Annotated in this window: 51 protein-coding genes and 2 pseudogenes (1 of these 53 running past the window's edge); 22 read left to right on the forward strand and 31 right to left on the reverse strand. The window is 43.9% G+C overall.

Going from position 1 to position 57,671, the window contains the following annotated elements; translation table 11 throughout:
- Positions 1-75: pseudogene (locus OOJ60_RS18925) on the forward strand (IS6 family transposase); the annotation flags it as partial.
- A gap of 52 nt (positions 76-127) precedes the next feature.
- Here the strand turns inward: OOJ60_RS18925 and OOJ60_RS24880 are convergent.
- From OOJ60_RS24880 to OOJ60_RS19005, 16 genes and pseudogenes are all read right to left on the reverse strand, one after another.
- Positions 128-2,434 (reverse strand): annotated as a pseudogene (locus OOJ60_RS24880) (phosphoadenosine phosphosulfate reductase domain-containing protein); the annotation flags it as partial.
- 172 nt (positions 2,435-2,606) lie between these two features.
- Positions 2,607-3,056, reverse strand: a complete 450-nt coding sequence (locus OOJ60_RS18935) for a hypothetical protein (RefSeq protein WP_000182314.1) — start codon at positions 3,054-3,056, stop codon at positions 2,607-2,609.
- 51 nt (positions 3,057-3,107) lie between these two features.
- Complete coding sequence (locus tag OOJ60_RS18940) at positions 3,108-3,899, reverse strand: hypothetical protein (protein ID WP_046788417.1); 792 nt, start codon at positions 3,897-3,899, stop codon at positions 3,108-3,110.
- Between the two features lie 226 nt (positions 3,900-4,125).
- A complete protein-coding gene (locus OOJ60_RS18945) occupies positions 4,126-4,383 on the reverse strand; it encodes a hypothetical protein (protein ID WP_042634392.1) in 258 nt (85 codons plus the stop codon).
- Between the two features lie 65 nt (positions 4,384-4,448).
- Positions 4,449-4,775, reverse strand: coding sequence for a hypothetical protein (locus tag OOJ60_RS18950; protein ID WP_000556022.1), 327 nt, complete (start codon positions 4,773-4,775; stop codon positions 4,449-4,451).
- A 415-nt stretch (positions 4,776-5,190) separates the two neighbouring features.
- Positions 5,191-5,337, reverse strand: a complete 147-nt coding sequence (locus tag OOJ60_RS18955; protein WP_001426334.1) for a hypothetical protein — start codon at positions 5,335-5,337, stop codon at positions 5,191-5,193.
- A 280-nt stretch (positions 5,338-5,617) separates the two neighbouring features.
- The gene (locus OOJ60_RS18960; protein WP_000104323.1) at positions 5,618-6,868 is read right to left on the reverse strand and encodes a site-specific DNA-methyltransferase; all 1,251 of its coding nucleotides are present in this window, start codon (positions 6,866-6,868) and stop codon (positions 5,618-5,620) included.
- 168 nt (positions 6,869-7,036) lie between these two features.
- Positions 7,037-7,645, reverse strand: coding sequence for a hypothetical protein (locus OOJ60_RS18965; RefSeq protein ID WP_000833773.1), 609 nt, complete (start codon positions 7,643-7,645; stop codon positions 7,037-7,039).
- A 155-nt stretch (positions 7,646-7,800) separates the two neighbouring features.
- Positions 7,801-8,058 carry a hypothetical protein gene (locus OOJ60_RS18970; RefSeq protein ID WP_001290637.1) on the reverse strand — a complete coding sequence of 86 codons (258 nt, stop codon included), beginning with the start codon at positions 8,056-8,058 and terminating at the stop codon, positions 7,801-7,803.
- Between the two features lie 64 nt (positions 8,059-8,122).
- Complete coding sequence (locus OOJ60_RS18975; protein ID WP_001133498.1) at positions 8,123-8,551, reverse strand: hypothetical protein; 429 nt, start codon at positions 8,549-8,551, stop codon at positions 8,123-8,125.
- A 94-nt stretch (positions 8,552-8,645) separates the two neighbouring features.
- Positions 8,646-9,023 carry a hypothetical protein gene (locus OOJ60_RS18980; RefSeq protein WP_000853477.1) on the reverse strand — a complete coding sequence of 126 codons (378 nt, stop codon included), beginning with the start codon at positions 9,021-9,023 and terminating at the stop codon, positions 8,646-8,648.
- Between the two features lie 407 nt (positions 9,024-9,430).
- Positions 9,431-10,378 (reverse strand): flavin reductase, encoded by a 948-nt coding sequence (locus OOJ60_RS18985; RefSeq protein WP_164846946.1) that lies wholly within the window; start codon positions 10,376-10,378, stop codon positions 9,431-9,433.
- Between the two features lie 242 nt (positions 10,379-10,620).
- A complete protein-coding gene (locus OOJ60_RS18990; RefSeq protein ID WP_000581857.1) occupies positions 10,621-10,917 on the reverse strand; it encodes a type II toxin-antitoxin system RelE/ParE family toxin in 297 nt (98 codons plus the stop codon).
- 49 nt (positions 10,918-10,966) lie between these two features.
- A complete protein-coding gene (locus tag OOJ60_RS18995; protein WP_000170638.1) occupies positions 10,967-11,437 on the reverse strand; it encodes a hypothetical protein in 471 nt (156 codons plus the stop codon).
- Between the two features lie 434 nt (positions 11,438-11,871).
- Positions 11,872-14,262: an Ig-like domain-containing protein gene (locus OOJ60_RS19000; RefSeq protein ID WP_000694550.1), complete on the reverse strand. Its 2,391-nt coding sequence runs from the start codon at positions 14,260-14,262 to the stop codon at positions 11,872-11,874.
- Between the two features lie 72 nt (positions 14,263-14,334).
- Positions 14,335-14,502, reverse strand: a complete 168-nt coding sequence (locus OOJ60_RS19005) for a hypothetical protein (RefSeq protein WP_000803860.1) — start codon at positions 14,500-14,502, stop codon at positions 14,335-14,337.
- Positions 14,503-14,822: 320 nt separating this feature from the next.
- Between OOJ60_RS19005 and OOJ60_RS19010 the strand changes: the two genes are divergently transcribed.
- The 5 genes from OOJ60_RS19010 to OOJ60_RS19030 all read left to right on the forward strand — a co-directional run bounded on the left by OOJ60_RS19010 (position 14,823) and on the right by OOJ60_RS19030 (position 20,303).
- Entirely contained in the window at positions 14,823-15,587 is a 765-nt protein-coding gene (locus OOJ60_RS19010; RefSeq protein WP_000277497.1) for a hypothetical protein, read from the forward strand.
- 80 nt (positions 15,588-15,667) lie between these two features.
- Positions 15,668-16,429 carry a methyltransferase gene (locus OOJ60_RS19015; RefSeq protein WP_001167416.1) on the forward strand — a complete coding sequence of 254 codons (762 nt, stop codon included), beginning with the start codon at positions 15,668-15,670 and terminating at the stop codon, positions 16,427-16,429.
- A 93-nt stretch (positions 16,430-16,522) separates the two neighbouring features.
- The gene (locus OOJ60_RS19020) at positions 16,523-16,786 is read left to right on the forward strand and encodes a hypothetical protein (RefSeq protein ID WP_000149861.1); all 264 of its coding nucleotides are present in this window, start codon (positions 16,523-16,525) and stop codon (positions 16,784-16,786) included.
- 20 nt (positions 16,787-16,806) lie between these two features.
- Entirely contained in the window at positions 16,807-17,418 is a 612-nt protein-coding gene (locus tag OOJ60_RS19025) for a hypothetical protein (protein WP_001572415.1), read from the forward strand.
- Between the two features lie 464 nt (positions 17,419-17,882).
- Entirely contained in the window at positions 17,883-20,303 is a 2,421-nt protein-coding gene (locus OOJ60_RS19030) for an Ig-like domain-containing protein (protein ID WP_000681217.1), read from the forward strand.
- Positions 20,304-22,300: 1,997 nt separating this feature from the next.
- Here OOJ60_RS19030 and repHI2 read toward each other — a convergent pair.
- Both repHI2 and OOJ60_RS19040 read right to left on the reverse strand, forming a co-directional pair.
- On the reverse strand, positions 22,301-23,389 hold the full coding sequence (gene repHI2 / locus OOJ60_RS19035) for an IncHI-type plasmid replication initiator protein RepHI2 (RefSeq protein WP_000159529.1): 1,089 nt from the start codon (positions 23,387-23,389) through the stop codon (positions 22,301-22,303).
- Between the two features lie 1,107 nt (positions 23,390-24,496).
- Positions 24,497-26,953 (reverse strand): Ig-like domain-containing protein, encoded by a 2,457-nt coding sequence (locus OOJ60_RS19040; protein WP_001572417.1) that lies wholly within the window; start codon positions 26,951-26,953, stop codon positions 24,497-24,499.
- Between the two features lie 494 nt (positions 26,954-27,447).
- Between OOJ60_RS19040 and OOJ60_RS19045 the strand changes: the two genes are divergently transcribed.
- Together OOJ60_RS19045 and OOJ60_RS19050 are read left to right on the forward strand one after the other, a co-directional pair.
- Positions 27,448-28,676, forward strand: a protein-coding gene (locus OOJ60_RS19045; RefSeq protein ID WP_152919722.1) for an IS3 family transposase whose coding sequence is annotated in 2 segments (ribosomal slippage) — positions 27,448-27,763 and positions 27,763-28,676 — 1,230 coding nt in all. Because the reading frame shifts where the segments join, the coding sequence is not laid out codon by codon here.
- 15 nt (positions 28,677-28,691) lie between these two features.
- The gene (locus OOJ60_RS19050) at positions 28,692-29,288 is read left to right on the forward strand and encodes a hypothetical protein (RefSeq protein WP_046788420.1); all 597 of its coding nucleotides are present in this window, start codon (positions 28,692-28,694) and stop codon (positions 29,286-29,288) included.
- Positions 29,289-29,345: 57 nt separating this feature from the next.
- Here OOJ60_RS19050 and OOJ60_RS19055 read toward each other — a convergent pair whose 3' ends face one another.
- The 5 genes from OOJ60_RS19055 to OOJ60_RS19075 all read right to left on the reverse strand — a co-directional run bounded on the left by OOJ60_RS19055 (position 29,346) and on the right by OOJ60_RS19075 (position 33,393).
- Positions 29,346-29,627, reverse strand: a complete 282-nt coding sequence (locus tag OOJ60_RS19055) for a hypothetical protein (RefSeq protein ID WP_000535422.1) — start codon at positions 29,625-29,627, stop codon at positions 29,346-29,348.
- On the reverse strand, positions 29,608-30,057 hold the full coding sequence (locus tag OOJ60_RS19060) for a hypothetical protein (protein ID WP_094875903.1): 450 nt from the start codon (positions 30,055-30,057) through the stop codon (positions 29,608-29,610). The genes OOJ60_RS19055 and OOJ60_RS19060 overlap by 20 nt, the downstream gene beginning before the upstream one ends.
- A gap of 60 nt (positions 30,058-30,117) precedes the next feature.
- Positions 30,118-30,294 (reverse strand): hypothetical protein, encoded by a 177-nt coding sequence (locus tag OOJ60_RS19065; protein WP_000070863.1) that lies wholly within the window; start codon positions 30,292-30,294, stop codon positions 30,118-30,120.
- Positions 30,291-31,982, reverse strand: coding sequence for a DUF4942 domain-containing protein (locus tag OOJ60_RS19070; protein ID WP_042634269.1), 1,692 nt, complete (start codon positions 31,980-31,982; stop codon positions 30,291-30,293). The genes OOJ60_RS19065 and OOJ60_RS19070 overlap by 4 nt, the downstream gene beginning before the upstream one ends.
- Positions 31,983-32,229: 247 nt before the next feature.
- Complete coding sequence (locus OOJ60_RS19075; protein ID WP_000114859.1) at positions 32,230-33,393, reverse strand: hypothetical protein; 1,164 nt, start codon at positions 33,391-33,393, stop codon at positions 32,230-32,232.
- Positions 33,394-33,762: 369 nt separating this feature from the next.
- On the opposite strand from OOJ60_RS19075, the gene OOJ60_RS19080 reads away from it, so the two are divergent.
- On the forward strand, positions 33,763-34,575 hold the full coding sequence (locus OOJ60_RS19080) for a DNA adenine methylase (RefSeq protein WP_001121575.1): 813 nt from the start codon (positions 33,763-33,765) through the stop codon (positions 34,573-34,575).
- Positions 34,576-34,583: 8 nt separating this feature from the next.
- On the opposite strand, the gene OOJ60_RS19085 is transcribed toward OOJ60_RS19080, so the two are convergent.
- The 4 genes from OOJ60_RS19085 to OOJ60_RS19100 all read right to left on the reverse strand — a co-directional run bounded on the left by OOJ60_RS19085 (position 34,584) and on the right by OOJ60_RS19100 (position 37,659).
- The gene (locus OOJ60_RS19085) at positions 34,584-35,438 is read right to left on the reverse strand and encodes a hypothetical protein (protein ID WP_000970403.1); all 855 of its coding nucleotides are present in this window, start codon (positions 35,436-35,438) and stop codon (positions 34,584-34,586) included.
- Positions 35,439-35,672: 234 nt separating this feature from the next.
- The gene (locus tag OOJ60_RS19090; protein ID WP_046788421.1) at positions 35,673-36,389 is read right to left on the reverse strand and encodes a zinc finger-like domain-containing protein; all 717 of its coding nucleotides are present in this window, start codon (positions 36,387-36,389) and stop codon (positions 35,673-35,675) included.
- The gene (locus OOJ60_RS19095; RefSeq protein WP_000594931.1) at positions 36,386-36,586 is read right to left on the reverse strand and encodes a hypothetical protein; all 201 of its coding nucleotides are present in this window, start codon (positions 36,584-36,586) and stop codon (positions 36,386-36,388) included. Before OOJ60_RS19095 ends, OOJ60_RS19090 begins: the two co-directional genes overlap by 4 nt.
- Positions 36,587-36,603: 17 nt before the next feature.
- Positions 36,604-37,659, reverse strand: coding sequence for a hypothetical protein (locus OOJ60_RS19100; RefSeq protein WP_001065779.1), 1,056 nt, complete (start codon positions 37,657-37,659; stop codon positions 36,604-36,606).
- Between the two features lie 476 nt (positions 37,660-38,135).
- Between OOJ60_RS19100 and OOJ60_RS19105 the strand changes: the two genes are divergently transcribed.
- From OOJ60_RS19105 to OOJ60_RS19165, 13 genes are all read left to right on the forward strand, one after another.
- Entirely contained in the window at positions 38,136-39,011 is an 876-nt protein-coding gene (locus OOJ60_RS19105) for a RepB family plasmid replication initiator protein (RefSeq protein ID WP_000594612.1), read from the forward strand.
- Positions 39,012-40,159: 1,148 nt separating this feature from the next.
- Positions 40,160-40,513, forward strand: coding sequence for a hypothetical protein (locus OOJ60_RS19110; RefSeq protein WP_000423602.1), 354 nt, complete (start codon positions 40,160-40,162; stop codon positions 40,511-40,513).
- Positions 40,514-40,530: 17 nt separating this feature from the next.
- Complete coding sequence (locus OOJ60_RS19115) at positions 40,531-40,881, forward strand: type IV conjugative transfer system protein TraL (protein ID WP_024152015.1); 351 nt, start codon at positions 40,531-40,533, stop codon at positions 40,879-40,881.
- Between the two features lie 11 nt (positions 40,882-40,892).
- Positions 40,893-41,681, forward strand: coding sequence for a TraE/TraK family type IV conjugative transfer system protein (locus OOJ60_RS19120; RefSeq protein WP_000783153.1), 789 nt, complete (start codon positions 40,893-40,895; stop codon positions 41,679-41,681).
- Entirely contained in the window at positions 41,681-42,952 is a 1,272-nt protein-coding gene (locus OOJ60_RS19125) for a TraK domain-containing protein (RefSeq protein ID WP_000592090.1), read from the forward strand. The genes OOJ60_RS19120 and OOJ60_RS19125 overlap by 1 nt, the downstream gene beginning before the upstream one ends.
- 1 nt (position 42,953) lies before the next feature.
- Complete coding sequence (gene htdO / locus OOJ60_RS19130; RefSeq protein WP_000521240.1) at positions 42,954-43,415, forward strand: plasmid transfer protein HtdO; 462 nt, start codon at positions 42,954-42,956, stop codon at positions 43,413-43,415.
- Positions 43,405-44,760, forward strand: coding sequence for an IncHI-type conjugal transfer protein TrhB (gene trhB, locus OOJ60_RS19135; RefSeq protein WP_205613050.1), 1,356 nt, complete (start codon positions 43,405-43,407; stop codon positions 44,758-44,760). Before htdO ends, trhB begins: the two co-directional genes overlap by 11 nt.
- A 7-nt stretch (positions 44,761-44,767) precedes the next feature.
- Complete coding sequence (locus OOJ60_RS19140) at positions 44,768-45,250, forward strand: hypothetical protein (protein WP_000377633.1); 483 nt, start codon at positions 44,768-44,770, stop codon at positions 45,248-45,250.
- Between the two features lie 118 nt (positions 45,251-45,368).
- Complete coding sequence (gene htdT / locus OOJ60_RS19145; protein ID WP_183079335.1) at positions 45,369-46,121, forward strand: protein-disulfide isomerase HtdT; 753 nt, start codon at positions 45,369-45,371, stop codon at positions 46,119-46,121.
- A gap of 9 nt (positions 46,122-46,130) precedes the next feature.
- Positions 46,131-47,081: an IncHI-type conjugal transfer lipoprotein TrhV gene (gene trhV / locus OOJ60_RS19150; RefSeq protein WP_001022587.1), complete on the forward strand. Its 951-nt coding sequence runs from the start codon at positions 46,131-46,133 to the stop codon at positions 47,079-47,081.
- Between the two features lie 8 nt (positions 47,082-47,089).
- Complete coding sequence (locus OOJ60_RS19155; protein WP_000387412.1) at positions 47,090-49,771, forward strand: TraC family protein; 2,682 nt, start codon at positions 47,090-47,092, stop codon at positions 49,769-49,771.
- A 3,836-nt stretch (positions 49,772-53,607) separates the two neighbouring features.
- The gene (locus OOJ60_RS19160; protein ID WP_032084678.1) at positions 53,608-54,861 is read left to right on the forward strand and encodes a ParA family protein; all 1,254 of its coding nucleotides are present in this window, start codon (positions 53,608-53,610) and stop codon (positions 54,859-54,861) included.
- A complete protein-coding gene (locus OOJ60_RS19165; protein ID WP_032192066.1) occupies positions 54,858-55,862 on the forward strand; it encodes a ParB family protein in 1,005 nt (334 codons plus the stop codon). The genes OOJ60_RS19160 and OOJ60_RS19165 overlap by 4 nt, the downstream gene beginning before the upstream one ends.
- 61 nt (positions 55,863-55,923) lie before the next feature.
- On the opposite strand, the gene OOJ60_RS19170 is transcribed toward OOJ60_RS19165, so the two are convergent.
- The 4 genes in view from OOJ60_RS19170 to OOJ60_RS19185 are tightly spaced (each overlapping or abutting the next) and all read right to left on the reverse strand, a layout consistent with a single transcriptional unit that may run on beyond the window.
- Positions 55,924-56,313: a hypothetical protein gene (locus OOJ60_RS19170; protein WP_001572421.1), complete on the reverse strand. Its 390-nt coding sequence runs from the start codon at positions 56,311-56,313 to the stop codon at positions 55,924-55,926.
- Entirely contained in the window at positions 56,310-56,831 is a 522-nt protein-coding gene (locus OOJ60_RS19175; RefSeq protein ID WP_000598516.1) for a hypothetical protein, read from the reverse strand. Before OOJ60_RS19175 ends, OOJ60_RS19170 begins: the two co-directional genes overlap by 4 nt.
- Positions 56,824-57,660, reverse strand: coding sequence for a hypothetical protein (locus OOJ60_RS19180; RefSeq protein WP_042634275.1), 837 nt, complete (start codon positions 57,658-57,660; stop codon positions 56,824-56,826). The genes OOJ60_RS19175 and OOJ60_RS19180 overlap by 8 nt, the downstream gene beginning before the upstream one ends.
- Positions 57,657-57,671, reverse strand: the 3' end of a protein-coding gene (locus tag OOJ60_RS19185; RefSeq protein WP_046788422.1) for a metallophosphoesterase. 933 nt of this gene lie beyond the right edge of the window; only the last 15 of its 948 coding nucleotides appear in the window; its start codon lies beyond the right edge, outside the window; its stop codon occupies positions 57,657-57,659. Before OOJ60_RS19185 ends, OOJ60_RS19180 begins: the two co-directional genes overlap by 4 nt.

The following is a 57,671-nucleotide window of genomic DNA, read 5'->3' on the forward strand; positions in this document are numbered from 1 at the left end:
GGCCAGGCCTCAGCATTTTATTATGGTGATCCCCTGGGCGAAATGCGCCTGGTAAGCAGAGTTTTTGAAATGTAAGGCCTTTGAATAAGACAAAAGGCTGCCTCATCGCTAACTTTGCAACAGTGCCGTAAAAACCTGTTTTGGTCGTACCGTGAGCACTGCTCAGCACCCTCAGTTCCCAGATAACGTCACGGATAACGCCGCCATTTTCTGGCTTAAGGCATTCAGATAAATGGCGCATGAAACGAGCTCTTACGGCACGGTAATAGCGGAACTCCTCTGGCTGGTTAGTATTTTCTTTCACCCGGAGTCGCTGGTTACACAGAGTTAGAACTGCATCCATCATTCCCGCCTTCAGCTTCGCCTGGATCGCACCTTGTTGCTGTTCCCTCTCACCTTCGAGTAACGTTAAGATTCTTTCTCCGAGTGCCGTCTTGTTGTGTACGTGCAACTGTACACAGGCAGCTACGCATGCCCAGAATCTGAACTTTTTTATCTGTCCACGCAATTTCCGGGCTACAACCTGACGGTATGCAGTATCGCTGAGTATTTTAAAACGCCGACTGGCAACCAGCTCTGGAAGCGACACTCTTTCGCCTATCCCCAGGCGGGAAAAGGTTTGTCCCCGTTGTGCGAGACGATGATAGACAGCGCCCTTCCCTTTTGAAATTCGGACCGCGCCATAACGAAGAAGATACTGAGCAGCAGTCGTTGGAGTAAACTCACCGTCAGCGATGCTCTGGCGTAACCCGTCGTATTCATGCCAGATAATCCAGGACGCCGTATCTTCTTCAACAGTCAGCTCATCCTCTTCCTCGAATGCCACGACGACAGAACTGCTCTCTCCGGTCTTTAGGCTACGTGAAGCCCTGGGGTCAGCCTGCCCGTCAAAATAGGTCATCAGCGGCAACGTATCAGTCAGTCCATCATAAGCTGTACCGAACCGGCCTCCGGGCAGTTTCATCCAGAGTGGAGCTGGCATTGGTGTACGGGCCACAGGCAGCATGTCAGGCTCATCCTCAAGAAGGTCCAGATCGGCCTCTTCCCAGACTCTGCGATAGATCTCAATTGCCCGAAACGGGCGAGGGTTGAAACAGTGCAACGACCAGAGGAAATCAACGTGGATCACGTTTGCTTCATGTACAAGCCGAAATTGTGGCTCAGCCATACGACGGTTATAAGCCGTATCGTCCACCTCGCCGGAAAGTAGCTTTCTGCGATGCTTTGCCGCACGTCTGGCTTCAACATAATCAAGGCTGCAACAGACATGAAAAAGACGTTCAGTCAGGGACGAAGAAAAGATATTGGGTTGAAGACGCACATACCCGCCTTCGAACACTTTACGACCGATATAATCCCGCAGGCTCCAGTCGTACTGGATCTTAGAAAGAAATCGCTGAAGACGACTTAGGCCTGCCTGATAACCATATTTCTCAGGGTCAGTGCGAAGGAGCGTTTCCATTGAATGGTCAACCCCTACGGCTGTGCAAAGCGAGCACCCATATCTAGCCCCACAAGCTGAGGTTCGCGTGGGTTTCTCCGGCGACCAGATACACTCTCCGGTGGCGTCTTTATAAAGCGTTGCCAGGCTGAAGTTATCCGGCATAAAGCTTGGTAAAGGGAAGCGGGATTCGGAACCACAGGCCATTAGAAAAGACCAGATGTCCTGAGTGCGCCACTCCTTTACTGGATAGAGTTCACCACCGTGCTCAGTCAGGGTTACTTTCCTCGCCTGCCCTCCCATTTTGAGGATATTTCCGGCCCTTCGGGCACTTTCATCATCCCTGGAGCCCAGCATCAGGCATACCCTGCTTCGTACGGATGCCGGGGCGTTTTTTAGATAACGAGCTTTGGCCTTGCGCAGGGGGGCGATTTTGTAGTCGGTTGAGCACTGACGGGTTGAAGAATTAGTCCAGGTCGGAAGTCCACGTCCAGTCAGAATGCGGCCTACCCAGCTCTGCGTAAGAGACGGTTGGGCGACAAGGACTGTGACCGGTAGCTGGTGTTCAGCAATGAACATTCTAAGCTGGTTGAGAACCTGTGAAGCCTGATAGTGCATCTCAGGGTTTTCGATCAGCGTATCGGACATCTGAATGAAATGATGTTCGCTGATATTTGTGCCGTTACGTACTGCCCTGATCAATGCCATCAGAAATAGGTGAAGAAGAGAATGGGAGTCTTTACCGCCACTGTATCCCACGCACATCGTCCATCCGTCCGTAATAGCCTGATAAATAGCAGATGTGGCTGACGTGACCAGAGAAGAAAGACTCACAGTCTCCTTTTCATCGGTATAGTTCAGATCGGCATCGGTTGTCAGGGTCTCCCAAACATCAGCCCATTTATCATGTTTCAAAATGGCAGCATTAGCCGCCTCAGGAAAAATAACTTCTGAGGGTAATTCAAGGAATGAGTCACTTTTTTCAATAAACATATATTTTCCTGAACCACGGCATATGCTGCATCACTGATATTTTTATTAGAACTTTAAAATAACTACAGCGCAACCATTTAGCGAAATTATATTAAATCAAAATCACGCAAATTTAATTCTTAAATAGATTTAAAATAAAAACCCATTGTAATTTAATCTCCCAGCACAGCTATTAGATATAGGTTGGTGGTGTAATAAAAGCCGTGACATTTGTTTTCAACTCAGACAGCGGAATTGAAGGAGTGTTAAGAGTCATGTCATCACCACAATGGCGTGGTAGAGCAGAAAGCTGAAATGAATCTTTCATCACCCTAATAACCGGGCATTCCGTACGTGCTGATGGCATTACTTCCCGCAGCATCGCTTCCTGCCTTGTGCTATCGCTATGCTTATATTCATCCTGGTCTGTTATTTCTTGAATTTCATCTTCACCACAAAATGACCAGTTAGCGTCATAGAAGTAAAACTCAGTTAACTGAAGATCGTTTTTTTTCACGTATGTCGCCAATTTGCGGATACGCTGTTCAAGCATTGTATCTATCCGTAAGGAAACACTTTGCGGAACATCACTTGCAAAGTCATTGATGCAAACAACGGTAGATACTATGAATTTATTGGTCATGGCAGGCTCCAGGCCACCGGGGGAACCGGTGGCTACGGTTATCAGGCAGGCTTATGCGCCGCAAAGGGTGTCAAGGGAAGGAAGAAGCTTGCTCAGCTTGTCGTAATCGAGCGGAGACAGTTCTGTAACGAGTTCGACCGAAAGACTGGTGTTGTCTTCTTCACTCAGAATATAGATTCCGTCTTCTGGCTCTTTTCCGGCACATGCCTTCAGTCGTCTGTTAACGACCTCCTGGGCTGAATCCGCTACGTCGCAGCTCAGGACATAGCTTGCCACATAGCTGCTCTCACCGTGGTAATGCGTCACTTTACACAGAGCATACTGGATACCGGCTTTGTGAGCCTCATTCATGAGACGAGAAAACTGACAGCCATCCTGGTAATAGTGGGTATCCTTTGTGACCAGAATAGTCATACCCCCAAATTCATCTGTCCGGCTTTTACTGCATGTAAATGCAGCAGTAATTGTTACCATTTCCGGGAGGTCGAATACCGACAGCACGGCAGTTGTGAGGCAAATTGCATGGTCAAGATCAATAGTCTCTCCATGAAAAACTGACAGCCCACTGCTGTTAACTTCTGTTGCGAACGACAGTTCATAATTACAGTCTGGGCAGGATGGTTGCCCAAAGCTCGGCTCTGAAGGGTCATACTCAGGGTGGTTCTCAATAATACTGAGAATCAGCTTCTCAGTCAGAGAACAATCTGCCAGTGGCTTATCAATCAAACGCTCACCTTCTGCAATTTCTGCTTCGGTAACGAATGTGATTGCTTCTTGTGCCATTTTAGCCTGCTCCTGAGTGCAGGGAATAATAAACGACGCCAGAGTATAATTATCTGCCACAGTTGACTCCTTGATTATTTAATTAATGTATTTGATGAGAAGATCATAACAAACACACTACTACCAACTAATAACCTGAAGTCGTTTTTTTAGAAAAAATATTAAGAAGAATATGAACACCACCTCATCTTAAATTAATATTGTTCAGGATTAATATTCATTTTTGCAAATAAAAACCGCCAGACGGCGGCTTTTATAAAGAGGGAAATATCATTGGAAGCTGAAATTACTTCACGGCAGGCCGACAAATTACGCGACTGCTGTGAGCTGAAGCGAAACTTGTAGAGGAAACTATAATCACCTTTTCTAAGTCGTCGGCACTGTCGGCAATATGATGCCGAAAAGCCTCCTCTGCATCACCAGGGGAATCGGCTTCGACCGGGTAGGCCTGATCATCATCATCAAACATAATGCGCCCGGAAATGAGATAAAGTCGGCTCAAATCTGGCGTCGCTGCGCTCGTGCTTCGTTCGTTCAGATTCATTTTTTCTCCGTCTGTTGCTCGTAAAAAGAATGACGCCGGTTTAAAAGGCGTCGCCAGGGTTCAGGCTAAAACGCAGGGTTGCCATCGAGGAAGCTCATTGGCTGGCCAATAGCGGATGCCACCCTGAGAATTTCACCTGGTGTGGCATAGCGCAGCATTTCTGAGCGTCCAAATTTCTGATACTCATCTACTGACATCTTTCTCCACTCGGGGTGAGGATCTTTTCCGCACAGTGACCAGTTGCTTTCAGAGGAATCACGACGGAGAACGTACACATCAAGCGAGGCTGTAAGCCCGCTTCCATATCCCCGCTGCGCTACAATACGAACCTGAGAACCATCGTCGCGTTGCAACGTCTGGGTTAATTTCGTGATAGGATCCTGAGAATGCATGCCATTTACCTCGTTTTTAAAAGAATTACCGTAAGTAAATGATACCGAATCGAGAATTCTGGCTAATAGGTCAGAAGAAAAAATATTGCATATTTTTGAAGTGTAGGATAATGATTAGAATAAAATGGCCTGAATAAATCGTTAGCTTTAACTCTGCTTATTTCAGAAAAACTCTGAATTAGTAGTGATGGAAAACGACGCGGTGAAAAGTAACTTTTACACCGCAATTCAGAAAAAAGTTTCAGTTAGTCACATTACGAATAACCCGGCTTACTTTCGCATGTGCGTTCCCCTGCATGTTAAAGTAAAGCCCTCCGGGCAGACTCGTCGCCCACTTAACGCCTCGCTCAGCCATACGCTTCGGTGTTTCCAGCCAACCACGAGGAATATTGCCCGGAACGTTACCGATAACCCGTCAAATGCATGCTGCTACCCGGATGCCGCCGGGAATATCGCATTTGGATTCAACAATATGCATGACCTCAGATAAAGCACCATGCCGCTGGACATGATCGCCAATGTGCAACTCGATAGGAGAAGCCATTTCTGAATCTGACTTCATATCTGTCCACCTTTAATTTAGAAACCGTCTAAATTACCAAATTAGTTAATCCAACAACATCTGTATCACAACCATCAATTTGTTTTTGTTGGGTCTATATCGTAGAAACAAGTGAATAATGAATACACTCGTTAATACAGACAACCGGAAATGAATGACTACCTGATTATCTCAGCGGTATATGCTAAGCCGTTAATATTGCCATTCTCTGGTGGAACCACTGCTAAATGAATAAACCGTTTGTCGCTTCAAACCACTTTATCAAAACCGTTAACTTGCATTAAGTCCGATACAGTTCGGCGAGCTCATCCAGCATGGGGTTACTCTTATATCCCGGTGCGGCCGTAAAAAGGTTTCGGGAAATCGCCAGCCACTCCATGATTTTGTCCGTCGCCAGCCAACGTCTGCCAAGTCGCTCGGCTGCGATGGGGACTTTATGCAAGCCAGCGAAGGGATCTACAACAAGATCTCCCGGCTCTGTCAAAAACTCAATCAGAAACGCTGCAAGCCTGGTAGGAGACGTTGCACCGTGCAGCGGAAAACCGAGCTCGCGGGCAATGGAATGGCAAAATCTCGTATCAGCGCAGCTATTGCCGTAAAACAAAGTATTCTTGGGGATCGTTCCTTCTGTTTTATTTCCAAAGGAACCGCTTTTAAGCTGGTACGCCCCATCACCATAAAAGGTCGTGCGATTTTCACCGCCTGCTGCCTGCAATTTTAGATGCTGGTCTGAATGCGGTTGTAGTACACGTAAGTTGTTTGAACGAACCTTACTCGCATCATTGGTAAACCACAGCACAGGCTCATACGATGAGCAGAGCTGCACCCGTTGCTTACATGCCCAGTGCGTTGGCGATGGGGGCTTACTGCGATTCACCCACTGAAGCCTGTCCATGAGCTCAAGCCCCAGCTTGTCACATAATGCCAGTGTCAGACGCTCCAGATACAGAGAACGTGAAGGCCTACCCCTATTAAAGCTATCTTGAGTGATATTCAATGCCACACTTGCGCCCGGTACAAGCTGTTTCACGATCGGTTCGAGGATACGCAGAAGCCAGTCAATATAAGCCTGCTCGCCACGCCCCCCTCCGTGCCCGTAGTCTCTTGAATTTCGAAGGAGGTAAGGTGGCGAGGTCAGGCAAAGATGAATTTGCTCGGTGATATTGCTGAAGAAGGCATAGGCGTTTCCAAAAACCGATGCCCCAAGAGAAGTTGAGAAACCGACAACACAGAGCTTTTCCCATGACTCATGCAGGTTTGTTTTCGTCTTAGAGGCGTATCTCCAGACGCCCCGTTTTTCTGGAACGCGTTCGATGACCCCGGCCTGACGGAGAGTCTGCTGAAACCAGCGAACCTTATGTTTGACGCCGCTGGTTCTGGTTTTATCTGACCCAAATTCTTTCAGTTCGTGCAATTCGGCATCCGACATGCCAGTTTTACGCTGCACTTCGCGATAAAGCTCGTCGTTGGTCAACGGCGATTCGGAGGCAGCGTAGATATGCGCAATTAAGTCCGTATTAATCGTACTCATCAGCCATCCTAATGGGGATACAGTTATTATATCGGCCTGATGGTTGGAAGTGAGATTACTAAATCAGACCGATCTGGTTTGTTGAAGACTTTGCCAAATCATGCAGCACAGCTGGGCTTGCACAGAGCGAGCCGGGCTCCTTTAGCGGAGACACCTTCGCAAGTTGGATTAATCAGCCTCAAGATTCTGGAACTCAATGAGCTTTTGCTCACACTCCTCCCTGCCCCACGATCCCTGCCAGTCACAGATGTCCCGGTACTTACTTTCCAGCTTATCCATCTGTGCGAGATTAGCTGTTGCGAAGTCTGTCCATATGTCATGCCAGCAAGCGTTGTACGTAACGCCAGCTGGTGGACAATACTCCATTGCATCAGCATTAATAATTTCAACGCGAAGATCGGTTGCAAACGAGGCTGCAACGAGGTTAATAACATCCTGTTCTTTTTCGATTACCGTGACATGGGTTACATCGTCTTTCTGAAGAATGGCGTGGAGCACCATACCAAGACCAAGACCATTAATGAGCACCCGCCCGGTGGCTCGCTCTATAAAATCCTGGCAGGTTCGGATCTCCATCGGGGTATTGGACATCACCACATCCCAGCCGTTGGACAAGCGGCGATATCTACCGGGCGGGATAAACTCATCTGTATTACCAGTACACTCGGCACGAAGGGCGAGGGTCAGCGCCTTATCTGTGGTAATTTCGAAAGTGTCCAGTTTCCAAGTTCCGGACTTGCCGTCTTTAACGGGTAAATCAGAAAAGCAGCTCTTCATCGAGGCAACCAAAATTCCAGTAGTTTTGTTACGCTGAACCTACCACAAACCCGCTCTTAATGAAGGCATCAGGAGCGATAGCGATCTTTGAGGCATCGTTTAAAACAGCGGCATCCTGTAACAGACACCCGATATTTTTTTTAATGCCGCAGGTGTTAAAGGTAGCGTTGCAAAGTTGCAACATCTTCAGGGGCAACCTCCACGCAGCTCCTGACACTGTAGTGATTTTCGCCGTTGTAGTCATAAACCCCACCGTCTTCAAAACTCAGCTGTTCAACCTCGCCAGCACACTCGGAAATCAGTGCCGTCTGGCAAGCATTTTTCTCACAATCGCTGACGAGTATACGAACATAGCTTTTCTCATGGTCGCCGTTACGGTTCTGGATCTTTACGATAAAGTGTTTTTCAGACATTTGTGCCTCCAGCTCAGGTTGAGGTTAATTTAGCGTTGCCCCGGTTCACCGGGGCAAGAATAAATCAACCCTTAATGAAATTGTGCCCCCAGGTGTTAGGCTTAAATGCCTGCTCTTTGATATATGTTTTCATTACCTTGCAGGTTTTTTTCAGGGCTTTGGTATTGGCATCGGTTACTGGGATAAAATGGCGAGAATGACGGTTTTCCCGGTACTGCTTATCAGCGTTTGGGTCAATTGCTTCGCTTTGCAGGAGCCCTTCGTGCCTGCCAATTACTATTACGTAGTTCATTTCACCTGAAACACGATCCGTGAGTAATTGAAGGGAAATATCAGCTGCTCGCGTGGCCTGGCTTGCAGATATTTTTGCATGCAAGAAAGCCCCCTTTCTGAATTTGGCCGGAGTTAGCCCTGTAATATCCTCAACACTAAAATTAAGTGAGGAAAGAATTGAAAATAAGTCGCAGCTAATGACTTCAGTATTATTAGGCATTTTACCCGTCCCCGTCCATATTCATGATACGGTAATGATACCAGGTCGATATCATTACCTAATAACTTGGTGAAAGAAAATCTGTAATTTTTAGTTAACTAAAATTAATAGTCTCAATACTGCTCAAGAATTCTTTTTTTACGTCCGGTGTAAAAGGTATACGTTCAATGTATTTATAAAGTGTCGCAAATGTTTTGGGTTCAATGTTTCGGGAGATAATGTCATCAATCGGATCTTCGAACATATTGATAAAGATATCGACATGCTGCTCTCCGCTTTCTGATGCCTTTGAAAGAAGACTGACCACTTCAATGTAGCGATTATCCTGCTCTGCAATGAACAACCAGTGCCCTTCGTTAAAGGCGGGTGCAGCGCTGTAGCGTTTAACAACAATTTCTGAAAGATTATATCCTGCCTGATTCAGCAGATTATTAAAGTTGAGTTGAGTTGAAATCACGTCTAACGTTTTCATAAAACCTCCTTTTCATCTGTACTTATTATACTGTTACCCAACCCCCAGCTAATAACCTCCCAGCAAATTTTCAGAAAAAAAACACCGCCTTTTATTTAAGATTGAACACATCCTTTTTAAATACCAACAATGATTATGAAACCACAATGTAAGTGAAGCGCCATTATGGAAAAGTAACTTTTGTGCAGCTCATAAATTTTATTTATTAGTTACGTTCCTTTGTCTTGTGGTCGAAGTTCATCAGGCGAGGCCTAAGAAGAATATGTGTGGTTTCAGCCAATGCGGTGATCGGGCATTATAATTTGGTCGGGCTATTATACGTGGGTAAAGGTAGTGGTAGGGAGAGGATCAGGTTAAATTGCATTTTCCCGGTTGCCTTCCCTGGCCTACCGGTTTCAGGTCAGACGCTAAGACCAGCGGTAATACTTAAAGTAGTCCTCATTTACAGCCAAAAACTCCCTTAAACCGTTCATTAATCCCTTTTCAAACGCTGTAACGATAAACCGGTATCCGTCCAGTGTTTCAATGTAGTAGATCCCGCCCGGTGTTATTCCAACATGCAACACCTCGGCTGTCATCATAAACTGGCCTTCCGGAAAATCATGCGACAGGTATATAAAACCCGTCGTGGCCGGTGCGGGTGTGGCATTCACTAAGACACCGTTAAACTGCTGCCCGTGCCTCGCCGGTACAAGCTCACTTCCCCTGGTTGACTTATCGAGCAGCCCCTTAACATCTTTTTGCTCTTTAGATGAGGTATAGCCCCGCACATCACTCCCATCACCTGGGCGAGAGCCGGTGCCGACATGTGCAAGACGACGGTAAGCGCTGCGCATATTGATGTGGCAGGATGCCCCGGCTCTACCCTGAAGCCTTACGCCAAAATCTTCGCAAAGTAATAAAATCTGACGTAGCTGGTGTTCATACACGGACGCAGAAAGTGAAAGGTTGAAACTGGAAAAGGTCAGTTCTAAAACCTTTTCCCGTTTGTCATTGAAATGTGCTTCCAGCCTGATGATTGGCTTTTCCGACATTGCAAAAGCTTTGTCCGTTGCTCTGTACCGGCATTCATCTCCGAAACATTCTTCAACAACGCTGGCTATAACCGTGTCGTGATCGCCATCTTCCGGAGCTGGCACAAAGATTTCAAATTGTGCCGGTGTCTCCGGCTCCAGCAGAACGGGATATAAACGCGGAGAATTAAGCAATGCGCATTCAGAATTAATGAGCTTAACCCAGGCGCTTTTGTCGTCCGGATCCTTAAGCTGCTGTCCAAGGTTATCGCAAAAGTCTACTATCTGACGGGTATGCTCATCCGTGACTGCACAGATCAGGTTAAGACCATGCGTGGCCATACTCAATTCCCGGGTTCGGGACTGGGAATTGATCGACCAGGGGTTAAGTGAAAGCGAAATAGGGCTTATGGAAGGGACGACCGTCTCATTCTGCAAATCTGTAAGCTGGCAGTTCGCAGTAGGCTTCGGGGAAAGGGTACTAAATATGTAACTTGCCTATTGTTTAGTACTGGCCTGGATATAAAACATCGCGTCCATGCTTGTATCCCGGGATGAAATTGAAAATAGCTTCATTTTTAACCTTAATGGATGAGCGATTTATAGTCATGTGCTGACAAATGGACATTATGTGCGCCATCATTCCATTCAAAGAATAATCGATACTTAGAGTTTACTCGAATGGAGGAATAACGGTTTGACGTCATTCTTAAGCGTTCATAACGCAAGCTGTTGGATAATAACTCCCGCTCACTCTGGACATTATCCAGCGTTTCGAGTCGACACAGAATCGCGTTAATAATTTCAGAAGGAATACCTGCCGTTGTTTTTCCATTACGGAAGAACTTTTCAAGCCGTCTGTCTTTAAATGAATGGATCATAGTTCCTCCGTAATAATTGACCTTAAAATTAAATTAAAAGGGCTTTGAATTAATGAATCCCTAAAATGCGGGCGGCGACTGCCAGCTGCTTATCACTTAACTGACGCTGGTGGGTTAAAGAAGACTTAAGGCTTTCCAGAAAATTATTACTGCTGGATTGCTGGGTGATTGCATCAACCATTTTTTGATGAGATCTGCACCATGCATTGAACGCAGAGTTGTGGGCGTTTTCAGTCCTCAAACGCTCGTTTTGCAAGGATGCTGACACTTTGCGGGCAGCTTGAGCATTAATGCGGTACAGCGCATTCAGCGTGTAAGCAGTGCGGGTCGTTTCGAGGCTGTAACCCGTGGCTTTACAAGCCATACAGCGACTTCTATAAAAATGCTTACGCTCTCCCCGACCATTGCATTTATCGCAAAGAATACGAAAAGTATATTCCGCAGTACCTTTTACAGAATCAACACAGCGGATTTTTGCGCTGGAGATTTCAATTCCACTGCGATCATAATATTTGGTCATAATGTGATTCCTCCGGTTAGTTCTGGAGTAATCATGACAGAATGAATCTACTGGCTAATAACCTGAGAGTAAATATTTTAAAAAAACATTGAGAGAGGGTCTGCAAATTTATACACGAAGGATTCAAATATAATTTTGTTTAAAAAATTAAGAGCATTCTGAAGTAAAAGTGCATCAAAAAGCATTCATGGATAAATCATGTACTGGTGCCAGCCATTTAAACGCGGGCATTGTTCCGGAGTGATTAAACGGTTTAGCATCATAGATTAAAACCAAAAGGAAGGCGTCCTTCCCGTCTCGGGAATATTACTTTCCCGTTTGCAATTTAAGAGCCACTTAATGAGAAAGTAATAATTAAGTCATGCTCAACTCTACATATTACATTGAGGATGGCGTAACAGGGTACGGCATACTACCGCACCCTTCTGAAGAGCTTATGTTTGAGGGAATTCTATAGCAAATGTGGCCGTGCCAGATTGACCACTTACAGCGGGAGTAACGGGATACGTGCGCTCTTCACCATTACCAAGATCCAGTGACAGCGATTTAGTTTCACCAGGCTGGACCGTAACTCCGGCAACCGTAACGCCGAACTGGGCATTTTTCTGAACAGTCAGGGTTCCGTTTAACTGTCCGGTAATGATAGAACCGTCCTGACGCCGCAACACACTGGTTCGGATGATGGCCAGCGGCGTGTTGTCCGTTGCTTTCAGTGCTACGGCTGTGGCCAGCGTCTTGAGATTATCCAGCATAATCAGATTCGCAGGCTGGTAGGTAAAATTAAGCGTTTTAGTGGTCCGGTTACCTGATTCGTCAATAGCCAGTGCCTCCAGATGATACATCTGTCCCGATTCGTCAGTGTTGGGGAAGATTCTGGGGTATTCCGGAATAAAGACATCCTTGGATAACGGCGTGAATGCCAGGGTGACCTTTTCAGAGTTAGGTCCACCAGCGAGCTGAAGCGATGTCAGGGAAGCATCCCCAGAGGCATCAGTAACGCTTATGCGAAGGTTCTCAAGCCCTTTAACCAGTTTTCCTTCTGCGTCTGCGCCATTAAAACTGAACGCGATAACCGGAAGCGTTGAGTCAATTTTCAGCGGTGCATTAAGCGTTTTGGTTCCGGTGTTTCCAACAAGATCCGTGGCAGAGACGCTAACCACCGTATAATCCCCGTCCGGTAGACCAGCGTATGAGAAGGTGGCGTTTTTGGTTTTATAATCGCTTTCACTGACGGTCACAGGCTTCAGCGTGAAAGGTTCCCCCCGGGCATTTTTAAGGGTGGCTTCGAAAACTTTGGTATCCCAGTAGCTGATGTTCCAGGCGTTGACGCGATCATTATCGGTGGCCGTCATAGTGATTGTCTTGGAGGCCTTGTTTACCTGAGCGACATTAACCACCGGTGGGTTGTTATCCCAGATAACCGTAAAATTACCAGCAAGCGCATCGAATATGCTGTCACCATCTTTTCCCGAGTAAAGGTGCAGATACTCAAATCCTTTGTCACTGGTGTAGTTGAAGTTAACCGTCATCTCGCATGAACTTTGTCCGATAGGTATAGTGCAGAACCAGGCTGCATTTTTTACCGTTCTGAACTTTTGCACGTATGGTCGGGGTTCAGCGGTTACCTTTATGCGGCTAATGGTGGCGGTTTTAACGCTGATTGAGGCCTGAGTTAACCACTCACTGGTATCACTCCGGTACATCTCTTTAGCCACTATCTTCGGGGCTATTTCCATCGCCGGGGCTGGAGTGAAGTTGAGGGAGTTATGATGAATTCGTCTTACTCCTCCTGCCAGAGTCTGGAATTCATGATAAGTATCCCCCACATTGGGATATATGTATTTGAAAGTATAAATATTATAAGTGCTATCGGACGTCTGGAAATTCGAGTCCGCCCAGCCATATTTGGAACCGTTAACAGCAGTAAAGTCACTTTTTTTCCTTAATACCCGTACGGAAATAGGGTTCTGGAAGACGGTCATGCCAGACTGATAAGTGACCCATGATCCGGTAGTGGCGTCCTGCACCTGGATGATATCGTCAGGCTTAACCCGATCAATTACGCTTCGGCGGCTTAGTTCGATCCTGTTTCCCGCTTTGTCATAAAGGTAGATCCCCACTTTATATTCAGAGCGGTTTTCCGGTGCCAGGGCATTGCTGCTTGCGTCGGCGACTTGAACGGTTACGCTACCTTCCACTGTATTAATTTCCGCTGGCTTTTTACGCTCCACTCCAGCGGCATCGGTTATGAAATATTCAGCATTAGCAAGCCCGGAACCTTTATCACTCAGTCCATTAAAGACCAGTGCCTGGACGCTGGCGTACTGCATACCGGCTGGTACTGAAGTGAAGATCGCTTCGCTGCCAAAGTTCCACCCGTTTCTCGTATAACTTATGGTACCCGTTGCCGGAGGCGTTCGGTCAATTGCAAGCGGGTAATCCTGCCGGGAGACCTCCTTCCCTTGCAAGTCGGTAATCACCTCTCTGAGGGTGAAGCTATCTTCTCCCATCGCTGGTACGGTCAGAGTCTTGCCGTAATAATCAAAGCCTGTCGAAGATGTGGTACGGTCATCTACGGTAACCAGGCTGCTTTTCGTGCTCCAGATGAGGCTCCCGTCACTTTTCAGCAGACTGAGCGTAATATAACGGTCCAGACCGGAAATAACGGCAACGTCAAAGCTCGTTACCGGATTAATCCATACGGATGCAGGCGATACGGTCTTTTTAACGTTCAGGGTATCTTTAAAGCTGAATTCTGCGATTTCAGCGGAAGCTCCTGCGCTGAAACCTGCAAATGCAATAAGCAGGGCTAGTTTGATTTTCATGGGTTGTCTCCTGATCAGGTTCCCCATGATACTTTTTCAGTGTTCGAGATCTTTTCGGGAAAATAGCTAATTTTAATGTTTTTCTTTTCTGCCCGGCGGGACCTGTTTTGTTCCATTTTTATCAGTGAATGTAATGAGACCGATTCGTCCACTGTTAACAGTGTAAAAGCGAGGTTGAAAGCCAGCTTTGAGAAGGTTTTCAATAGCTGAAAAAAAATCTTTTTTGAGCATTGGTTTCAAGATGGTTTTCCTTTTATGCCCGGTGCCGCCGGGACGGTGGCATTAAATATACGCCATGTAAGTAAATTAATTTTTACCCATTTGATTGTCAATACAAACAAAAAATAAACCATGTTTATTATTTTACCAGCGATGCTATTTTAAAGTCCGTCTAAAATAAAAAACCAAAAAGTTAAATTTGAAGCCATCCTTCCTAAATTCATTTCTTGCGCATATTAGCCCCTGCTTTAAGTATATAATTTTTGAAAAAGTTGTCTGGAGGTTATTAGCTCGTGCATCTGGATTGTTAATATAAAGCCAACACAGAAAAGGAAAACAAAATGTATAAATTAGTATCTCCTCGTGAACTGACTGAGATTATTACCGGTTTACTGCTTAAACCTGAACTCCTTGGTGAGCTGGACTCACCAGAAAAGCATCGGATGTTTATGGCAGATTTAGGCCGGGTGGTGGCAGAACATTGTGGAGGTCTGGTAAACAGCGTCGTCTTGCCAGGAGCTGAAGTTACAGTGCCGGATGGGTTACCGCTTAACGGCCAGCCAGTACGTTATCTCGGAATCAAAGAGAGCATCCCTCACCTCCTTGTAGAGCCTGATGCTTCCTTACCTTCGCTCGCTAAAAACGTCTGGATGTATGCAGATCCTGAAGGCTGGAAAGAACATTTTGGAGCTGAGGAAGACTGCCTTACTCATGAAATGATGCAGCTGTTCCGTAAAGGTATCCAGGCTCTTCAGAAGGAGCATGATACCCCTGAAATTAGCCTCACACTTCAGGACTGGCGCCTGGAGGAGGAAACACTGAGAGAAGAGGACAGTCAGGCCTATCAGGTCAGCGTTACCGGCCAACATAACATCCACTGTGAAGTTGTTAACAAGGAAGGTAACCCCTGTTTTGGTGTCATGTTCGAAATCGATCAGGGTGTGCCTGCCTTACACATCAACACCGGCGGGGATATGTTGCTCCACATTCATTGCGCCCATAACGGACTCGTTCTGACCCCTGATGCAAGCGGTCAGCGATTTGAGAAGGCTCCCGTTGACCGCTTCGCTTATAACAGCCCATCCCTGCTGTTGTCTGCCGACTAACCAAGGCCAAATCTGAATTGTCCTGTTTAAGTAACCAACCCGCTGCCGCCAGGCGGGTAAATCCTCTTAATGGAGTTTTAATGCAAATCTCAACTGAAGTTCTGAACGTCTTATCTCGCTGCCGTGCTGAAGGGAACTTTCTTTTCCTGGCCGACCAGCTCGACCGCAGCATTTATGTTAAGACAAACAAAGTGCTGGAAGCTGCCGGTGGCAAATGGAACCGAAAAGAGCAGGCACATATTTTTACGGCGGATGCAGCTGAGCGTATCGAGCAAATCATTCTGACAGGTTCGGTCGACATCCCACGTGATTTGTTCAATTTCTTCCCTACCCCTGAGAATTTAGTCACAGATATGGTTCTACGCGCTGAACCAGCTGCCGGGGAACGTGTTCTGGAGCCTGAGTTTGGTGATGGCCGCATTCTGAAAGCCTTAAAACTGGCGGCTCCGGATGCATTGATTACCGGGATCGAATTGAACGATGAGCGATTCCTTGCAGTGAAGAACGATAGTGTCCTTAGCACAGGGGCCGAGCTGGTGCATACCGACTTTCTTGGGTACCAGCCCGATGAAACTTTTGATGTTATCGTTATGAATCCACCATTCCTTAAACGCTCTGACGTTAAACATGTCATGCATGCCATCGCAATGCTCGCTAAGCGAGGTCGCTTACAGGCCATTCTGTCAGCTGGGGTATTGTTCCGGGAAGACACACTGACAAAAGCGCTCAGGGAGCGAGTCAAACAACTTGGCGGACAAATTTCGCCTCTTCCGGATGATACATTTAGGGAGTCCGGAACAAAGGTCAAAACAGCCCGCCTTGAAATTGATCTTCGCCGCTAACTGACAAGCAACCGGAAAGAAATCTTAATACGAGTAGCCGGTTAAAGTTACCTGACCGGCTTAACTGACTAAATCAATAAAGAGTGAACAGAAATGACGCATACTGCCGTTTCTCAGGCTAATAGTGCTTTGCAGCTACCCACGCTGGAGCATGTCTACGCACTTCTGAAAGCAAATTGTAAACCTGACCGCTTTGACGGGCGTGACGGACCCGTGTGGGGCCAGGAATACTCGTGGAATCTGGCAAAAGATCGCTTACAGGATCTGGAGAAATACGGTAAGGCATATGTCTCCCGTCATGAAGACCGTATGGGGGAAGGATTTAGTTTTGGTCCTGACCTGTTAATTATTCGCTAACGCTCTTAAGGCCTGATGATATGGTAAGCACAACTGGAAAAAATATGTTTTCAAAGCCTATGACCACTTTCACACCAGAACGTATTGAACAAATTTTGGAATTTTCCGAGGGTAGTAACCCAAGCGAAGCAATGAGTCTTAGAGCTGACGAAGTTGCTGTACTGGCACGTATTGGAAAGGCAGTTATGTCGATTGCGCCTGTTTATCAGTGCGAGTTTTGCCACCATGACGCAACCGGGCAACTTCAGTGGCACTGGGAAGATGTGAACAAAGCTTTTTATGATAAATACGATCCAGACAGACGCGGAAGACGTCGAATCCTCTATACCGCCCCGCCGATGCCTTTAGTTTCGGCTGACCTGCTTAACATGGCTTCATCTGCTATTGAAGACTTGCTCACTAACAAAGACAGAAGTGGTGCGGGAATGTGGAATGACATTCCAGAACAGCTACGACGCGCAGCAGAACTGGTAATGGATAATAGCCGGGCCGCTGAAATAGAAGCGATGCTGATGCGTCTTTATGTAGAATGTGACACCGGTGAGCGCAGAGGCAACGGCAGTCAATCTGGCGTAGCAATGCCTTCGTGGCAAACCGTTGAAGAGGCACGTGTGTTGCTGGGGGTGAAATGATGCAGTTCTCGCCAGGGCAGTTTGTAATTCACAACAAGAAGCGCCTTGCGGAACGAAGGTAGACGTACTGACTGAGGTTCACTCCCCTCTCGACTGGTGGCGTAATACCGCCAGGTTTTGATTCATATATGCCGTCCGTTAACGCATTTATATCTGTCATACCTAATTTATCCTGATTCTTTTTTACACAAAGTAAAAGCATCACTTAATGCGATATGTGGATGCCGATAGTTTCAGGCTAATGTTATAAGTTTTGCAATCGTTGCCAGTTTGGATACCACAGCAATGTCAGATGTAATTCCAAAAAGAAAGATTTACGTCCTGAACGCACAATAAGGTTTGTCGAAAGGCAAATTATAGATTTGTAATTTCGAGCACCATATGGAGAAGTTTTTTATACTTTTACGAACATAGTGACCTTTAGGAAAAGCTTAAAATAACACCAAACCTAAAGGGGAATAAGAATGAAACATCTCGCTTTTATTACTGCTGTAGCCGGACTCGGTATGTCTGTTCAGGCCCCAGCTCAGATATATGAATCGGCCTTTAAGGACACGAACGGTATTGAGATCCACGCCCCGTCTTCTCGTCTTATGCTTAATCCGGCATCACCGGTAACTTTGACACTTATTTCAGGTCTTGATCGTTTCGTTAATGTCAAAGTCACGAAAGACACTGGAACTGTCATTCTTAATACTACGACTACACGGACGGGTGTATCAGACCGACTAACAGCTGCTGACGGTAGTGAGTTCTACGGCAAAAAAGTAACTTTGCCTGCTTTGGGTGAAGGCAAATTTGTCGTTCAGATAAACGTGTTAGATCTCAATCAGAAGCCTGTAGCGACCTATAACTATAACTGGCTAATTGATGTCACCCCTCCAGCGGCAAATGCTCTTACCGCTAATACTGGTTCTGGCTCTACCGCTGGTGACGTGTGGAAGCTTGGATTAGAGGCAACGGGGCAGTATGACTTCACCTCTTCGGGCGTAAGTGATGCAAATGGTATTGATAAGGGCCTAATATATATTTACAGGCAGGACGGTAGCCTCTACAGCACTACACAGATGCAGTATGACGTATCCGGCCAAAAGATGTACCACACTTACTCTAAGAATTCAGTTAAGGGAACCGGAATACCAGACAGCAACCTGGATGAAGACTTTACTGCAAAAGTTGTTATCTTCGATAACGCAGGTAATAGCCGAACGCTGCCAACTCAAAAATTTCGCTACGACAACACGCTGGGTGAGATGACACTGTGGGCCGTTCATGATCCAAATACGTCTTCCAGCGTCGTACCCGGGGTTTCTAATTATCCGGCTTACAAAGCCGGTATGGTCGTTAACGAAAACCCTATTCGATTAGTCTACCGGATCCCAAAATCTAACTACCGTGCTTATTCAGAAGGTGGGCTTCAGTTCATCAATCAATATTCCGCCCCCAAAGAGATAGCTGTAGACAGCACTTATGCTTATGTTGAAATGACTCTTCCCTATGGCTCAATTAATGGGGATATGGCTCGTATGGCGAACTTTGGCCAGTGGGGAGGGTATTATCCGTCATACAGCCTCGTTCTAAACCCATCTGCAAACCAAACGCCTGCATTTGCGGGTACCTGGGTAGATTTCCTCGATGATAAGGGGAACTGGGTTAAGTGGAAGGATTTTGAGAGTGTGGCTTCATCACGACTGCCAATTAAAATTTCCCGACTTCGTTTTAACGTTGAAGCCCGGCCCTTTGCACAGGAGATCGGCGGTAAGGCGACCTGCACCATTCCGGCAGGAAAAACCTCGTGTGAAGCGCCTGAGACGTTTGATATGGCCTTGGGTACCCAGGGCTACAATAGAATCCTTTACTTCGTTCGCAGCATCAGCAATCCCATTTTGCGGTCTGAGCAATGGATTATGACACGCTGGAACAATAAACAACTGCCGGTAATAAACTCGATATCATATGACGAGACTAACAAGCAGCTGGATGTACTGGCGTCACTTGAAGGCGATGGTAACTGGTTCGACTCGGTCTCATTGAGGGAATTTTATCTTTCCGATAAGAACACCGGTACCCGGATGTCACCAACAGGCGTAATCAAATCTCGTATCTCAGGTAACTACACGATTGCTTATGATTTATCCCGTCAGTCTGAAGGAAAATACAACGTTGAGGTCAACATCAGGGACTTCTTCCAGAACCAGACCAATAAAACTTTCGGAGAAATTGCTCTGGATAACACTCCTCCGACAGTGGCCATAACATTCGACGGAAAGCCGGTAAAAGACGATACGGTAGTGTACGGCCTGGAGAACCTCAGGATCGCTCTGGCAGATAATCTGACAACCCCGAGGATAACCCGTCTTCAGCTCGTAGGTGGCCCCACAGCTGATAACGTTGAGCTTACGTGGTCACCGGCAGGCAAAGATACATACATGCCTGAGTATCCGAGGCTGTTCCCAAATTTCGAACCATCTGAAAATTATTCAATTAGCGTAACAGTTGCCGATAGTCAGTCGAATACCAAAACCTATACTCAGAAGTTCAGTTATCTACCGAATAACCTTGTGCAGTTACATAATCTACGCACATTGTCGGTCAGTTCACCTCTCAAAACGACAGATGGCGTACCACTTGCGTACCTGTCCACTAACGTTCTGCGTAAGACAAATGGAGAAATTGCTAAAGGGGTCCAGAACGCAACGCTGACTGTGCGGAAGGATGCAGCCTTCGGTATTAAATTTAATGGGGCACAGGCGGCTCCAGGCGAGTCAGTTGAGGTGCAAATAGATATGGGCCAGGGGGATAATCTTCTGTTACCCGTTTATCCTTCCGAAAATGGGAAAGTTGGCACCTCAGAATTCATGATTCAGATCGACGAGTTGAAGTAACTACCCGGAGCCGACAGTAAAACTGACGGCTTCAATTTTACTGCCCTCCTCGACTCCGATCAGCCAGTACGTCTTCAGAGATTCGCAAGGAAGAACCGAAAGAAAAGTTACTTTAATCGTACGTTTCCAGCGATGCTTTCAAAAGACAATGCATACTCGTTGATTACGACAATGGGAGTGAGTGTCGAACCCCTTGAGTAAGGATACCTGGTAAATATACAGCCCCGGGGATTCTCTTCCTTCAACCGGGGATGACAACGGGAGTGAGTCCGGCAACTCACACCTGTTGTCACTTCTCTGACATATCGTCATACGAGCTTACTCAAGCGCATCCACAAAGATGGGATCGTTTTGAATCTAAACTGGTACTGGTTAGCCAGTCACTTGCATCTACTCCCCCGTCGATATTTAAGTGACAATTGTAGTGATCTGCAATACTGGTGTCTCAGAAACACTGACGACGGTAGAGACTCAATACCCTAACCCCTGACAACAGAAGTGAGCTTAGAGGTGTTACGCTGCTGTCACCTAATGCTTGGGAATTGCCTGACTCACAACCATTGTCATCCGGAGCTACTGATTAACGTTGAACCGCTGGACTTTAATGACAGTGGTAGTGATGGATAGGCTCATTTCCATTGTCGTCATTTTATCGGACAAGCCTCTTCGTCCTACAGGTTTAAGCTGACAATGGTAGTGATTGGATGATCTCACTACTGTTGTCACTCAGTTCTTTGAGCGGACCCTTCCCTCGGTTGGTCGGCATTAACAACGGTAGTGACTCGATTGGCTCACTGCCATTGTCATCGTGTAAATGACGTACCTTATCAGCTCAGCTGAAAGCAATGACAACGGTAGTGACTCTAATTGCTCACTGCCATTGTCGTCGTGTCTATTGAGAGCCTTATCAGTGCACCTGAAAAGCAATGACAACGGTAGTGATTCTAATGGCTCACTACCGTTGTCACCGTGTGTATTGAGAGGATGGTCCACTTAACTGGACGTATATGACAATGGTAGTGACTTTAATAGCTCACTACCATTGTCGGTGTGTGAATTGAGAGGATGAGCAGCTCAGCTGTACGTCCATGACAATGGTAATGACTTAATGAGCTCACTACCGTTGTCACCCTGTTAATTAAGAGGCTCATCTGCTCTTCTGGAAGGCTATGACAACGGAAGTGACTTGCTGGGCTCACTGCCATTGTCGCCGTATGAATTGAGAGGATCATCCGCTCTTCTGGATGGCAATGACAACGGTAATGACTTAATAGGCTCACTACCATTGTCACCCTGTGAATTGAGAGGATGATCTGCTTAACCAGACGGCCATGACAACGGTAGTGACTTTCTGGGCTCAATACCGTTGTCACCCTGTGAGTTAAGAGGTTGACCCGCTCTACTGGACGGCCATGACAACGGTAGTCACTTTCTGGGCTCACTACCGTTGTCGCCATATAGAATGAGAGGAGCATCAGCTCAACTGAACGGCAATGACTACAGTAATGAGCTGGATGAAGCATAACCATTGACATCTGGCCCAACCGGAAGCCGTATTCGCCAATCCAATCGAGATTCACAATGGCCGTGACTCGCCGCATTAAGTTCCGGTGTCCTCCCAAAGCTGAACGCACACTCGGAGGACAATGACAATGCCAGTAAGGTACACATCATTACCATTGTCACTATAGCTACCAGAGAAGCCGGGATTTGAATGTCGATGGTAGTGAGTGGGTCAACTCACTGCCATTGTCACCCCGTTACGATATTTTCCGTTGGATGTACTGGCCAATGAAGTAAAGCGTAGAAACCGGGTGTTAACAGGTGACTCAGGAGAAAGCGTTGAATTTCGCAATCTCGATCTACATAGGGTGGTAGAGAACAATGACAACGGTAATGACTTTTGACTCATTACCGTTGACGTGAAAGAGCGGGCTGGGACTAACGAAAATCGAAGAAGTAATTTAGCACCCGGAGCCTAAACCGCCGGGTTAACTTTAGCTGGCGTTGCTGTTCTTTTTCTGGCTTCGAAGACTACGAATATAGCGCAGTTCTTCAGCGGTTAAATCATGGACGGTAAGAACATCATCGCCGTCAATCGGGTCAGCTGGTGGGCATAACTCACCTTCTAAAACAGAAGACCCTGAGTTCTCTTCTTCATCTTCAACCACTTCTAAAGGAGGCTGAGTATTGTTCAAATTCAGATCGGGATCCCGCTTATGAATCTGGAAGTATACTTTTCCGTCTTTCTTAATTTCGGTGTACTTGAGGTATCCTATCGATGCCAACTCTTCAAGAGCCTTTCTCACGGTAGCATTCTGACTATTTGCTCGTGTTTTGAGGTTCAGACGATTTTTCAGCCGAGTAAGGGATATCGGTATAGGATTTGGCGGTAATGACTCTATGAACGTATAGAGAGCCTGGGCGCTTTCCTTCTTGGCCAACTCCTTAATTGCCTTCAGCTGCATCAAAACCTTATGATCGTATTGATAGAGCTCGAAAATCTTAGGATCAACCTGAAGGACAACCTGATCTGATTCCGGGTCTAACAGGGCAGACTGTACCAGATGCGTTGTATAGACTTTGGACGAGTTATTACTGGTGAACGACAAGGTAACGGATGCTAACCTGCGTAAGGAGGCGTCTATACGTTTTCTGGACGCTGTAGATGAGCGATAATTTTCAGGCGTACATAGCTTGAGGAATTCAGTGAATTTTAAGCTTATCGTGTCATTGTTAATCGGATGATTGGCATAGGTTCGAATGATGCCCATCCACGTCTTAAAATCTACTGACATATTAAGACGCTCACCGACAATTGAAATATTGGTGAACCCCTCGCTCTCCATTAAAGAGAGCGTCTGTAACTCTTTCGTTGCGTCAAAGCCAACCGTTTTATATTCCCGATTTTGACGCCCCACACTCTTTGGTGATGGGACGAACAGCCCGAGCCGCATCAAAGCAATAGACTGCACCGTACGGTTGCTGTTAGGACGCAAAATGATGTCTTTACCTGATTCTTTCTCTCTAACAGAGAAAGCCCTGGTGACCAGGTCCTGCTGCTCAGTATCTTTCTCTTTAGTCATAATAAGTTATCACTGAATGTGTAAACAGATTGGTGAATAGTAAGCCCCAGCGAACTCTATGTCACTGGATGGATCATTGTGATGATCCATATCTGTGCATAAGTTCTACCTAAAAAAACGACTCCACTCATTAAAACTTGGCAAAAACTCTTTGCATACAATGACCTGCAACTCTTATCAACAACGGATCAGATCAAGTTAAAAAGATCTAATGAAAAGTCACTACTATTGTCGCTCTGATCACTACTGATGTCAAAAAACTCATTACCAACGTTATAATAATCACTACTAATGTCAAAATAATCACTACTGTTGTCACTGATCACGTCTCAGGCCTTGTGCCGTCTGGCCTGGAGGCAGCGGGGATCTCTTTTGATCTATCAGGAACACTAAGGTACTAATTATTGGAACTACCTTGTGGAAAATGGGGATAAATAAATGCTTAGTTCTTATACAGGTCTCAACTTGCCTCCCTGATAAAAACTGTCGTCAAAGCTAAATCACAGCCACAGGCATTTTCGGTGGATAAATTTTTGAGAAATAGAAGCATACATGCAGACTCGTGTCGCAAGTAATTGAAAGTAATGATTTATTTAAATAATGCGAGTCACCTTACCTCACAGTGGAAGTTTAAGTCTAACCTCACTACCATTGTCACTTAAAATCATTACCAACGTCGAAATAGTCTCTACCATTGTCTTTTAAGTCACTCCCGTTGTCACTTATGTCGCTACTGTTGTCAGTGACAATGCTCCAGCCCAGTAACCATGCGGCCTACAGCGTACCGGGATCTTCTTTGTACTCTCTGGCACCTTTGGGATCATTTATTGGATCTACATGAGGGATAAAATCTTTTGACGATTTCGTAGTGCAGTTATACCAGCGACTTAGCAAGACAAAAGCTGCAATTTAGTGACGAGTTACTAGTCTGCCCAACAAGAGCAATGCAGAGAAGATATGTGGTGAAATGACCATGGTAGTGAGTCTAATCACTACCATGGTCCGCAGTAAGCGTTACTTACGCAATGAACGTCGGACTGATTTGCAACAACATGGGCTACGGCGCATCAGAAGGCGGCCGTTGTGCTTCAGCAAAACAGCCCTGCTTTATTTTAATTCTTCAATGTTAATCATGAACTCAGATCTGCCAGTAAGGCCGGATACAGCAGGGAAAATAGGAAAGCTACGGCTGTCCCCGAGCCCCAAATCCAGTTGAAGCTCTTTGCTTTCACCTGGCATCGCAGAAACGCCATTTACAGTCACGCCGAATGCAGCGTCCTTACGGACAGTAAGCACTGCGTCCTGAAGCCCTGTAGCGATTGAACCATCCTTTTTACGCAGCTGGCTGGCATACAGAACAGCCAGAGCAGTATTGTCAGATGTTTTGAGAGAAGCATTGACAGCTAAGGTTTTCAGATTCTCTAGCCTGACGAGATTGTTTGGAAGGTAGTTAAATTCGACTGAGCTTTCTTTAACGTTGTTCATCTCATCTTTGGCCTGAACTGTGAGAGTGTATGTTTCGCCTTCATTAAGAGACGGAAAGATCTTGGGATAATTAGGTGCATACAGGTTGTTTCCCAGATTCACCCAAGACAATTCCACCGCATCAGAAACAGGGCCACCGCGAAGAGTCATACGGCTTAAGGATGGTTTAGTTAGAGCATCGGTGAGCTGTATACGGACGTTCTCCAGCCCATATACTGTTACGTTTTTGCTGATCGGTTTTCCTTCGTAGCTAATACTTACAGATGGTGCTGTATTATCAACGACAACTGTTTGATAAGGGAGGTTACCGGTATTGTTGAATGTATCTTGGGCATTAATCACCACGTTATAACTGCCTTCTGGTACCTCTTTCATGTTGAACTCATACGTGTAGTTCCCAGACGCCATATTTCTACCTGTTTGTTTGCCGGTTACGCTTATTTCTGCGTTGTTACGGTTTTTATCTGACAACCAAACTCGATTTACATAAACATGGTCGAAATATGAACCATCTCCAGGTTGATTCACGTAAACCTGGAGAATGTTGGTGGTTTCATTGTAATCAAATCCAGTGACGGAGGGACCCAGTGTATGCCAGGCTATATTCTCCCATATAGGGGCAAAGAAGGTTGCTTCGGTGGTTGACCTTACTTCATAGCCACTATGAAGATAACCGGTAGTGCCATTTATAATATCCTGGGGCAAAGAGACGGTACAGGTTGTTGAGCCAGCTGGAATACTGCATGTTGCTCCGCCAGTGATTTTTTGATCATATGGCCTGGCCTGTACATTGAATCGGATATTAGTAAGTTTTATAGGCATATCAGATGCCTTGAACAGGTTCCAGTTTACGCTGTTGAACCATGTTCCATCAGCCTTTTGTCGTTCTATGGGTGAACTTCCCCAAGCCGGACTCTTTACAGAGGCAGGATCCCAGTTGAGCCAGCTGGCATACTGACCAAGATCTCCTCCAGACCATTGATATGTATTCACAGGTCTATAGTAGTTTCCATCTAAGGCACCCTGTGGCAGCTTAACTTCCACGTAGACATAGGTGGCATCTTCGGAAAGGACCTGTACTCCGCCATAGTTATTGGTAATGCTCATGCCACCATTTCGATATGGCTTCCAGTTAGTTCTTGGGATACGTATAACCAACTTGTAGGGGTTTTCCAGCACTGTAAGGCCTCGTTTAAACGGGACGTATCCCGAAGAAATGCCGGGTACAACACTGGTGCTTACACGTGAGTCATGAACTGCAAATGGCGTAAATTCTCCCATTTGATCGTCATATAAAAACCGCTGGGGAGGAATGTTAAGCGTATTTCCTGCCAGGTCCGTAACGATGAAATTGAAGGTGAATTCTTCATCAAGATCACTTGAGGGCATGCCAGCCTGGGTGTTCATATCTTTAATCCACGGATAGAACGCACGTTTATTGGCTGTGTCATAACTCAGGTTATTGTCGGAGACCACAGAACCATTACTTCGTTTAATGACAAGACGGATCTTGTCAATTCCACTAGCATCCTCAATACCGTCTGCAAATATAGAAAACTGGCCACTACCGCCTCGGCCCAACTCCCAAAGTGGCCCAGAAAGTACCATGTCGTAACCTGCGTTTTGACTCGGATAAATACTCTTATAGCGTGGAGGAGTTGTATCAACGATGAAATGATAAGTAGATGTGCTCACTACAGTCTGGCGAATATCCAGAGTTTCATTGACTACAGTAAAGGTCCCTTCTCCGAGCGCCGGTAGAACCATATCCTTTCCATAGTATTCTGTTCCATCGGCAGCAACGATACGATCTGCAACGCTCGTTTTGGTCGAGACGGAGGAATACATAACCTTTTTATCGCTGTCTCGTGTGACCGTCACTCGCTCGTACCGATCAAGACCCGATATCAAGTTCAGAGTCAAAACACCAGCGGGATTAAGATATGTTTGTGTTGCAGGTTTGATATTCCGAACAGCCTTATTGGTATCTGTAAATGAGTAGCTAAATACCTGAGCATGTGCCGAAGATACAGTAGCAAGGGCAGTTGCAACCATGCAGCCAATTAGAGTTTTACGCATATGATGCTCCGGGAATAGGTTATAGCCTTATTCTACGGATTCAGCCTACAAGGTCCGGTCGGATAAAGTGATAATTTGCCTGTTAAAAGAGACATCAAGTGAGAAAGCAACCAACGTACAGAATGCAAAATGGCGGCAGTGCATCTGGATGACGCAAAAGTAACTTTTTGTATCCACTTTTTTGGATTTTAGCCTTCAAAATGAGTATTCAACCAATCATAAAAGTAACTTTTGATAGACGCTGCTCCTTTATGTTTGCCAATTGTGCTGATATGTTTGTAAATTCAAGGAAGCGAGATTTTAAAAGCATCTGTTGAGTCAAATTTATGTAAAATAACAGGGAAACCATCACTTCTAGGTTGAGGAAACCCAATGTTATACATGCTCTTATGCTGTTTTCTGATAGACTGGCCCCCTGAATCTCCAGACAACCAATATCACTTAAATAAGTGATAGTCTTAATACTAGTTTTTAGACTAGTCATTGGAGAGCAGATGATTGATGTCTTAGGACCGGAGAAACGCAGACGGCGTACTACACAGGAAAAGATCGCTATTGTTCAGCAGAGCTTTGAACCGGGAATGACGGTCTCCCTTGTTGCCCGGCAACACGGTGTGGCAGCCAGCCAGTTATTTCTCTGGCGCAAGCAATACCAGGAGGGAAGTCTTACTGCTGTGGCCGCAGGAGAACAGGTCGTTCCTGCCTCTGAACTTGCTGCTGCCATGAAGCAGATTAAAGAACTCCAGCGCCTGCTCGGCAAAAAAACGATGGAAAATGAACTCCTTAAAGAAGCCGTTGAATACGGGCGTGCAAAAAAGTGGATAGCGCACGCGCCCTTATTGCCCGGGGATGGGGAGTAAGCTTAGTCAGCCGTTGTCTCCGGGTGTCGCGTGCGCAGTTGCACGTCATTCTCAGACGAACCGATGACTGGAAAGATGGTCGCCGCAGCCGTCACTCAGATGATACGGATGTGCTTCTCCGTATACACCATGTTATCGGAGAGCTGCCCACGTATGGTTATCGTCGGGTATGGGCGCTGCTTCGCAGACAGGCCGAACTTGATGGTATGCCTGCTATCAATGCCAAACGTGTTTACCGGATCATGCGCCAGAATGCGCTGTTGCTTGAGCGAAAAACCGCTGTACCGCCATCGAAACGGGCACATACTGGCAAAGTGGCCGTGAAAGAAAGCAATCAACGATGGTGCTCTGACGGGTTCGAGTTCCGCTGTGATAACGGAGAAAAACTGCGAGTCACGTTCGCGCTGGACTGCTGTGACCGTGAGGCACTGCACTGGGCAGTCACTACGGGCGGCTTCGACAGTGAAACAGTACAGGACGTAATGCTGGGAGCGGTGGAACGCCGCTTCGGCAACGAGCTTCCGGCGTCTCCAGTAGAGTGGCTGACGGATAATGGTTCATGCTACCGGGCTAATGAAACACGGCAGTTTGCCCGGATGTTGGGGCTTGAACCGAAGAACACGGCGGTGCGGAGTCCGGAGAGTAACGGCATAGCAGAGAGCTTCGTGAAAACGATAAAGCGTGACTACATCAGTATCATGCCTAAACCAGACGGGTTAACGGCAGCAAAGAACCTTGCAGAGGCGTTCGAGCATTATAACGAATGGCATCCGCATAGTGCACTGGGTTATCGCTCGCCACGGGAATATCTACGGCAGCGGGCCAGTAATGGGTTAAGTGATAACAGGTGTCTGGAAATATAGGGGCAAATCCATCTGATGCTCAACAGTACATTCGTTATGTTCAGAGCAATGTCTGCAATAAGTAAAGGATCCGCTAAAGAAAACCGGTCTGAAATATCGCTGATAGTCCTAGCAACACTTGGAATCGCATCACCATTCATTGTCGCAATGATTACTATTAATGAAAGTATGACATCTAAAACAGTAACAGATTTTTCTTTGGGTGCTCAGTGGTACGGAATGGTTTCAGCGGTAGCGCTAATGGGGTTATATGCTCGACGCGTTTGGAAAGAGAAGAAGTCCTTATTTACTGGCGCTTTCCTGGCCTCTTCCTTAATGGCCTTTATTTTTACTGACAGCCTTGTTTTCGTATCCCAGAAGGACACCGGCGTTCTGGCTACTTTCGTACTCGATAAAAACGCTGGAGATATTGATTGTAGTCGCCCGGCTATGATTGTCCATTACAGTAAAGGTGTTCCAACGGACTGGCGTTGCCCAACCAGTATCATGTTGATGGCGTATTCTTCATATCCTTTTTTACCCTGGCCTGAGTATAGCCATGGTACCAGCCAGTCTCTTACGGTTGTTATTGATACATTTATGGAAAACGCTGTTAATCTCAGCCAAAAATAAAAAATAAACCTCACTAGTGAGAGGTTTTATAAACCTGAGCCACCAATCTAATTAACTCTATATTTTTGTTTTAGCTTTTTTAAAGATAGACTTACCGAATAAAACAGCAATTATAGAGCAAAGGCCTGGCGTTAGGACAAAAGCTAATAATGCACTGCCAAAACTTGTCATTTCAGGCACCAGGAACCAGCTGATAGGCCACGTCAGGGCTGGTAAATTTAGCGGATCATAAAGCGCATGTAGAGCGCTTAACACACAGTAAAGTGCTAAAAAGCAAACTAGATAAACAACGATCCACATTTTAATTTGCTCAGCAATTTCAAATTTTGGACTGCCCATGCTTTACCTCAGTGGCTGAATATTGATGGTTAATATCTTTAATCACCCGTAAGCACTTAGTGCATACCTTAGTTCGATTTGTCTGCTTGTCCAGAGTGTATTTAACTTCAAGTTGACCTCCAGCATTAAGCAAAGTGAGCATCTCATCTTCTAACACGCTTCGGTAAATGGTCTTGGCCGAGAGTGTGCCCGGTAACGAGTACTCAACATAATTGTTTGAAACTCTTACCGATTTAGGGATTTTACCACTGAGCTGGGTTTCATTCGTTGAAGGCATTACAGTTACTTTAATCACAGTTGCCGGTGACCAGAAATCCTGATAACGCACTTTATGAATTTTATCAGCTCTAAGGCCTAACCACACATTTCCGGCGATAAGAACAATAAGCAATCCATAAACTGATCGTCGAATGTTACGCCTTTTAATCACAATGTCCCCCATCCCTCAAATATCATTCTAAATAACTGCACCAGGATATCATGAGCGTAATTAATAGAATTCTTCATAACCGGGGTTTTCAGTTGAGTTTGCGGACTCTTTACTTTGCGGTTTCTCACCCTCTAGTTGAGTATCCCTGACAGGCTTGGATTTACCCATGCTCCTCTGAAAGGTATCCATAACAAACTCAATATCTTCTTCTGGCAGGCTGGTGGGTTGGTTGCTCATAGGACTTCCTCTTGTTGAATACGTTCGGCGTACAGGATGCGAACCGAAACGGTCGTGTTTTCAAACTCGTTCTCAAAAACGTCCATCCATTCCGTCCGGAATTCTTCCCCCAAAAGGTTATCGAGCCCCTGAAGAGATAATGGAAGAACGGCTGCTAGAGATCCCCCGGCTGCGAGATGAGATGCAGCTGCCTGGAGATGCAGCCTGGCCCGGTTATCGGCAAAAGGTGGGTTCATCACGACATAATCAAACTTCTTCTGTTGATTAGACTTAGACCATGTGAGGAAGTCAGCTTCTGTCGTATCGTATCCCTTAGCCCGGGAGATAAGGCAATTCAAAGTATCAAGCTCGATGCCAGTAACGATCACACCGGCAGGGAATGATTTAAGCAAATCCGCATGGCCAATATTAGGCTCCAGGAGGGTATCCCCTTCCCCTGCACCAAGCAGGGAAGATACATATTCGCTGATTCGGCAAGATGAAGGGTAAAACTGATGCGATACAATATCAGGCATCTCCCCTATCTGGCCGATGTAACGAATAACCTCACACGGATCATAGGAAAATGTCACATCGTATTTTGTTACTGTTGCCCCTAAGAACCGAAGGGTGTCAGCGGCAACACTCGAAGATTTGCGTTCGGCGAGAGACCCTAAAGATGTCCAGCAACTCCATTTATTGTCCCCGTCATTTTTAAACATCAGTTCAGAAAGCTGCATCCGGGTATCAAAGTCGATGCACTGCTTAAGTACAGGGAATGCCTCCAAAGATTTCTTGCTATGAGCCATACGGTCGGCAGGTAATGCCAGCGGTACGATAGCTGATAAAATATTGTTAAGCCGCTCGGCGATATCAGGGTGGACGTCAATATGCATTGATCCATTTTTGTAAACCCTGAAACGAATACTGTTGCCATCGATGCAGATCCATTTTCTGAACCCCTCATGTTCGACCAACGCCTCAACCAATGATTTGGTGTTATGGATCGCCTTCACCTGTTCGCCACGGAAGAATGCGCATATAACGCGGAGCTCGCTCAGCGGTGAAATGCCAGACTCTTTAAAATCCACCCTTAATTTCTGCCAGGGGTATTTAGACGGCTCGCAAACTCCGGTAGTGATCATGCGGGTGGAGAACCCAAAAGCTTTGTTTGTCTTGTGACTGCGGCTCAGAGACTGGAAGACGTCGTAAACCCTTTCTTTAATAAATTGATTGCGGTCATTAAGCAAAGCAACGACTGTGCCCACTACAGCGTCAGCTGTGAAATCAGGGATCACCTGAGGCGGCATAATATAACGGTCGGCCGTAAACTGCTTATCCCATTCGTTACGTTTGGCATCCGACATGATAGGCAAAACATCAGTGAGTGCCATAACGCATTTCCAGTATTCTGATCTCAGAGCGTTTTCTGCGAACAAAGCATCCGCTTCTGAGATGCTGTGGTTGTAGCCTGAGAGATAAGAATAAAGTTTCTGGTGATTGTGGGTTTTGAACTGGACAGCCATGAGTTTCAACAAGCAGAGTTCATCATTATAGGACTCAACAAGATCCGCGATAATGCCGAGCTCTTTGCGCATATCTGGAAGAAATGTTTCAGGAGAGCTAACCACCAGGCTATGAGAGGTTGTTAAAGCCAGTACGCTGTGACCTGCATTATCGGGTTTAGCTTCAGAATCAAGAGATGACATTTTACCGGTCCTTTAGAAAAAACTTTTACCAGGATAGCAACGTCGCTCAGTAACCTAATAGGTTCAGTGACACGAAAAAGTTTTTTATGTCTCTGAATAAAACTTAAAGATGTCAACTCATAGAAAGAAGCAAAAAAAAAGCCCCGCATAAACGGGGCAAGAACGATACATGGAGGTTTAAAAAAGGCGGGCAAAAAGCCTGAATCCTTAATGACTCTGACAAAACCAGCACTTTGCCAAAAGTAAATTATTCTGCGTCCGGCTGTGGGTCAGTATCCTGATCGGTCTCTTCCCCTGCCTTCTTAGCATTTTTTTTACGTGGGTATTTTGGCTTCTCACCATTAAGTTTTGCCTGACGATTCTCCGCACGGCGAAGCTGCTTGTTCTCTGATTCTGTGATCTCTTTTGAAAGATTTCTCAACATCTCCAGAGTACTGCGGTTCAACGTAATGTTGATTTCTTCGTCAGCACTTGAATCTGTCAGCTCCGGCAATTCAATATCCCCCAGTTTCTGTAATAAGCTGGTGGTGATGAGTTTGACGCCTTCTACGGCTTTTGTGGCAATAACCGGCGGAATCCGTGCTGGCTTGAAGTCTGAAGGTCTGACTCGTACCTGACCATGTTGGGTTTTTTTCACCGTGATGCCATTCGCATCGGCCTGCTCAAGTTCTGCGATCATCTTCTTGATACGTGAAATTGCTTCTGTTTCGCCGAGCTCATCGATCAGTGAAAGCACGTTAACATACGAAATAGCGTCAGCATGAATCCATTTCTTGATAACAACAGAACAGGTTGTCAGGCGGATAAGAGAACTGATGGTCGTCGGGCTTTTATTTTCACGTTGAGCAATTCGTTCGAGTGACCAGCCAGCAAGAGAATGTAGGCGACGATAGGACTCGCCAAGCGCAACAGGAGAAAGCGCAAGACCACGGTTACCATCAATGGTCGCGAGCTCACAGCCAATTTCATCTTCTTTAATCTCAACGCAAAGGATTGTGATGTCATGATCTTCATCACATGCCATCATTGCGGCTTTTAAACGGCAGTGCCCCTGGCGAACAAAAGGTACCCCATCAATGACACGTACTCGGATAGGGTCTACATAGTCACCTCGAATGTAGGCATTCTTGATGTTGTAGATGTGTTCTTCAACCTCAGGGAGCTTATAGTAATCGTCACCCATTCCCATTTCGCGGGAGTTGAAGCCTGGCGTGACCTGAATTACTGAAGGGTGGATAGCCCATGCTTTCTGGTCACTTACTTCAGTACAAAGTTCAGGGTTTGCATCACGGAACTGTTTAAGCCCAGTGACGTAACGGCCTGTGCCAGTAACTACTGAAAAGGCAACATGGGCCGTTTTAAAGACCTTGTCATTAGCTTGCTGTGTAGGTTCTGTCAGTAAAACACTCATAGGGGCTCCGTTACATTTTTCTGCTTACTTTCTGCGTAGCGGGGATACTACCGAAAAAAAAATTCATAATTTTTCGCAAAAAAGGTACTTTTTGAGCCTATTCTGATTTTTTACAAAAAAAGGTGGCTCCCCATTACTTGTGATGGCATAAAAATCGCTTCATAAACAAATACATAAATCCAAAACATAAAGTTCAGGTATAAGTGAGGAAAAATCTTATAAATCCGAAATGCTGAAAGTCAAAACTGTGCGTCTTAAACAACTTTTTTTTGCTCCCTAAGTTATTAGTTAAAGCCCGTGGTTAGGTACGATACCAGCACCTAAATTTCTCTCTCAGGTATAGACACTTTGACTCGACATCTCAGACACATGCCGATAATCAAATGGGCTGGTGGAAAAACGAAACTGATGCCTTTCATCAGCCATCACTACCCACACGATCATAGTTGCCGGTGGGTAGAACCCTTTATAGGCGGTGGTGCCGTTTTTCTGAACATGTTTGCACAAAATGCATTGCTTGCAGATAGCAATCCAGACTTGATCAACCTATACAGGACTATTCAAAGACAGAAAACTAACTTTATAAATCAGGTCCAAAACTTGGCGGATAAAACCTTTGTCGAAAAGGACTACTATGAGATGAGGGACCGTTTCAACAAAACCTGTATTTCTGGTCAATCGCTTCAAAGAGCGGCTTTGTTTTACTCCCTGAATCGCCTGGGCTATAACGGTATGTGCCGCTATAACTCAGAAAGAATCTATTCAGTGCCGTGGGGGAAACATACAGAACTGAAGCTTGACCTCAATAAAATAGACTACCTTTCATTTCGTCTTTCAGGTATTGAACTGATCACCGCTGGTTTTGAGGAGACTCTGGCCGCAACCGGTGAAGGAGATCAGATTTACTGTGATCCGCCATATGACAAAACAAGCAAAACTAGTTTTGTCAGTTACGATGGTAAACCGTTCAGCCAAAGCGACCACGTGCTGTTAGCAAATATGCTCGTTGACGCTCACAGAAAAGGCGCTGCTGTTGCGATATCAAATAGCCTGACATCATTCACTTTGGGCCTCTATGAAGAGCGTGGATTCGTCATACACAGACTCAGCGCTTACCGATCCGTAGGAAGTAAGCCGAATACACGGAAAACGGAAACAGAAATACTGGCCGTGCTGAAATAGAGTAAATTCTAATCAACTAGGCTAATCCATTCCTCAAAAGTTAATACCTCAGGGTAAGTTCGTTGAACATAAGGTATAAACTGAAGCTCTTCTATTCTCCGGTCGCCCCTCTTTCCTTCGCAAATAAATGAAATGAGTCCTTGCTGAGAAAGGCCAGTAAGGACGCTCATAAGTCTTATATTTAGACTTTTAAGCTGTAAGTCGTTATTAATGTCCTCCACTTTATGAGAGCTCTGGCCTGAACGTTTAAGATACTCGTAAACCATGAAATTCGAATTTCGTCGTTTTAACAATTTTTCGGTTATGCATTCCTGAATGAAGTCGCCAAGAGCATCTAAAAGCGGACTGAGAACTACCGGGAAAGTTAATGTGTAACTTTGAGAAGTTTTAGACAAAGTGAATGAGTTTAGAAAGCTAAAGTTTAGTCTCTTTTTTGAATATGGAACATAAGCGACAAGAGTAGTCGACATAACAGTAAGTAAAGCTTCAAGATGGTTCACTGTTATTAAAGTGGTTTTATCTGTATTTCTAAGATTATGGAAATCAATAAACGCTACTCTTGAACGGCTAAGCCAATCTTGTACTTTAATGTCGATAGAAAATTGCGAGATATGATTTGAACATTCATTTTGGGTGATAGGGCATGCAGACGAAAGATGGTTATGGATTATCATGCATAGCACAAAAAAAGGAAAACGGCAGGCTGTGGGGCATTGAAAACCGGTTAAAGAAAGCTTAGACGTTTCATATGCGCTTACCGGAAAAGTAACTTTTCTTAACGTTGGCTTTGACGATGTTCTTGCATTTTTACAAATGAAACCGAGACCCAGATCATTGTGCATTTTAAAGTCCATCTCCATCATCACCTTTTAGCCTTAACTGTATGGTATTGGTATACAAAAAATTAAAATTATAATTAATAAGATTATCATTTTTTTACAATAGAAAAGGTTCTGATAGAGGGGAATTTAAATGTAAAAGATTTATACTCGCAGATCTTTATGAGGGATAAAACCCATTGCGTAAGCAACAATATTACGTGAGTGAGTCCTAACGACAGTTAAAGTCTTGGCTCTATATTTAAGCAGCAAAAACATTTAACTGTCTTGGAGTTTATTTAACTTAAAAACTGTTATTGCAGCATAATTTTTCGAATCAAATTCATAGAATTTTCTGACTTTTCCAGTCAAATGATAACGTTCACCCAATAAAATGTGATCCTGTTTATCGGCCGTTAAAGCGATCCCGTCATTTCTAACTTTACCAGTAAATGTAAAAAAATAACTCCCTTTACTTTTTGCGTACGCGGCCCTGACTTCAGTAAATGTTAGTTCAATGCTTATGACCTGGCCGATATTGTAGCTATGTTTTAAAATTTCTTGTTCATTTTCCGGAGTTTCAGACAACATCACATCAAAAGTTGTAAATAAACAATCCAGCTGGCGTTCTGTCAAGAAACGGTTATTGTCTAATTGCGCCAATATACTATTAGAAAACTTAGTGTTAGCCTTTTTTGCTTTCTCAATAAGGACGTGGTTTCTGGATTTCCATGCTTCGAGTGTTGGGTTAACACGCAGTTCCGGAATGTTATCGAGAAAGGTAATTGGCTCTAGTGCCACTAATTTTTCAATAATGGGTCCAACTGTTTGTACCCCATGACACTTTTCACATAAATCAGCCCCTTTGTGGCCTGTGCCCGCACATTCGTTACATTCTCTTTCGATAGGTGCATAATAATTTCCATCTCCGTTAAGTGATACATTCACTGAGGCTGGTACCATATGACCATCAAGAGTAAAGAAAAGAGATTTCATTTTCGAAACACCTCCAAACGTGCCTCTACGATTGCTACAGCTTCTTTCACAGTTTTTTCATAGTGGTCATGCCCTTCAGGAAATTGATCAAAACGTTTACCGTGTTCTAACTCTTCCATGTTGCGTTTAAGGACTTCATGAGTTAGAAGCAAATCACTATAATTATCGATAAGAGTCAGCTTTATAGGTTTAATCACTCAACTAATCCTCGTTTTTAATATTCCTTAAGGAGATCTCGAATTTCCAGAAGCTCTTCTAATTTTGGTTTAGAAACAATGATTGCTGTATTTTCGTCGTTAAGTAAAGACAATAAAATATTTAGCTTTTCATCATTCAAGATTATTTGAACACCATCATTGGAAAATATTACATTATTACTATTAACATTTTTGAACAAGTGTGCACTATCTCTACCAAATTTTAGTTCTGTTTGAGTATTCGTTATAGATTCCGTATGTGTACTTTCCACAAGCTCAAGAAATTCAGATTTTAGCCGTTCTGTTTTCTTATGCGAGAGGCGCTTAATACCCAAAGTCTTACGAGTGACTGCCGAATTTTTCTTTTCTGGTCCGCCTTTATTTAAGGTGTCTGGTCCTGCTCCAGCTGCATTGTGTTCAGGTATGCCTACAATTTTGCTCGTTGTAGTCTCAATATTCTTAACGCCAGGTAAGAAACCTTCTATATGTTTTAAAACCATTTTGTGATCGTTGGAATATTTTAACATTATTTCAATGGCGAGCGTTTTTTTGATTAGATTTAGGCTAATCAAACGTTGAAGCTCTAATGGCATATCAAGGATTTTTAGCATATTACGAATTGCGGTAGTTGATCGTTGATATCGCATTGCTAGTTCTTCAACCGAATACCCGAGACTAACAGCATGAGCTAATGCATGAGCTTGCCCAACCGGATTTAGCCCATTGCTTCTGTTACCATCGAGGTTCTCAAGGTATTCTTCAATTTCGTTTTTATAATCGATTAGGATAACAGATAATTTTGGAATATTAGCACCTTCAGAAATTGCTAATTTTAAGCCATGAAAACGAGTATGACCTTGACGAACTAAATATTTACCTTTTCTTTTTACGACCTTGATCATATCAACCTGCCTTCCTTCCTTAAAGGCTTGTTTGATTGACACAATCATCGACTTGACAGGTTCTTGTTCGTAACACAAATCTCCGATTACCGCCTCTCGGGGATTAAATCCCTTTTCAATTTCAACTAGATTAGTATCCACTTCAATGACTGTATGTTTGCTGTTGTTCATATCTTCCTCCTGTTTACTACATGATACATGAACCTCAAATTTGCCAAATAGGGCTGATACATCTAAAAGGTAAACTCAAAAAATTTGCTTAATAAAATTAAAATAAAAACTGTCTTGAATAAAACAATGATAGTAGACCCTCGTTCATTTCCGTTTGCGATCTGTAGATATTGTTAAAGGAGCGCTATTCCTTGTTTTATATGGACTTATCATTGTTTTCAACAGGATAGATCAATTCTTTAGATCACTAAAGATCAATAGAGTTCAAGTAAAGATCACGGCATCTTTAACTCATTGATTATAGTGACTTTATGAAAGGATCCGGCATTCGGATGCATGCGAAAAGCATTTGAATGAATAAGGAAGGCATTTACTGGAATGCTTATGGCATTTAGGTTAATGCGTAAAAAGCATTTGCAAGAATATGTTATAAACAGTTTGCCAAATGAAAATCTTATCACCGACGAGTTAAGTTAATGATTAAAAACAACGAGTTAATCCATCCTTTTGACGTAACCAGTAATGAATCAGGTAAGACTTATCAACTGACGCCTAACTCGTCCAAGTCGGTTCAGCCCGTGGCCCTGTTGAGATTGAGTGTATTTACCCCTGTCGGCACAAAAGAAAACCGCGACCGAAACTTTGAAGTTGATGCCTCTGATGAGCTTTCGTGTATGGAAATTGCAAGATCGGAGGGTTATGACGACATCAAGATAACTGGTGTCAAACTATCTATGTCTACCGACTTTAAGTGCTGGCTCGGGATCATCATGGCTTTCAGTAAATATGGTTTTACTTCCGAGAAGATTACCCTGACTTTTAACGAGTTTGCGAAGATGTGTGGTATCAGTTCAACAAACATCAACAAACGAACTCGTGCGCGCTTTAAAGAGTCATTAATGAACCTTGCATCGGTAGTGCTTGCCTTCTCAGACTCTCGGAGTGGTCGGTTCACAGTAACGCATCTGGTGCAGAAGGCTATGATTGATCCAAAAAGCGATACTGTTGAGTTGGTTGGGGATCCTTCTATGTGGGAACTGTATCGTTACGACCATAAGACATTGTTAAGCCTTCAGGTTCTATACATTTTGGCTAAAAAAGAAGCTGCGCAATCTCTCTATATTTATTTTGAAGCAATGCCAGCTGGTACGTTGTTCGTTAATATGAAACGGTTGAGGGAAAGGTTGCTTCTTACAACCCCTATTCGTACGCAAAACCAGATAATTCGTAAAGCAATGCGGGAACTTGAATCTATCGGATATCTCGATTATCAAGAAGTTAAGAAAGGTCGCGACATACAATTTCAGATCTTCAAAAGAAGCCCTAAGCTGGCCCTCGCCAAACAAGGTTGAAAGCTACCAGGTATGCACTGGTTATAACATGCTGAAAAATAAGTTATTTATCAGTGCTATGCTTAGTGCTTCTTTTACTACTGGTCTTACATCTCGGCTTAATGTGCAAAAAAGTAACTTTTCAAACGAACTCCTGACTATTCATCTGTATGCCTTTCTGGCTCAAGCGTACATGCTAGCCCATTCATTAAATGCCGTGGAGCAAGATGGTTTCGTGCGCACTCTATTCACGTGAATGCCTTTTGTGGATTACGCCTCTTACATTCATACAAATGCTTTTGATGTCGGTATCCCAAAAAATCATTCATTGAAATGCTTTTGTTTGCCACTGTATCCCGAGCATAGCTATGCAGTGGTATAAAAAGGCATTTTGGTGAATGGCATTAGGTCGAATGACACACAGTACAGCTTTGTTAAGAGCGAGAATGGTCCAAGACATCTATGACATTGGGCATCAGAAGGACTATGTGTTTGATATGAGATCAAAAAAATATCAGAAGCATCACAACTCCAATGGCATTCAAAGAAATGCCTTTGTTTTGTTAGTACACCAAACAACCCAAAATTCATGCAGTTATATCAAAGACTCATTCGCAAAAGGACTCAGCCAGAAAGCATTTGCTTAAATAGCATTGGCCAAAAGCATTCGAATGAATGATGTTCATATGGACAAGACAAAGTCCCACTCACGCCCAGAGGTGTAAAAGGCATTTAGATGAATGACGCACCGGCCGAGGATTGTATGTAGTTTCTCCAACTGATAGTTGCCGAACCAGGGAGCACAGTGATATGCGGCCTTCTCAGAATCAAGAGATAGATATTAAGGGAACAAAAAAGATTAGATATGAAGCTTAGTTACCTGCCCGATATCTAGTTAGAGCTTTTCAAACCATCAAAAGTGACTTTTATGCTTGAGGAGTCTCATCAGCTTCAGGATTGAGCTTAACGTAATCTTACCCCCTCCCCTCTTTCAAACTTTTACTAAGCGTTCACTGGTACTTTTCAAAGATTATGCTTTAGGCCCCTTTGCTTAAAAATTCACCAATCGCTAAACGTTAAAAAAAGGGGGTTTATGCGAACGGAAGGATCGGAATAAAAAAGTATTATTCATTCGCGTTTACGTGAACTCAAATCTACACGGAGTAATTATGGAACTTTCTTTAAATATTGGCCTTAGTGAAAAGAAATCTAACACGGCTGCACTTTTTAAAACAAAAAGCGCAAAAGTGATTTTGTTTGTTCTGCTGACCGTGCTTTTTTGCGGTCTGGCATATGCGGGTTCAGATGATGGGGCACTGGGAGATATTTGGTCATACATGAGTGAAAGTATGACTGGAGCTCCGGGCAAAATTCTGGCAGCCGCGATGTTGATCTCAAGCGTATATTTCTCTGTCCTTAAGCCTAACCCGGGCCTGGCACTGGTTTCATTATTCATGATGCTGGTAATGGCCAACGGCGAGAAAATTATCAGCACCTTTATGGATGCTGGCGTACCGCTGTAATTTATTGTTAATCATGCATGAGGGGGTTCATCCCCCTCTCTGGATTTTTAATGAGTAAGCAGAACGACGTTCCTCAGCATACCTATAGATTCCCTTTCAGGATCAACATGCCTCTACTGATTTTGTTTTGGGATGCAAAAAAAATAGGGCTTGCATTCATTCTGGTTGCATTTGGGAATATCTTCGAATGCTTCGGGTTTTCTGTTGTAGTAGCGGTTGTATATTGGATTGCGTATAACAAAGCAGCTGAGTCAGGAATAAGAGGATTGCTAAAACACAGACTCTGGTGGCTCGGTTTTTTGCCAGGTAAAGCAGTTTTTAGTAGCCGTTATTTCAACGATCCATTTATCAGAGATTTGTATTCTTGATGGAGCTATGAATGAAAATGCTAAGTGGCATTAACATCCCTTTTTTCAAAAAATCTAAAAAGGATGAAAACGGTGATCTTGAACAGTCATACGTAAAGAAAGATGAAAGTGCTAAGGGACGTTTTTTGGACATTAAAAAACGATTTAGCCCACAAGCTGAAGCGTCAGGTGCTGGAATTACATACAGCGCCCTGATTAATCGTGATACAAAACTTATCCGCATTAATACTGTTTCAATAGCCGTCATTGGGTTATTGGTTGCAAAGATTCTTTTTTTCACTGACCCAGTGACGATTGTTACCCCTCCAAACATGAATGAAGAGATCACGGTTGTTGGTAACAAAGCATCGGAATCTTATAAAACACAATGGGCTCTCTTTTTTAGTACCCTTTTAGGGAATATTAATCCAACTAATATTTCCTTTGTGACGGCCTATGTCCTCGATGCCCTTTCACCTGAACTACAGGCTAAAACGAGTGAGTCTTTACAGGAGCAGATAAATATCATGCAGGCTCGTGGTGTTGAGCAGACCTTTAAGCCTAATGATATTTACTTTGATCCAAAAAATGACATGGTCTATGTCTGGGGTACCAAAACGACTCGACTTGTAAATGTTCCGGACAAAACTGAATCATCGAAATGGACTTATGAATGGGTTCTCGGGATGAAAAATGGTCGCCCAAGAATTGCATATGTAAATCAATATTCCGGAACACCGAATATTAAAAAAATTACGATAAACGGCAAAGAGCAACTGGCAACGCTGGATAATCCGCCACCGTCTACAGGTAACAAGTGATGATTAAAAAAAAGGGCTTAGGGTTCAACGCAATTACCGCATTGATCATGCTCACGACTTCGAACTGCGTAATCGCTGAAGAATACCAATTGCCAGCAACAATTAATAACCCGGTTGTAATGCCAGTTGGTGCTGACGGATTTCAGAATGGAGCTGCAAAAGCCATTATTCCGGGTCAAGCTGGTTCTGAACAGTCAGGTGCACAAACAAACCTTAGTGAAGCCGGTAATGCGCAGGGACAAAAACCTACAACTGATCTCCCTACCGTGCAACTTTCCCCAGCCAGCAATGCTTCGCCTGCGGTAAGCGCTATTACTGGAGCATTATCAAATAATCCTAGTCTCCCCGGATTTGACGCACAGACCCGCTCTGGTGCAATTGATAGCTATGGGAGACCAACAGGTACCTCTTCCCAGCAGAATGCAACCAATGCGACCGCCACGTCAAAAGCCGATGAACTTTATGTCGAAGCTCGTAACCGATATAAAGAAGTTCAGCGTGTAAATGTGCCGCCTGGTGGGAATGTGGTACTGCCAGTTTCACGAGGACTTCAAAACAGAATATCGACCAGCTTCAAGAATGCTTCTGTCAGCACTTCTACCCCTGCTGAAGAGGCAAGCATATTTGTTAATGGTGGCGATGTCTTTATTTCAACTAATACCGATAAACCAATCGGGATTATGTTGTCGGAAGATCAGGTACCTGAATCGACCTATAACCTGACCCTGGTACCGCTTGATGTTCCCGGTGCGATGATTTCAGTTACTACATCTTTAAGCCCATCTATGCAAGCCAAACGTGAAACCTCATTGGATAAGCAAAACTATGAGGAAATGTTGGCCCGCTCCCAGTCAGAAGAACTGGCTCCATCGGATCCAAAACAAGACGATCATAAACAAAGAATCATTGATTTATTGACTCCTGTGGCTCTTGGTGAGGTCCCTTCAGGATTCAGTTTACAACAGGACCGACTTTCTCGTATTCCTGCGTCAGAGCAGTCCCCATGTAACTTTAATATGTATGCAAAGCTCGGTCAGAGACTGGTTGGCTCACGTGAACTTATTGATGTAATTCTTGTGAAAAACGATAAACCATACGGTCAAATCGTTGCTGATCAGCAGTGTATGGCAGAAGGCGTTATTGCAAGTGCTTTATTTGATAAAGCATACCTGCAACCGGGAGAAGAAACAGAGCTTTACATAGTCCGGGATAAATTGTTCAAGGAACGCGAGGCCCGGGTTACAACCAGACCAAGTCTAATCAGAAAATAATATGGGAAAAGTTACTTTGCCTGCTCTGCTTGGGGCCACCGTGATTGGTTTTGTCGTATTTGCTTTAACCAGCTTTTACTACAGGTCAGAATATATACCAAAAAGGAGTGTATTAATCGTTCCGGACGCACCCATTAGTATCGAAGATGGCAGTAACGCTTTTCCCGTTCAGACAGTAATAATGAACGATCCAACTCTTATTGATAAATTTGTAGGAGAGGACAATATTAATGAGGAGAATGCTTTTGACTATCACAAAAGTAACGTTTTGGAACCTAATTACAAACATGAAATATCTAGAACGAGCCAGATAGATAAAGCTGAAATGAATCATCCATCTGTTCGTGAAAACTGGGCCAGAGCAGGTGATCCCTATATCGTTCCTCAGATGTCTGACAGCGAACGAAATCTAAAAATTAAACGATTCCAGAAACCTACAAGTGGAGCTAATCATGGACATTAAAAAGGCCTGGGAAAATAAGACCGTCAGACTTTCTGTTATTGGCGCTCTGCTGGTAGTGATTGTTTATATTATTAGCCAGTCTATTTTTTCCACACCAGTTAAGAAAGAAAAGAAAACACAGAAAAAAGACATGCAGACCAATTTGTTGTTAGATGATTCGCAAATGAACAAATTGAGTAATGAAGAAAGCCAGAAAGTATATAAGGAAATGGTTAAGCAAAACCGACTTGATCAAAATGCGGCGAAAGAGGACCGCGAAAAAGCAGAAAAAGCCCAACAGGAAACTAAAGCCCAAGTTGCAAGTTTAACTTCTCAACTTCAGCAACTGTCTCAGCAAATTAATGATATGCAGACTAATCGAAACGGCAATCGTAACTTGGATGCTGGTAGTTCGCGTAAAACGATTAATGAGCAGGCACCGGCAGCTCCTTATCAGCTTAATGCTAATGCGCCGATTAATGGCGTAAACCCTAATTACGCGTCTATCACACCTACGCGTAATAGCCCGATGAGAACAATCACACAAAGTTCCATTAAGACTAATGGTACCGATGGTGTCATTCAGGTTATGCCCGTGTCTGAAAACAGAATCAAGGAAGGCAGAGAGGTCATTGCAGGAGATAAAGCGCCTACTCGGACTGTACGAGGTGATGGTACTGCGCCAGTTGATAGCAAAGCGCGGCATGCTGCCCGAAAAGATGAAATGTTTCTTCCGGCAACATCTATTATCACTGGTGTTCTGATTACCGGGCTTGAAGCGCCTACAAGCCTTTCTTCCAAATCAGAACCAATGCCAGTAACAATGCGTATTAAAAAAGATGTCATCATGCCCAATAATTTCACCATGGATTTGCGTGACTGTAACCTTCTGGGTTCAGCTGTTGGTGATTTGGCGTCACAGCGTGCTTACATACGTGCCACTTCTATCTCTTGTGTTAATTCAAAAGGGAAAGCTTTTGACGTAAAACTGGAAGCATATGCTGTAAGTGAAAATGACGGAAAAAATGGGATCCGAGGCACGCTTATCAGCCGAAATGGTAACGCAATTGCAGGAGCTGCATTTGCCGGTGGACTTTCTTCACTTGCCGGTAGCTTAAGCCCCAGTAAGGTATCTTCACTTAACATCGACCCTAATTCACAGGCTCAGTATCAGTCCCCTAATTTTGGTGCACTTGGGGCATTAGCCGGGGCTGGTGCAGCTCAAGGTGGCCTTAATCGACTCGTCGATAACTACACCGCAATTGCAGAACAACAGTGGCCAATCGTAGAAATTAGCCCTGGCCGAGCTATTACATTTGTCGTTCAGACCGGAACTACAATTCCAACGAATCTGACCAGTCGCTGAGGTTTAAATGGATAGTTTAGAAAAAAAAGAATCGACTGAATCAGCTGGACCTGAAATCACTAAAAAAATGGTGCGAGAAAGGACAACAAAAAAAATTACCTTCGAAATTGATATTGAAAAAATATTGAAGTATTTATTTTTCTTCGCCTTTGCCGTTTTGGTCATTATTTATGGTTATAAAGGCTTTATGAATGTTTACGATTACTTCAATAAACAATCACAGCCTTCGTACAAGATTGCAGTGCTTGACATGCCTGAATTACGTAAGGAATTTTTCAAGCATCACGGAGGCCGTACTGCTGACAATGATAGAACTCAATTCGAAGAATATTTCAGAACATTAATGAAGATCTACCGTGACCGTGGCTATTTAATTATTGATGCAACGCTTGCCGTTACTGTACCGGATAGTGTTGAAATCGTCACTTATATGGAACTTGAAGATAGCTCTGAAGCGGTACAATCAAGTTCTTATAATGCAAAGAAGTAGAGGGCACCCAATAGTGAAAAAGTTACTTTTCCCTTTAATGGCGGCTTTCGCCATTATGGCGAATACGGTCACTTATGCTTCAGAGCAGGTCCTAACTAATAGTGATGCTGCTGCGTTAATGGCAAAGGCAAAGGAAGGCGGCGTTTCACCCAGTCAGATCTCGGGTGCGTTATCAAAAATGAAAGGATATAAACCTAAGGATGCCATATACATTCCTTCTGGTGGGCTATACCTCTTTCAGGACGAGCGTTCGCAGCTAATGGCAGTAACGACCGATGGCCGATACTCCCTTACTGGGGGAAGCCTTGTTGATGTAATTAAACGTAAACCTGTTCTGACTGTAGAAGAAATCAGAAATTCCTATTTTATTAGTCTTGATGAGGCCCCCTTCCCTCTGGAAACTGTAGCGTCCATTCATCTGGGAAATTCAAAGCTTAAGAGACAAGCAGCCATTTTCTTAACACTTGATTGTGACGGTTGCATGGAACTTGTTAAGAAATTTTATGCAGATCGGGACAAGTATCGGATAGATATTGTTTTAGTTCCCTCACCCGGTGAGCCAAAAGAAGAGCTTAGAAGGCTCTGGTGTAGTAAAGAAAAAGGAAAAATAAACAACCTCGATATTCTTCGTTGGCTAATGGGAAGCAAATCCGACATTGAAAAAAGATTGCTCTCTCAAAAAGAAGCAGAAGAATGTCCGGCGGAACCTTTGGTAGCGTCATTGATGCTCGCAGGAATTTATAAATTGCAGGGTGTACCTTCAGTTGTCAGACAGGATGGTTTGGCTGGTAATGGCATTCCAAAAGATTTCGACTACTGGTTGAACCAAAGCGTTGAACCTCTCTTAAAAAATCCATTTGAGACAAATTAAGGCTAGTTTATGAACATCAAAAGATTGGTACTCAGTGCTCTGGTTGTAGGTACATCCTCATATCTTACGGGGTGCTCCATCGGGAGTTCCGAATCCGAATGTCCAGGCATTGAAAAGGGCGTTATCTGTAAAGGTCCTCGCGAAGTTATGGAGTTAACTAATAATCGAGATGATCTGTCTGCACTTGCGGGGGAAGAGTCGGAATCGGGAAAGGAGAAATCGGCTGTCAATGACAGCCGTTATCCAACTGAAATTAGCCCTCCAGGGGAAGTCAAATATCCACAGTCTACAACCCTTAAAAATCAGCCTGTGGCTTATTCAAAAACCGAAATTAAGCCAGTTGGTCAGTTACCTGTCATGTACGATAAAACTTTAAAAATGGGTGCCCCTACTTCATCCATTGGACCACGGCCTATTTCTGGTGTACCGGTTAATTCAAACGTAAGGATGACTAGCAGTTATAGCACTGCCTCTTCAGCTGGTAACCCTTTCGTTCATCCGGCTGCGGAAGTCGTTAAACAAACAAGCTATCCGGTTTCTGCTGGAAATGCACCACGCTACGTTGCACCTAATTCTGATATCAGCCCTGGCAAGGATATGTACTCTCTTTACAATGGCCAGCCCGTTAACCCTACTCTCAACACTGGGCAGATCCAGCAATACCGTTCGCAAGGTTATAAACAAGCTGTAGTGGCTCCTGAACCACTTGCTGTTCTGCAACAGGGGAAAGTAATGAGAATTACTTTTGCACCTTATACCGATGATAACGATGCGCTTAATCTTCCCGGCTACGTTTATGTCAACGTAAAACCGCAAACATGGATTGCTGGCAAGAATTCGACCTCAAACCCAGCTCGCATAGTTCCTTTAGAAGTACAGGATGCGGCCCGGGAAAATATGCAGCAGCAACAAAAAGCAACTAAAGCTGTCTCTTCGAACGGCATTGTTAGACAACTGTAAGGTCAAATATGGAAGCTATCAATAATTACAATAGCGGTTTAAATCGCCATCAATTAGGTGGGTTTATCCCTGTTTACGATCAATTAGCAGGGACTCACTATTTTTTGATTGATGGCAACAGATTAGGGTTTATGTTTATCTGTAATCCATCACCTGGAGTTTTTGATAATCAGCAAGATGTTCTTGCTGAAATGTTCAAAATGGATTTTCCTACAGATACTGTCTGTCAAATATCTCTGACTGCATTGCCAGACTTGACTTTACAGCTTAGTGCTTGGTCAGCTGTGCGAGGTGGGCGTATGACTGGGAACGATAAGCTTAAAGCAGATCTGCTTAATGGTTATCAGTTGGACTACTACGACAGAAGTATGCATAAGCCTTTAAAACCTGATCATGATAACCTTATGTTGAGGGATTTTCAGGTATGGATCTCGCTATCGATTCCTTTACAGTCTGCCCTTCCTACCGAGCTGGAACATTCGCGTATCGATTCACTTTACTCTGAACTTGTAAGTAAGTTAATTACGATTGGACTGCATCCGTTTAAGGTCGATGCAGAAAACTGGCTCTATTGTATAGATAAGGTCGTAAACCCCGGAAAGAACTCTCGGTGGGCTGAAGGTTTTATAGACGTTAACACTATGAAAAGGCTTAATGAACAAGTTAACGTTCCCGGCCGTAAGTATACAGTCACAGAAAATCATTTCTCATCAGTCACACAAAGTGACGACGAATCTGAGCATCGTTACTTCAAACAACTTTCCGTTGTAAAGTTTCCTGAATACGTCAATTTCGGTTGTATGTATGAGTTAGTAGTTAACTGGATGCATGGACGTAAGACAATTTTCAGCCCATTTATGATCACTCAGACTGTTCAGTTTGCCGATCCGCTCAAGTTGTCAAAAGAAAACGTCCGCTACAAAGCAATCACTAATAAACAGGCAAGTATACCTTCAGTTGTCACATTCTGCCCTCGCCTGCGGGATATGGATAATGACTACATGGCCGTAACTCGCGAGCTTGAGGATGGCGCAAAGCTTTTAAGAGGGTATCTTACTTTCACTGTTATGGGTAGTAATGCCAATTCTGTGCAGACAGCAGCTAACGATCTCAAATCCTTTTACCTCGAAAGCCGGGTCAAAGTAGCAGATGATTCCTTTATCGTTTTCCCGTCATTTATGTCATGTCTGCCAATGTGCAATGACCCAAAGACAATTTTCGACCTTGACCGATCCGAAGTAGTGAGCAACACCGGAGCGGCTCATATGACGCCGATCTTTGGGCCCTGGAAAGGTAATACAGATAGACCAGTACTGAGTTTAGTTTCTCGTGAAGGTCAACTCATGGGACTTGATATTTTCAAGACTTCTGCAAGCTATAACATGGTTATTGGTGCAACGTCAGGTGCAGGCAAGTCATTCTGGACAGCATATCTAATCAATAACTATCTTGGAGCTGGACCGCGATCTAATAACCTCGTTCATTATCGCTCAACATTTAAGCATTTTTTAGAAAACGAATACCCAGATGATGATCCTGATGGTGCTCAAGTTTTTGTAGTGGACGTGGGGCGTTCTTACCAGGGGATTGCGGAACAATATACAAACAGTCAATTTATTGATTTCGGTAAAACCCCTGACTTCACCCTAAATCCCTTTGCCTTCCTAACTGACATCACTGTTAACGACGATGTATTTAACGAAGCACCTGAATTTACCGGTGAATCAACTTCAAACGATGCAGAAAAAGACAAAGTTGCTCAGACCATAATGGTTCTGAATCAGCTAAAAATTATGGCTTCAGAGAAAGGCCTTATCGATGATTATCAACAATCAGTGATGCTTCAGCTTATTGCAGAAGAGTACCAGGAATCCAGAAAATCAGGTCGGACCGGTTCAATAACCGGCTTTGCTCTGCGTTGCAAGAAGCATGAAGACAAACGTATAAAGGATATTGGGGAGCAACTCGGAGCATGGTGCGAAGGTGGAATTTATGGGCACCGGTTTACCGATACGTTGCCTCCAATCAACTTCGACAGCAGATTTATTGTTTTGGAACTGGAGGAGCTAAAAGGCACCCCCCACCTTCAGACAGTTGTTTTAATGTCTATCATTCAGGCTGCTCAGCATGCAATGTTCATCAAAAAAGATGGGCGTCGTCGCTTGTTCATCCTAGATGAAGCTTGGGAGTACATTCGTCCTGATAATTCATCAGGTGCCGGAAATCAATCAAACCAATTCTTCTCTTCCTTCCTCGAAGCGGCATGGCGTAGGTTCAGGAAAACAAACTGCGCTGGCATCTGTATCACACAGTCGTTTGAAGATTATTTTACTTCTTCTGTTGGCCGGGCCCTGACTGCTAACTCGCCTTGGAAGATAATCATGAAACAAGAAAAAGAAAGCATTGAAGCAATGAAGGCTAATAAATATTTTTCTACTTCAGATGCAGAATATGAACGAATGAAAAATATTCGTACAGTCAAAAAGGTGTTTTCAGAGATGTTAGTCAGGTTCGAAAACTTCCAAGAGATCTGTCGGTTATACGTAGACCGGAAAATGGAGCTTTGTTTTACTACGGATAGTGCTGACAGGAGTAAATTATGGGAAATTCAAAGCCGCGAGAATTGTAGCTATGGCGAGGCAATAGAAATTCTCTATGCTCAAGAAGTAGCAGCGGGTTTGGCCGCGTAGAGTAAATATCTTCAAGCAAAAACAATTAAACCAGATGTCTCATAAGAATCTGGTTTTTTATTGTATGCCTTAAGTAAACAAATGAGGTTATGACTTAATGAGTTCATCACTGTGCTGCAAATTTTGGTTTTATAATTAATATGGCTTAAAAACAGTGACATAATTACAAATCGCATTTAGGTTGTGTACGCATTAAGTAAACAAAATTTATAACATCAATACTGACTTTATAAGATGAAATTCACGTAAATTACATTTTTGTTTACCAAAGGTAATCAAAGGAGCGCGGCATTATTAGTGAAAACAGATCACTGGTGTCATATTGCATACAAAACTTAATATCCTTTAATCATTCTTCTAAAAGTTTAATATTAACGCTTTGGTTTATGAAAATTTATCCAATTTGCTCACCGAAGACTTTTAACTTATTTAACCCCCTTTATCGCCAATCTGTGATTTTCTAATGTTAGCCTACAGTTCTAGGGCCCTTGCTCCCATGATGCGAATCCTTCCACCTAATAAAGATTAACGCCTCATTCCTGTATGCCGGTCTTACGACGCCAGTGCACGGACAATTTTTGGTCATCACAAGGCCAGGCGGGAGATTTAATCAGGGCGTGGTGTTCCTTAGCAGCAGCTGCGGCACTGTAAGCCGAAGGCGGAATTAACTCCTTTATCGCCATCTGGGGACGTCATTAGGGGTACCCCTTTTAACTTGCTCAGGACCATTAAGCTAAAATTCCGGATAGTGATTGACGTAAGATTTAGGCTAAGCAGGTAAAGTGATCCCCGCTCCCGGGGTGACCACTTTATACAAAAGGCCGATCGGAAGATTGTCCTTAGGGAAATATTCCTTTAACACAGCACGGGCACTTACTGCCGCTGCCGGATTTAACCCCCTTAATCGCCAAACTGGGGTACTGTCCTGATGCTGGCCTTCAGTTCTGGGCTGGGTGGCTATCACTTCCTCCCATAATGCGAAATGTAACTGCTGATACAGATTAACGTCATATTCCTGCGTGCCGGTCTGCCAACACCAGTGCACGGGCTTTTTTCGGTCATCACATTACCGGGCAGGAGATTTTATCAGGGCGTGGTGTGACTGAGCAGAAGCTGGGGCACTGTCAGCAGCTTGCAGATTTAACCCCCTTAATCGCCAAACTGGGATTCTGGTCTGATATTGACCTTCCGTGCTGGGCGGGGTTCGGTTTGCTAACACTTACTCCCATGATACGAAATGTGCCTGCTGATACAGATTAAAATCACATTACTGCATACCGGTCTGCCGACACCGGTGCATGGGCGATTTCCGACGATCTCAAGAACATATGGGAGATTATATCAGGGAGAGTAGTATGCCTGAGCAGCATCTGAAGGCACTGTCAGCCGCTGTCAGATTTAACCCCCTTAATCGCCAAACTGGTGTTCTGTCCTCATGCAGGCCTTCAGTTCTGAGCTGGGTTGCTATCACTTGCTCCCATAATGCGAAATGTACCTGCTGATACAAATTAACGTCGTATTCCTGTATGCCGGTCTGCCGACACCAGTGCTCGGGCTATTTTCGGTCCTAACAAGACCTGGCGAGAGATTTAATCAGGGCGTGGTGTGACTGAGCAGCAGCTGGGGCACTGTTATCCGCTTGCAGATTTAACCCCCTTAATCGCCACACTGGGGTTCAGTCCTGATAGTGTCCTTCCGTCCTGGGCTCGGTTGCTAACACTTGCTCCCATTGCGCCTGCTGATACAGATTAAAGTCACATTACTGCATACCGATCTGCCGACTCCGGTGCATGGCTTTTTCCGATAATCACAAGGACGGACGGGTGATTTTATCGTTGCATAGTATGTCTGAGCAGCATCAGAAGGCTCTGTCAGCCACTGGCAGATTTAACCCCCTTAATCTCCAAACTGGGATCAGTCCTGATAGTGTCCTTCCGTCCTGGGCAGGGTTGCTAACACTTGCTCCCATGATACGAAATGCGCCAGCTGATACAGATTAACGTCTCATTACTCCATGCCGGTCTGCCGAAACTGGTGCATAGCTTTTTTCGATATTCGCATGAACAGACGCTTGATTTTTTCAGGTTGTAATATACCTGAGCAGCATCTGAAGGCACTTTCAGTCGCTGTCAGATTTAACCCCCTTAATCGCCAATCTGGGATTTTCTGATGTTAACCTACAGTTCAAGGCCCTTGCTCCCATGATGCGAACCTTGCAACCTGATAAAGATTTAAGCTTCATTCCTGTATGCCGGTCTTACGACTCTAGTGCACGGGGACTATTTTCGGTCATAATAAGACCTGGCGGGAGATTTAATCAGGCGTGGTGTGACTGAGCAGAAGCTGGGGCACTGTCAGCCGCTGGCAGATTAAAACCCTTTATTCGCCATCTCAAGACGTCATTATGGGTAGTCCTTTTAACTTTCTAAGGACCATTAAGCTTAAACTCCGTTTAGAGAATGACGTAAGATTTAGGCTAAGCAGGTTAAGTGATCCCCGCTCCCGGGTTGAACACTTTATTCATCGTACGAGCGAAAGATTGTCCTTCGGGAAATATTTCTTATACACCGCTCGGGCACTTACAGCCACTGGCGGATTTAACCCCCTTAATCGCCAAACTGGGGTACTGTCCTGATGCTGGCCTTCAGTTCTGGGCTGGGTGGCTATCACTTGCTCCCCTAATGCGAAATGTGTCTGTTAATACAGATTAACGTCATTTTCCTGCGTGCCGGTCTGCCGACACCAGTGCACGGCCTTTTTTCGGTCATTACATTACCGGGCAGGAGATTTTATCAGGGCGTGGTGTTACTGAGCAGGAGCTGGGGCACTATCAGCAGCTTGCATATTTAACTCCCTTAATCGCCAAACTGGTGTTCTGTCCTCATGCTGGCCTTCAGTTCTGGGCTGGGTTGCTATCTCTTGCTCCCATAATGCGAAATGTATCTGCTGATACAGATTAACGTCATATTCCTGTATGCCGGTCTGCCGACACCAGTGCTTTGGCTATTTTCGGTCATAACAAGACCTGGCGAGAGATTTACTCAGGGCGTGGTGTGACTGAGCAGCAGCTGGGGCACTGTCATCCGCTTGCAAATTTAACCCCCTTAATCGCCAAACTTGGGTTTTGTCCTGATGCTGGCCTTCCGTTCTGGGCGGGGTTGCTATCACTTGCTCCCATCATGCGAAAAGTGCCTGCTGATACAGATTAACGTCATATTCCTTCATGCCGGTCTGCCGACACAAATGCACGGGCTTTTTTCGGTCCTTACAATACCGGGCAGGAGATTTAATCAGGGCGTGGTGTGACTGAGCAGCAGCTAGGACACTGTCAGCTGCTGGCAGATTTAACCCCCTTAATCGCCACACTGGGGTTGCCTCCTGAAGTTGGGTTTCAGTTCTGGGCTAGGTTGCTAACTCTGCTCCCATAATTCGTAGTGGGCCTACTCAAGAGATTAACACCTCATATCTTTAGACTGGACTGACGACAACGATTCACAGTTAGGAAACGTAAATCAGCACACCGGTGAGATAGATTTTAGGGTCTAAGCAAGAAATAGGGTAGGCGTGAAGATTCATTAATGGAGCTCATAACGTCAAAGCGTAGAGAAGTCGACAAGAATCGTGGTTTAAAAAGAATGAGCATTAGGTATGGACTAGAGAGTCTGAGCTCTCATCTGCAAGTTAAGCTCACAAAAAATCATAAAAAAGTAAACAAACATTAGCTTAGGATTGAAACAAAGGATAGAATTGTACGTATAACAATGAAATGGACGCATTATGCGTAAAGTTTACATATATGCGTAAAAGTCGGTTTTCAGTGCAAAAAGGTCATAACCATGAATTTACTTGAAAAGATCGCCCTCGTTGGTCAGCGCATGAAAAGCGAGCAGATTTCTCTTAAGGAATCTCTGATGGCTTCATCAAGAGTATCTGTTTCTGATGATAGTGTTGATGGTGTTGATAGACTGATCTACAACCACTGTTTAAATAAAAAAAATCTCTCTGATTTTTTTGGGAAGTCACGAGTAACGTTCAATAAAATACTTTCGGACTTAGAAGAAAAAGAAGTTGTTGGTGCACCTATTTATCAAAACAAAAATCATCTTTACACCCGCTGGGATGTTCAAAAAATAATGGATGCCCTGGGTTATCCCAAGTACCGCGATCATTACTTTAGCAGAGCTATTGTTACTCAGAATCATAAAGGCGGTACAGGGAAAAGCACTACATCTGTAGCTTTAGCAGTAGCAGCTGCTTTAGATCTACAACTGAATGCACGTGTATTAATGATCGAATGGGACCCACAAGGTTCGATTGGAAGCAGCATGATTCAAAGTGTCTCAGAAGATGATGTCTTCCTTACAGCAATTGATGCAATCCTTGGAATTTATGAAGAAAATTCTGAGTATAAAAAATATTTAGATTCAGGATTCTCTGAAGAAGAAATCATCACTAATATGCCTTTTTCAACGCATCTGCCAAACTTGGACGTGATAACGGCATTTCCGACAGATGCTCGTTTTAAAGATAAATACTGGCAATGTTCTAGAGAAGAACGAACGTCTTTGTTACTACGTTTCAAGGAAGTTATCTTACCGGTACTGAAGCAGAACTATGATTTGATTATTATAGACACTCCACCTGAAGATTCACCTTTGATCTGGGCTGCTGACGAAGCGGCCGATGGGATTCTTGTCGCAGTGTCACCACGTGAATATGATTACGCCTCTACTACAGACTTCATGCTTACAATAAGTGAAAGGTTTAAACAATCACCAAGTAAGGGCGATAATTTAAAATGGTTCAAAGTTCTTGCTGTCAATGTTGATGACAAAAGTCCATATGAAAGAATAGTTTTGGATAAATTAATCAGAACTGTTCAGGACCTTTTGATGTCCGCTAACATAAAAAATTCTGAAGCATTTAAGGCAGCTGCTTCCAAAGGGCGTACAGTGCTTGATATCAAAAAATCAGAGGAACTTTGTTCCGCAAAGCAACTTGATGTCGCAGAAGAATCTGTATTACAGGTATATCAACAATTTATAAATGAAATAAAAAGTTTTTCAGCTAAGCAAGGAGTTAACGCATGAGCGATGAGCAACATATCGGGAATGATAAATCTCGATATTTAAACGCACCAAAGCGGACAGAAGTCGGTCACCGTTCAGGTCTTGCGGGTTTGAAAACAGCACCTCGCATAAAAAAGTTATTCACTCTTCATAAGGGCCGAAGACTTGAAGCGGAACATGTGATTGTTCCAGCCCAGAGAGTGGAGAAGGAGACCTTAGTCCATCCAGCAAACCCACGAAATCAAGAAGCCCTTACAGATTATTCTGTTAGAGATATTCTTAAGCAGATTGAAGAAAGAGGGGTCGATACCGAAGGGATCGCTGTAAAAAGAGATGGGGTTTATTTATTAATAGAAGGAAGTCGCAGACGTTTCTGCTGTATAAAGGCAGAAAAGGATCTCCCCCTGTGGGTACTACCGGATGAACTAACCGAAGATGATATAAATTCAATTATATCCGCAGCACAAACATCTCGAAAATTTTCATATAGAGAAGTTGGGTTTCAATTTATCAAGAAAATGGAAGAAAAGGGATTTTCTACTAATGAAGAACTCGCAGCATATCTTGGGATTAGTCATGTATCGGTAGCCAAAAGAATCCAGGCGGCACGTATTGACGAAACATTGATCTCTTTATTCCCGGATTATGAAGGAATACCGAACTCCTATTATAGTCGCTTGTCTCGTTTACAGAAATATGTGCAAAAAAATCTATTTCCTTTAGATGAAGTAATAGATAATGTTAAAGAGGAAACAAAAGATTTAGACATTGGAGATCTCCAAGTTGCCCAAAAAGTTGTAATGGAGAAAATCACACAATCTGTGGAAAGTGTTTGTGAAAAATCTTATTCCACAAAATGGGAAACAAGTGATCTTATTACTTTTGATAACAAAGATAAGTATGCAAGAATCAGTAAAAACAATACTGGAAGAAAAATTCGCATTGAATTCAATAGGATAAGTGCGGGTTTTATTAAGGAGCTAGAGGAGTTCATAAAAGAAAAATTAAAAGTATCAGAATAAATATTGAACTGCATCTTTATGATGCAGTTCATATGATTTATATTTTTAATTTCTTGTTATATTAATATGGGGTGTGCGCAGGTTCAGACATATAAGGTCTTAGTTCTATATGAACAGAAGCGCCATTCCCATCATTTACTACGTTTAAAGGTGCTTTGCCCGGCAATGACATAGTTGCAACGTCAGGTCCAGAAACAGCAAAATTATTTTCTGCTGAAGGCATTACTGTAAAAATCTTTATAGCAACATTTTCATGTCTAAATAAAGAAATCCCAAAAGTAGAACCAGCTTCGGTATTGCTCACGTCCACAACCACAGGGGTTTTTCCTAGATATTCATTAGTTAGTATGTTTTTTACTAATGCCCCTTCCGGGACAGTATAGATACGGTATGGATATGCTAAAACTGAGTGACAAAAACATAATAAAATAACAATTAATGTTTTTTTCATAGATTATCCTCATTCAAAAATAAAAGATATAACTCTTGAAAATCGTGGTTATTAATTAGGTCCGCTTTTCCGGGAAAATCGTAACTAACAGAAAATAAAAGAGAAAGAGAATCTTTTCCTTTTGCTTTGGGAGAGATTCTGCTAAAAGCACGGTTAATAAACATAAGTTGATCTTCATTGTTGAAGCAAAGTCCAAGCATTCCAACCGTAGGAACTACGAATGTGCTTACGCTGCCTGGGGGCAAAAGTTGCTTACTACGGGCATTGTAAGCACAACGACTACCACCTAGCGTTAGGCCTGAAAGCTCAATAAAACTTCTGGTTCCATTCTTGGCGACAAGCCAAACATCAGTTCCTGAACTTTCGACACGTAAAGTAACTTTTCCGTCAGTAAAGGCCTCACTTTTATTGTATAGAATAGGGTCAAAACCAACTGTCGGGAGTTCTTCGATTTTACTTTCTACTGACTGACAACCAGTCAGTAATGCAAACAATAAAAGTGTGATAACTTTAATCATCCCGCTTCCTTAGATTGTTTTTGGCGCTGGTTATAAAAGATAATGATTCACCGGGGTAGAGAATTGTTTCTTTCGTCCAATAACGATAACCACCGAGGATATCTTTTCTTTTCTCAATATAAACCGGTTCAGAAAATTCTAAATGTTGATATTTCGGAAGAGATAAGATTTTATATTTTACTTGTCCAACTAAGAGGTAATTCTTCTCTTTAGGATTGATGGTTACTGAATTACCAACACTTTGAGGTATGTTAAGTTTTTTTATATTTAGATCAGAATCGTCAGGAACGGACACTTGATCATTAGATGTCTTTCCGGGAAGAGTAAACCCTTTACCCTGATCCGGTCCAAAGATGGCAATTACATCTTTGTTGTTTCTTGTGATCGAAACGATAGCCTGAAGGGGCGTATTAGCAAGGTCATTTATAAACGATATAGTTATACTTGATTTAGGCTCGACCCAAATAATGCTTTTTCCGGATGTGCCTTCGCTTAATGCAATTTTTTCATTTAGTAAGATTTTATTTTTGGCAATGATATTATACTCAAGTTTCGGTATCACCATAAAAAGTGATTCTTTATTTGAAACATTCATGATTTCTAAGAAATTGGTTTTGGTCATGCTGGTCTTTAGAACAGGCCTATATTTACCATTTATAAACCACCTTCCGTTTATAAGCTCCGCTTTAGCAGATATAAGTGAATCACTTTTCTGAGCGGCAGAAGAAAAAGCATCTTTTCTTTGCTCTTTCTCTTGATGTGGTGCAGCTGCTGCGTGAAGATGCAAAAGTAATGTTGAAATTGAGATAATCTTCCATTTTATCTTCATCTTGTTACCTC

It is taken from the genome of Citrobacter sp. R4, from assembly GCF_026719175.1.
Taxonomy (GTDB): Bacteria; Pseudomonadota; Gammaproteobacteria; order Enterobacterales; family Enterobacteriaceae; genus Citrobacter_A; species Citrobacter_A sedlakii.

Bases quoted from the DNA above. Each gene is read 5' to 3' on its own strand.
- OOJ60_RS18935 (WP_000182314.1), bottom strand. From the start codon at position 3,056: ATGACCAATAAATTCATAGTATCTACCGTTGTTTGCATCAATGACTTT.
- OOJ60_RS18945 (WP_042634392.1), bottom strand. From the start codon at position 4,383: ATGAATCTGAACGAACGAAGCACGAGCGCAGCGACGCCAGATTTGAGC.
- OOJ60_RS18950 (WP_000556022.1), bottom strand. From the start codon at position 4,775: ATGCATTCTCAGGATCCTATCACGAAATTAACCCAGACGTTGCAACGC.
- OOJ60_RS18955 (WP_001426334.1), bottom strand. From the start codon at position 5,337: ATGAAGTCAGATTCAGAAATGGCTTCTCCTATCGAGTTGCACATTGGC.
- OOJ60_RS18960 (WP_000104323.1), bottom strand. From the start codon at position 6,868: ATGAGTACGATTAATACGGACTTAATTGCGCATATCTACGCTGCCTCC.
- OOJ60_RS18965 (WP_000833773.1), bottom strand. From the start codon at position 7,645: ATGAAGAGCTGCTTTTCTGATTTACCCGTTAAAGACGGCAAGTCCGGA.
- OOJ60_RS18970 (WP_001290637.1), bottom strand. From the start codon at position 8,058: ATGTCTGAAAAACACTTTATCGTAAAGATCCAGAACCGTAACGGCGAC.
- OOJ60_RS18975 (WP_001133498.1), bottom strand. From the start codon at position 8,551: ATGCCTAATAATACTGAAGTCATTAGCTGCGACTTATTTTCAATTCTT.
- OOJ60_RS18980 (WP_000853477.1), bottom strand. From the start codon at position 9,023: ATGAAAACGTTAGACGTGATTTCAACTCAACTCAACTTTAATAATCTG.
- OOJ60_RS18985 (WP_164846946.1), bottom strand. From the start codon at position 10,378: ATGGCCACGCATGGTCTTAACCTGATCTGTGCAGTCACGGATGAGCAT.
- OOJ60_RS18990 (WP_000581857.1), bottom strand. From the start codon at position 10,917: ATGATCCATTCATTTAAAGACAGACGGCTTGAAAAGTTCTTCCGTAAT.
- OOJ60_RS18995 (WP_000170638.1), bottom strand. From the start codon at position 11,437: ATGACCAAATATTATGATCGCAGTGGAATTGAAATCTCCAGCGCAAAA.
- OOJ60_RS19000 (WP_000694550.1), bottom strand. From the start codon at position 14,262: ATGAAAATCAAACTAGCCCTGCTTATTGCATTTGCAGGTTTCAGCGCA.
- OOJ60_RS19010 (WP_000277497.1), top strand. From the start codon at position 14,823: ATGTATAAATTAGTATCTCCTCGTGAACTGACTGAGATTATTACCGGT.
- OOJ60_RS19015 (WP_001167416.1), top strand. From the start codon at position 15,668: ATGCAAATCTCAACTGAAGTTCTGAACGTCTTATCTCGCTGCCGTGCT.
- OOJ60_RS19020 (WP_000149861.1), top strand. From the start codon at position 16,523: ATGACGCATACTGCCGTTTCTCAGGCTAATAGTGCTTTGCAGCTACCC.
- OOJ60_RS19025 (WP_001572415.1), top strand. From the start codon at position 16,807: ATGGTAAGCACAACTGGAAAAAATATGTTTTCAAAGCCTATGACCACT.
- OOJ60_RS19030 (WP_000681217.1), top strand. From the start codon at position 17,883: ATGAAACATCTCGCTTTTATTACTGCTGTAGCCGGACTCGGTATGTCT.
- repHI2 (WP_000159529.1), bottom strand. From the start codon at position 23,389: ATGACTAAAGAGAAAGATACTGAGCAGCAGGACCTGGTCACCAGGGCT.
- OOJ60_RS19040 (WP_001572417.1), bottom strand. From the start codon at position 26,953: ATGCGTAAAACTCTAATTGGCTGCATGGTTGCAACTGCCCTTGCTACT.
- OOJ60_RS19050 (WP_046788420.1), top strand. From the start codon at position 28,692: ATGCTCAACAGTACATTCGTTATGTTCAGAGCAATGTCTGCAATAAGT.
- OOJ60_RS19055 (WP_000535422.1), bottom strand. From the start codon at position 29,627: ATGGGCAGTCCAAAATTTGAAATTGCTGAGCAAATTAAAATGTGGATC.
- OOJ60_RS19065 (WP_000070863.1), bottom strand. From the start codon at position 30,294: ATGAGCAACCAACCCACCAGCCTGCCAGAAGAAGATATTGAGTTTGTT.
- OOJ60_RS19070 (WP_042634269.1), bottom strand. From the start codon at position 31,982: ATGTCATCTCTTGATTCTGAAGCTAAACCCGATAATGCAGGTCACAGC.
- OOJ60_RS19075 (WP_000114859.1), bottom strand. From the start codon at position 33,393: ATGAGTGTTTTACTGACAGAACCTACACAGCAAGCTAATGACAAGGTC.
- OOJ60_RS19080 (WP_001121575.1), top strand. From the start codon at position 33,763: ATGCCGATAATCAAATGGGCTGGTGGAAAAACGAAACTGATGCCTTTC.
- OOJ60_RS19085 (WP_000970403.1), bottom strand. From the start codon at position 35,438: ATGATGGAGATGGACTTTAAAATGCACAATGATCTGGGTCTCGGTTTC.
- OOJ60_RS19090 (WP_046788421.1), bottom strand. From the start codon at position 36,389: ATGAAATCTCTTTTCTTTACTCTTGATGGTCATATGGTACCAGCCTCA.
- OOJ60_RS19100 (WP_001065779.1), bottom strand. From the start codon at position 37,659: ATGAACAACAGCAAACATACAGTCATTGAAGTGGATACTAATCTAGTT.
- OOJ60_RS19105 (WP_000594612.1), top strand. From the start codon at position 38,136: ATGATTAAAAACAACGAGTTAATCCATCCTTTTGACGTAACCAGTAAT.
- OOJ60_RS19110 (WP_000423602.1), top strand. From the start codon at position 40,160: ATGGAACTTTCTTTAAATATTGGCCTTAGTGAAAAGAAATCTAACACG.
- OOJ60_RS19115 (WP_024152015.1), top strand. From the start codon at position 40,531: ATGAGGGGGTTCATCCCCCTCTCTGGATTTTTAATGAGTAAGCAGAAC.
- OOJ60_RS19120 (WP_000783153.1), top strand. From the start codon at position 40,893: ATGAAAATGCTAAGTGGCATTAACATCCCTTTTTTCAAAAAATCTAAA.
- OOJ60_RS19125 (WP_000592090.1), top strand. From the start codon at position 41,681: ATGATTAAAAAAAAGGGCTTAGGGTTCAACGCAATTACCGCATTGATC.
- htdO (WP_000521240.1), top strand. From the start codon at position 42,954: ATGGGAAAAGTTACTTTGCCTGCTCTGCTTGGGGCCACCGTGATTGGT.
- trhB (WP_205613050.1), top strand. From the start codon at position 43,405: ATGGACATTAAAAAGGCCTGGGAAAATAAGACCGTCAGACTTTCTGTT.
- OOJ60_RS19140 (WP_000377633.1), top strand. From the start codon at position 44,768: ATGGATAGTTTAGAAAAAAAAGAATCGACTGAATCAGCTGGACCTGAA.
- htdT (WP_183079335.1), top strand. From the start codon at position 45,369: ATGGCAAAGGCAAAGGAAGGCGGCGTTTCACCCAGTCAGATCTCGGGT.
- trhV (WP_001022587.1), top strand. From the start codon at position 46,131: ATGAACATCAAAAGATTGGTACTCAGTGCTCTGGTTGTAGGTACATCC.
- OOJ60_RS19155 (WP_000387412.1), top strand. From the start codon at position 47,090: ATGGAAGCTATCAATAATTACAATAGCGGTTTAAATCGCCATCAATTA.
- OOJ60_RS19160 (WP_032084678.1), top strand. From the start codon at position 53,608: ATGAATTTACTTGAAAAGATCGCCCTCGTTGGTCAGCGCATGAAAAGC.
- OOJ60_RS19165 (WP_032192066.1), top strand. From the start codon at position 54,858: ATGAGCGATGAGCAACATATCGGGAATGATAAATCTCGATATTTAAAC.
- OOJ60_RS19170 (WP_001572421.1), bottom strand. From the start codon at position 56,313: ATGAAAAAAACATTAATTGTTATTTTATTATGTTTTTGTCACTCAGTT.
- OOJ60_RS19175 (WP_000598516.1), bottom strand. From the start codon at position 56,831: ATGATTAAAGTTATCACACTTTTATTGTTTGCATTACTGACTGGTTGT.
- OOJ60_RS19180 (WP_042634275.1), bottom strand. From the start codon at position 57,660: ATGAAGATAAAATGGAAGATTATCTCAATTTCAACATTACTTTTGCAT.